Origin of the sequence: Sphingomonas montanisoli, from assembly GCF_008274695.1 — a bacterium.
Taxonomy (GTDB): Bacteria; Pseudomonadota; Alphaproteobacteria; order Sphingomonadales; family Sphingomonadaceae; genus Rhizorhabdus; species Rhizorhabdus montanisoli.
Genome location: NZ_VTOU01000006.1, coordinates 55,936 through 111,996, shown reverse-complemented (window position 1 = coordinate 111,996; position 56,061 = coordinate 55,936). Strand labels below are relative to the sequence as shown.

The window sequence follows — 56,061 nt, the reverse complement described above, 5'->3', positions numbered from 1 at the left end:
GGTGAAATGTTTCCTTGGGGAACGGTGCTAGTCAATATCAGCGGCTCGTTCATGATCGGGTTGCTGGCTTCGCTCACCGGGCCCGACGGGCGCTGGGCGGTCTCGCCTGAATTCCGCCTCTTCATGCTCGTTGGTTTCTGCGGTGGCTATACGACGTTTTCGTCTTTCAGCCTCCAGACGCTGGCACTGCTCCAGGCAGGCGACCCGGTCCGCGCGGGCGCCAATATACTATGTTCCGTAGTTCTCTGTCTTTTCGCCGTGTGGCTCGGTTATTCCGCGCCGATTTCCCTTTCCCGCCTCATCCGGAACTGACCCATGAAGATCATAGCCATCCTCAACCAGGCGGACAGCGTCGAAGCGTGCCTGGATGCGACCGTCAGAGCGGCGATCGCGGTGCCTTCCGCCGAACTGGAGGCGCTGCACATCGTCGTCGATCCCGAGCACATCATCGCGGCCAGCGAGGAAATCGAGTTCCAGCGCATGCGCGAAGCGCGCGAAGGAACCGCGAGCGACAAATGCAAGGCCATCAAGGTCGCGTTCGATGCATGGTCGTCCGACCATGGCGGCAGCGCCATCCAATGGCGAACCTTGGTCGCTCAGGAGGAGGAAGGCCTGATGCAGGCTGCCCGTGATGCTGACCTGCTAGTCATGGTGCGAAACCACGACATGGACACGGGCGACGCATTTCACGCTGCTTTGATGCGTCTGGACAAGCCGCTGCTACTTATACCCCATACGCTCTCTCCTACGGGCAGCGACGGGACCGGGTTCGGCACGGTAGCCATCGGCATCGCCGACACGAGTGCCGAACACCATGCGCTAGTCGCCGCGCGGCCTTGGCTGGAAGCAGCCCGACGCATCGTTGCGCTGCATATCGGCGATCAAAACTCGAAGGGTGTGCTCGCCGAGAATGGCCTGGGGGGGCTCACGATCGATCAGCGTCAGGCGGACAAGAAGCCCGGTTCGAATATCGGTGCGCAGATCGCTGAAGAAGCAGGGTTGGCAGGCGCCGATCTGCTGGTGTGCGGAGCGTATCGGCATAATCAGCTCATCGAATGGCTACTCGGCGGGACCACCCGACATTTGCTCGACAACGCGACGATGCCGGTTCTCTTGGCTCATTAAGGGGAGGAACGTCCTTCGATCCTCTGCGACGTTGAAGCACTGTCGCGAAAATTGGTGCCAGTAGCGGATCGTGCGCGTTATTCGGTGCCGCCCTTCTGTTGGAACTCCGCGACTCAGTGCCAGTTCAGGAGTGCCAAGGCCACAACGCCGGCGCCGATCCGGTACCAGCCGAATATAGTGAACCCATGGCGGCCGACAAATTCGACGAGCCATTTTACAACGATTATCGCGACCAGGAACGAGACGATCGTTCCGACTACTATTGCCATCATGTCGCCAGCCGAGATCAGGTCGCGATTTTTGAAAAGGTCGAGCGCCGCCGCTCCGAACATCGTGGGGATCGCAAGAAAGAAAGAGAATTCGGTTGCTGTCTTCCGATCTATGCCGATCGCGAGGCCGCCCATGATCGTCGCCCCCGATCGCGACACGCCCGGAATGAGCGAGAGCAACTGGCAGAAACCTACGCCTAGCGCGCGCGATGCAGATAAATGCTCGACGTCGGCTTCAGTCGTTCGTCGCGCAGCCCATCGTTCGATCACGACGATAGCTGCACCGCCCAAGGTCAAACTGACCGCCACGACATGGGGTGAGAAGAGCGTGGTCTTGATGAAATCATGTGCTGACCCCCCCACGATGACGGTCGGCACGACAGCGATCATCACGTTGCGCGCAAAGCGCCGGGCGTCCGAATCCGACGGCAGACCGCGTGCGACGGACCAGAGGCGAGCACGATAGAGCCAGCATATGGCAAGGATTGCACCGACCTGGATTACGACTTCAACGATTCCGGCCTGAGCGCCACGATATCCAATCAACTGCTCGGCTAGAATGAGATGGCCGGTGGAAGATACCGGGATAAACTCGGTAAGACCCTCGACAATGCCGAGAATGACCGGTCCAAAAAGGGAAGTCGCGCCCGTCATTGGCCGACCTTCGACCGCGAAGCGAGGCCTAGGGTTCGCCCGGCAAAACCGCCTACGTCGAGATAGCGGATGGAGCCCACTTCCTGAAAACTCAGCGTGGTGCGCAGACCATTGGCAGCAGGTTTGGATCGTATTTCGCGAGAGCGTGTCTTCGGCATGGGTTGGCCGGGCATCGCCTCGCCCAAGACTCGCCCGACGAGTTTGCCGCTGGCCGGAGGTGCTAACCCAAGCAGGTGCAGCATCGTCCGACCGACGTCCACATTGCTGACGGGTGCAACATCCACAAAGCGGGTGCGGAAGTCCGGCCCGATCGCCGCAGTAAAATTAAGAGTGTCGCCTCTCCCGAAACTGCCATGCATTCCCTGGCCCTGTTGCAGATTACTGTCGGCCACTTCGACCTGACAATTGGTCGGTATCGCGCAGCCGGAACTTGTCGATCGGAAGTTGACGACGATCGATGGCGTCGGCGTCGCAGCACGTCCTTTGAGGTTGATTGCCGAGAGCGGCAGCGTCCCCGCATATTCGCCAAGGGCATCATCGACGAAAATGCCGCTCACATAGTCCTGTGCCAGCATTGCGTTGATCGTCCTCGCCGCGAGAGCACGATCATGCGTCGGCAGATAGAGCAGATCGGAGCCACCGTTTTCAGCCACAACGAGCCAGGGATTCGCCGGGTCCGGGCCAAGCAGCGCATTGCCCCGGCTTGGATGGGCACCTTCGGCAAGCCGGCTGTCATGCGCTTCGGGATCGAAGATTGGGAAATCCAGCGCGTTTGCCAGATCAAGGGCGAGAAAGCCCGGCGGCAGGAGGCCGGGCGGCACATCGGTGTATGTTTGTTTGGCCGATGGGCTGCTCCCGCTCTGCTTGGAGATGGTCGAGAAGCCGTGATCCGAGGTGACGATGATGTCGGTCGTTGCCGCAAGGCCGAGCCGATCGAGCGCCGCACGCAGCTTGCCAAGATCGCCATCGGCGTTGCGGATCGCGGCGAAGGTCGACGGTCCGTTGATGCCGGGCGTCAGCCGATTGAGGCTGTCACCCTGATTGTGCTGGGTGCCATCGGGATCGCGCGACCAGAACACCATCGCGAACGGCCGGTTGCGCGCTTTCAATGTCGGCAGGACGACTCTAGTTGTGGCATCTATAAAAAAGTCCTGCTGCGCATTGTTGGCCGATATCGTGCCCGGAGTGCGGCAGTCGCCCGATTTGCCATTGGCGCCGCGACCTGGCGTAGAGAGCGGCAGGCCTGCAGCGGTCAATTTCGCGGCAATGTCGGACGAAAGTGGGATGCCGCCATGCTGTCCGGTCGTATCGTCCAGTATGATCGTCGTCGCACCATCGCGGGCGACATGATCCTGGATCAGGGCTGGCCCGAGCTTCCCGATCGCGGCTGTGCCGTATCCGGCTTGGCGCGCAGCCTCCAGCACCGTCGTCTCGTCGAGATAATTGCCGCCGAATGCCGCGTCGAGCTCGCCCAGCACGGCGTCATTTTCGAGAAACGGTGTTACGCTGCCGCCCGCGCTCGCGATCTGTCTGGCGGTGTAGATTGTGTTGCTGAAATCGCCCGTGTCGCCGAGCTGATGGCCGGTTGCGAGCACTGAAGCGTTGGCGGTGGTGAAGGTCGGAAAGACCGAATGGCTGTTGGGGAAATAGCTCCCCGCGTCGCGCAGTCGTGCAATTTCCGGCGCGGTCTGCGGCGTGACGATCCTTCCCCGCAAACCGTCGATCACCACAAGGATGACGTTGTGCGGCGGTTGACGTTGGAGCGCTGGTAGGCGGGCACCGGCGGCGCTTGCTGCCACACAAAGCGTCGTCGTCACAAGCCATCTCACAATCGCATTTCGGTCTCCCTGTGATCATGTTCGAAAAGAGTTTCAGGCCGTAGCGACCAGCACCGCACCGCCGCCAATCAGGACGATGCCGAGCCATCCGCGCAGCGAGAGATGCTCGCCAAGCACTGTCACGCCGATGATCGCGACAAAGACGACGCTAAGCTTGTCGATCGGCGCCACACGTGCCGCGTCGCCGATCTTGAGTGCGCGGAAATAGCAGAGCCAGGACAGGCCGGTCGCGAGGCCAGAGAGCCCGAGGAAAAGCCAGGATCGCGGGCCGATGTCACCGATGGGCTGGAACTTGCCGGTCACGCCCAGCAGCGCGCCGAGCACGACGATGATGACGATCGTGCGGAAGAATGTGGCAAGATCGGAATCGATCCCCTCCACACCGATCTTGGCAAAGATCGCGGTCATGGCCGCGAAGGTGGCGGAGAGCAGAGCCCAGACGATCCAGGATGCGGAGGCAGCGGATGCCATCGGACGAGCCCCGCGCTTGCTCATTCCGCTTCCATTGTCAGTTCTTCCGGTGCGGCGTCATCTTGCCGGACGCCGGCGGGGCCAACGCTCCAATGCTCGAGATGCTTGTATACGATCACCTTCGTCGTCAGCATCTCGCCGTGCGCCCGGCAGAAAGCCTCGAGCTGCGCGCGCTGGCCGATCAGCTCGACACACATCGTCAGATGGGGGTCGGCGATCTCCGCACCGTTCTCGCGCAACGGGCCGTGATTGCTATAGCCATAATGGGTGTGATGGGCGACGGCGTTCATGATGCCGTCTGCCTTCGCCTGCGCGACGAGCGTCCGGTAGAGCGGTTTGGCGCCCCAGCGTGATGTGGATGCACCCTTCGGCGCTTTATCGCTGGGCTTCAGGTAGATGCGGATCATGCCGATTTCGCTCGGCGTCACATGATGAATGTCGGACATGGATATGCGTTCCTGGCTGCTGGGGGCGAAGAGACTGGAAAAATCGGGTGCGGCCCGCAGTGCGCGGGCATCACGCAGCGTCATGTCGGGCGGCAGGATGGCACGCGACCGCTTGGGCACAGCGACACGCTGCGACAGATAAATGCCGTTATGCCCCGAGCAGACATAGGCGACGAAGCATGCCACCGCGAGGGGAACCGCCGTGTCCACGCCGAACAGCTCGATACCCATGATCGTGCAGGCGAGCGGCGTGTTGGCGGCGCCCGCGAACACCGCGACGAAGCCGAGCGCCGCGAACAGATCTACTGGCACACCGAGCGGTGCGGCGAGCGCATGACCTAGCGCGGCGCCGATGAAGAAGAGCGGCGTGACCTCGCCGCCCTTGAAACCAGCGCTCAACGTCACGACCGTGAACAGCATCTTGACCGCCCAGCTCCAGCCGTCCGGGCCGGGCTGGAAAAAGCCAGCGATGGTCGGGTCTCCGGGGATCAGGCTCCAGACGCCGAGTCCGAGATAGGCTCGCGTGCCGACAAGATAGGTGAGCGCGATGACGGCCACGCCGCCGATCGCCGGGCGTGCCGGACCATAAGGCATCAGCTTCTTGAGCCAGCCGCTCAGCGCATGATTGGCCTCGGCGAAGACAAGGCTCGCAAAGCCGAAGGCAATACCGGCAAGAGCCGCCTTGAATAGCAGGACAGGCTCGAACAGCAGGCCGTGCTCGGCGGGTGCGAACGCAGCGACGGTGTAGGCGGAGTGGTGGATCCCCCAAGCATGGCAGGTCCAGTCGCCGACCAGAGCCGCGACCAAACAGGGGGCGTCACATAAAACGGGCACAGATATACGCTAACGCCTGAAGGCGTCGGAAAACACCTGATTTCCGTGCAAGAACGGCCTAAACGCTTGGTAGCCGCTGCAAATGGATAAGCGGATAAGGTCGCCCTTGACCGTCCATTTCTGATCGTCCGGTAGGGATAAATCCAAGGCGGCGATAGAATCCGGCTGCCGCTGAATTCTGTTCATTTACGTCCGTCGAAATGACGGAATATAAGGAACAGGCATGTTCGACTAATGAACGCCCTACGCCTTGCCCTCTACTGGCAGGATCAATGAACAAGGCTTCCATGTGCGAGCCATCCAACAGCATGAATCCTACCGTTCTGCTTGCCTTATCAATTGCGAGCCATAGGGGGGCAGTTGGCAGAAACTGGGACAACTCCTGCTCGATGGCATCACGATCCTTCGGATCAAGGAAGTCATGTGTCGCATCAACCGCTTCTCGCCAAATCTGCATGACGCGAGGTCCATCGCCCACATTTGATTTTCTGATCGTCAACATGGCCCCCTCATTAACTGGAACATGATTTATCCACCAGCAGGAGCCTTGCTCTGCCGGAAACCACATGTTTTCCGACAGGGTAGCATCGCAACCAGGCTACGCCTCGACAACCATGGTTGATTTTGCACGACAAACCCTGTCGCTTTGATCCAGTGCGCGACAACATCAATTTCAGGGTTTGTCGCACATGCTCATCGGGTACATGCGTGTCTCATCGGTCGATGACCGTCAGTCGGTTGACCTTCAACGCGATGCCCTCCTCGCCGCAGGTGTCGATGAGCGCCATCTCTATTCCGACAAGGCATCGGGCGCCCGGGATGATCGTCCCGGCCTGAAGGCTTGCCTCGAATTCCTGAAGGCCGGCGACACCTTGGTCGTTTGGAAACTCGACCGTCTCGGGCGATCATTGACCAATCTTCTGGCGATCATAACCGATCTGAAAAATCGAGGTGTGGCCTTCCGATCGCTAACGGAGCAGATGGACACAAGCACGCCCCATGGTGAATTGCTGTTTTCGCTCTTCGGCGCGCTCGCCCAATATGAACGCGCGCTCACGCGTGAGCGGGTGATGGCAGGCTTGGTCGCAGCTCGACGACGGGGCCGGCGCGGGGGCCGGCCGCCCAGCATTGACGCGGAAACGATCGAGCAGATCACGGCAGCCCTCGATGCCGGCGCAAGCAAGGCGTCGGTGTGCCGATCATTCAAGGTGCCGCGATCGACCCTCATCGGCACGCTCGATCGCATTGGCTGGACGGGACCTGTCAAGGCCTGACCCGATGCCGCGCCGCTCTGTTCTGACCGAGGCGCAACACGCCGAGTTGTTCGCCTTGCCGGAGAGCGAGCCAGATCTGGTGCGATACTGGACGCTCAGTTCCGCAGATCTGCGCGTCTTCACGAGCCGGAGGCGTCCCCACAACCGCCTCGGTTTTGCGCTGCAGCTCTGCGCCTTGCGATATCCTGGCCGATTGCTGAAACCCGGCGAATTCATCCCTGATGCTCCTCTCAGGGGTCACTACACGAAAGTATGTTTTACGTACGCTAAGGGAGAACTTTTAGCGAACACTGCCGCCGTCCATCATGCGGCTAGGAGCGATGAAGGCGTCCGTAGCGGGCGGAGTTGGCCGGGATCGGGGCGGTTTTCGACATTCCAGCGATAGTCGCCCGTGAGCGAGATATGCTCCCATCCCAGCGGCGCGATATGGCGCGCAACACCGTCCGGGATCGCCAGCGCCCCGACCGCCCGTTCGAGATAGCGGGTGTTCCACAGGATGATGGCGGCGACGAGCAGGTTGAGGCCGGAGGCGCGATAGGTCTGGTTTTCGAACCGCCGATCGCGCAGTTCGCCGAGCTGGTTGAAGAAGAGTGCACGGGCAAGCGCGTTGCGGGCCTCGCCCTTGTTGAGTCCGGCCTGGGTGCGCCGGCGCAGGTCGAGATCGCGCAGCCAGTCGAGCATGAAGATCGAGCGCTCGATCCGCCCGACCTCGCGCAAGGCCATCGCCAGTCCGTTCTGGCGCGGATAGGCGGACAATCTGCGCAGCATCGCCGATGCGGTGGTGGTGCCGCTGCGGATCGAGGTGGTAAGACGCAGCAGTTCGTCCCAATGGGCAGCGACGTGCCCGATGGCGACCGGATCTCCGGTCATGTCGGCCAGCAGAGGCCCCGCTTCCTGGCCGGGCAAAAGATGCAGGCGCCGGTCCTTCAGGTCGCGCAGGCGGGGCGCGAAGCGGTAGCCGAAGAAGGGCATGAGGCCGAACACATGATCGGATGCGCCGCCGGTGTCGGTGTAGTGCTCTTCGATCGACAGGCCGGTGGCATGGTATAGCAGTCCGTCGAGGACATAGGGGGCCTCGCCGGCGGTCGCCGCGATCACGCGGCTCGCGAACGGATCATATTGGTCCGAGACGTGGGTGTAGAAGCTGACGCCGGGCTCGTTGCCGTTGCGCGCATTGATGTCGCCGATCGCGGCACCGCGCCCGCCCGCATGGAAGAGCTGGCCGTCGCTCGAAGAGGTGGTGCCGTCGCCCCACAGCGCGGACAGCGGCACGGTGCGGTGAACGTCGATCAACCGCCCCAGCGCCTCGCCATAGGCGGCCTCGCTGATATGCCAGTCGTGCAGATGGGCGAGCTGGCGCAGCGTCGCGCCCTGACAGGTCTCGGCCATGCGCGTCAGCCCAAGATTGATGCCATCGGCCAGGATGACGGTCAGGAGCGCGTTGCGGTCGTCGGCCACGCGACCGGAGCGGCGATGGGTGAAGCATTCGGAAAAGCCGGTCCAGCTATCTACCTCCAAAAGGAGATCGGTGATCTTCACGCGTGGCAGGCGATCATAGGCAACACGGCGCATATCCTCTGCGTCGGGCGGCGTGAGCGCCTTGAGTGGCGATATGACAAGACCGTTGCCGTCAAGGCGGACCTGGGGCAGCTCTCCCTGCCTGGCGAGGATCGTCACCCGCTCGATCGCGGTGTCGAGACTAGCGCGGCGACCCGCGATGAAGCTGTCGAAATCGGTGTCGATTGCCAGCGGCAGCGGTCCTCGCGCGCGCATCGCATCGAAGGTTGCAGGTGGCAGGAGATAGCTGTCGAAGGCGCGATACTGGCTGCTTTCCGCCACCCATATGTCGCCGGCGCGCAGCCGGTCGCGCAGTTGGGTGAGTGCGCACAGCTCATAGGCGGCGCGGACGACCACGCCATCGCGCAGCACGAACGGCCGCCATGACGGCGGCACGAACCGGAGTGGCGGTTTGTCGGGCAGGCGGCGGCGTCCGGTGCGATAGATGTCAGCCACGAGGCGGACCGCATCGAGCAAACCCTGCACCGCGCCGGCACCGCGAAACTCGAAGGCGTTGAGGAACGGCCCGATCACGAAGCGCAGCGAGCGCTGCCGATCGATCAGTTCGGCCGTGCGGTCGATCGTTTCCGGCGCGATCAGCAGCTCGGCGTCCACGACCGCCGTTCCCAGTCTTTCCCAGTCGATCGAACCGATGGCGGCAAGAGAGTCGACGCCTCGCGCCCGCGCGTCGAGCAGGGTCCGGCATGAGCCAGTGAGCAGGCGAAGCTGCGCCTGCAATGACCGGATCGTGCCGATCGCCTTGTCCTTGGTCCGATTCTCGGCCCGTCGCATCATGCTCCCCAGGAGCTTGTCCATCATCGTCAGCACCGCATCGGTCAGGCTTTCCTCAAGCCGGATGCCGGCAGCAGCAAGGATCGCATGACGGCGCCGGTCAGGCAGTTCCGCCAGATGCTGCGGCGTGATGCGCGCCGCCTCGTCGGCGATCCGGTCGAACGCCGTCTGGGGGATGGTCGCGGCGCGCGAGGCCGCCAGGCCCAGCGCGCGAACATGGTCGAGCCGTTCGATCAGTCGCAGGATATTGCGCGGTGCCGGCGACAGGGGCGGGTTGCGCAGCCATGAGAGCCAGGTCGTGCTTTTGTCGTCGCGCCGCGACAGGAGGGCGTCGAGCTGCGCGCGTTCGGGTTCGCCGAGATCCCCGGCGAGCACGTCATGGACCAGATCCCCAGCCTGCTGCCGCGCCCGTCGCACGATCGCCTCGATTACCGTCACGGGCGGCAGAAGCAATCGCCGGCGTCGCATCTCGTCGATGACGATGCCGGCAAGCCGCGAGGGCTGGGTGACGGTCTGCGCAATCGGCATGGCGAACGCGACCAACGCGTGAAAATCTGCGCGACCAAAGGCGATATGACCGAAGCGCCGCGACAGGTTTGCGAGGTGCGCTCGTCGTGTCTCGTCGCGCCGGGCATAGTCGCGCCATGACGCGGGCGACACATCCAACTGACGGGCCACGAACGCGAGGATCGGCATGGGCGGCGCTTCGCCGGCTTCCAGCACACGCCCCGGCCAGCGCAGATATAGCATCAGCATCGCAAAGCCGAGGCGGGTGGCTTCGCCACGCCGGGATGCGATCAGTTCGAGGTCGTCACAGGTCAAGGTGAAGTGGCGCGCGATCTCGCGTTCATCGAGCGACGGATCATAATGGCCCGCAAGCATCTCGCGGGTTAGCAGGTGTCTTCTGGCCAAGGTCGAACCCCTCCATGTCGCTGTCCGTCAGACGTCCGTTGGACGGCCACCGGGAACGTGTCCGTCAACTCTGGACCTTCGATGGCGATTCGGACAAGATCGTATGATGATGGGAAAACGGACACAACAGAGCGGCCCGTGGCGCTGATCGGCTATGCGCGGGTCTCCACCCCTGACCAGAAGCTCTCGCTCCAGCACGACGCACTGGAGCGGGCAGGATGCGAACGTGTTTTCGACGATCAGGCGTCGGGTGCCAGGGCTGACAGGCCCGGTCTTGCCGAAGCGCTGGCCTATCTGCGCTCCGGCGACACGCTGGTCGTGTGGAAGCTCGATCGGCTTGGTCGCTCGATGAGCCACCTGATCGAGAAAATCGGTGAATTGGCGGCACGGGGCATCGGGTTCCGCTCGCTCACCGAGAGCATCGACACCACCACGCCGGGAGGCATGCTGGTGTTCAACATCTTCGGCTCCCTCGCGCAGTTCGAGCGCGATCTGATCCGCGAGCGCACCCAGGCGGGCCTGCGCGCCGCGCGCGAGCGCGGTAGCAAGGGCGGGCGCCGCCCCGTCGTCACCCCCGACAAGTTGCGCAAGGCGCGGGCGCACATCGCAGCGGGCCTCACTGTGCGCGAGGCTGCCGCTCGCTTGAAAATCGGGAAGACCGCCCTTTACAAGGCGTTGGAAAGCGGAACGCGGTAGGATGCGTATATATTGCGGACCCATTTCAAAGTGGGTCGTTCCGCCCAACTCGCGAGGAAGGGAGCAAGCGAGGACGGCCATTCGATTCCAGCGGAGACGCTCTTCACCGGTTCCATCTGCGGCAATGCGAGGGGAGCCAGCAGACTTGCCGTGGTCAGATCGGCGCGACCAAACTCCTGGCCCACCAGGTGATTGCCGCGCTCAGCGAGAACCAGGTCTAACCAGTCAAGTTCGCGTTCAACTCGCGCGATCAGCTCGGGCAAGAGATGCGGCCGCGCATTCATGCCCGTAACCATCGTTCGGCGCAGCAGCGGCCAAATGAGGCGTACTATCGCAGCTTGGGGTGCGCTCGTACCACGCAGCAACACGTCGCGAATGCCTGAGCGTGGTGCAGCCAGCAGTCCGGCGTACAGGCACTGGCGAATGAGCGGTGCCGTCGTATGTTCTAGCCGCTGCTCAATTTCGGGGTCTCCACCTGGCAATCCCGTCCAGTCCAAAATTCGATCGCTTCCCTGGCATATCGAGCCGTCACCGAGCAGGAGCAATGGAAGCGACGTGGCTGAAGCGCCCAAGCGTTTGGTGCGCAGCATGTGCGCCCCAGGCGCTAGCCGCTCCTCATCATACACGATCCCCTGACGATCCAGCGCCCAGCGCGCCCGCTCGCAGTAATGCGACGGCGGCAGGGTCAGGAGCAGTAGGCGGCGGTTCTGGTTTCCGGTCATTCGGCCATCGTACTGCATTCGTTCGCCTGTAGCGTACGTAAAATGCACTTTCGTGTAGTCACCCCTCTCAGGTTCGTCGGGGATCAGCTCGGCGTCGAGCCGGACGCGCTTGCCGATTATGCCACGCGTGGTCCCACCCGGTATGAGCAACTCGATACGCTGCGCGAGGTATTCGGTTTCCGGCAATTGAGCCGTCCGATCCATGCAGAACTGCAGGCTTGGCTCTTGCCGATCGCACTGACCATGACCGGTGGAATCGATCTCGCGCGGATCCTGATGGAAGAATTCCGCCGCCGGCAGATAATCGTGCCCGGTATCACGTCCCTGGAACGCATGGTGAGCAAAGCTCTGTTAGATGCCGAGCGGAACGTGGGCAACCTGCTGACGGGAAGTCTGACTTCAGTGCAATGCGGCCTGCTGGACTCGCTGCTGCTGCAGCACAATGCAGGCCGCATCAGCATTCTTGCCTGGATCCGCCAACCACCCGGTAGACCGGGACGACGTGCCTTCGCGGAAATTCTCGAGCGATTGTCCACATTGCGGGCAATCGGCTTGGAGCCTGAAGTTGTAGCCCCAGTCCATCCAGAACGACTGCGGCGCCTTAATCAGGAGGGCGTGCGGCTCACTGCGCAACATCTATCCGTCCTGAACCCGATCCGTCGCCGGGCCATTCTGGCTGCCACCGTTGCCGAAATGCAGATCGCCCTGACTGACGATGCCGTGATGATGTTCGAACGTTTGATCGGACAGATGTTCCGGCGTGCCGAGCGCCGGGAAGAGGCTGCGCTGAAGCGCGACAAACGCACCATCAATGGCAAAATTCGTCTGCTGGCCCGTCTCGGAACTGCGATCATTGATGCAAGGGACAGCGGTGCAGATCCTCTCAGCGCCATTGAAGAGGTTATCGGATGGGACGATCTCGGTTCCGAGATCGAGGAAGCCAAGCGACTTGTCCGTCCCGATCCGCTCGATCCCGTCGAACTCGCGCGATCGAACCTGCCGATCCTGCGACAGATCGGTCCGGCCTTCGTCGCAAGCTTCACCTTCGGTGCGGTGCCTGCCTGTGTGGGTCTTGCTCGAGCCATCGCGACAATGCGCGATCTCGGAAGTGGCCGCCTGCGCAAGCTACCAGCAGATGCCGCGCTTGGTTTCGTCCGACCGGCATGGCGGCGACGGATTGGCCGAGCCGGTCTTGATCGCCGTATTTTCGAGTTCTGTGTCCTCGCCGAGTTGCGGGACCGCTTGCGAGCGGGTGACGTGTGGGTCGAAGGCAGCCGGCGATACAGAGCCGTGGAGCAGCAACTTATCTCCACCCCGGTGTTCACTGCTATGAGGGCCGCTGGTCCATTGCCTGTCCCGGTCGCCGATACGGCCGCAGTCTGGCTCGAGGAGCGCAAGGCGCTCCTTTCCCGAAGGCTGGCCGAGGTGGACGCAAAGGTGGAAGCGGACGCGCTCGAAGATGTGCACTTTTCAGGCGGCAAGCTGCGGATATCGCCACTTCGAGCCATCACACCGGAGGAAGCCGAAAGGGCACTCTCTCCCTTGTATGGCCATTTGCCGGCCATCCGCATTACTGACCTGCTGGCGGAGGTTGATCGTTGGACCGGCTTCTCGAAATGCTTTACCCATCTCACCACGGGCCGCGTACATGATGATCCCCGCACTGTCCTGACAGCGGTTCTTGCCGACGCCACCAATCTCGGCCACGCCCGCATGGCAGAGGCCTGCGATTTGGTGAGCCAGCGCCAACTCGGTTGGCTTGCGGCATGGCATTTACGCGAAGACAGCTACGGCGCCGCCTTGGCGATGTTGGCCGATGCTCAGCATCGCATGACGCTGTCAAATGTGTTCGGCGATGGAAATGTGTCGAGTTCCGATGGCCAGAACTTTCCACTTGATCGCCGCGCGCAGGCGACCGGTTCTGTCAATCCCCACAAGGGCAGTGAACCTTCGGTATCCTTCTATACTCACGTCTCGGATCGCTATGCGCCGTTTCATGCCAAGGTTATTTCCGCCGGTGCGAGCGAGGCAGCCCACGTCCTTGACGGCCTGCTGCATCATGGTGCCGAACTTGCGATTGAACGCCACCATACCGATGGCGGCGGCATTTCCGACCATGTTTTCGCGCTCTGCCATTTGCTGGGGTTCCAGTTCGCACCGCGAATTCCCAATATCGCCGCCCGGCGCCTCCACTTGTTCCGCGATGCGCGGCCAGGGCCGACCATAGCCCCGATGGCCGCGCAGGCCATTGATGAACAGCTCATCGCTAGCCACTGGGAAGACATCGTCCGCCTCGCAACATCTATCCGGACCGGAGTCACGAGTGCCTCCACCATGCTCGAGCGCCTTGGTTCATATCCGCGCGCCAACGGCCTGGCGCTGGCGCTACGCGAGATAGGCCGGGTTGAACGGACGCTTTTCACCCTAGACTGGATCGAAAAGCCGGAAGAACGGCGCCGTGCTACGCGCGAACTGAACAAGGGCGAGGCGCAGAACGCCCTCAAGCGCGCGATCTTCTTTCACCGCACCGGCCGGATACGCGACCATGGGCTACAGGCTCAAGGACACCGAGCGTCCGCGCTCAATCTGGTGGCTGGAGCCATTGTCCTCTGGAACACGACCTACCTCGAGGCGGTGCTTCGCCATATGGAGCAGCAAGGAAAGGAAATCCCGGCCGAATTTCTCCAACATCTGTCACCGCTGGGCTGGCAACACATCAATCTGACCGGCGATTACCTTTGGACGGATCATGACTTAACGACCGGCACGCTACGGCCGCTGCGCCAAAAGATCGGCGCTACCGTGCCCCAAAAGGCTTAGCGTATATCTGTGCCCGTTTTATGTGACGCCCCCTACAAGGCGTCAATCGCCAAGATCCACCAGTTGCTCGATCTGAAGGATCCAACGCCAGCGCCATTGGTCAAGCTGCGGCTGCAGGCGGTGCGCCGCGAGAAGGGTGCCGCGCAGAAACAGGCGCGGCCGCTGCGGTTCAAGGGGCCAGTCCGCGACGTCGAGCGCGACAAGGCGCGCGGGCTTAACATCCGCGCGCTGCTCGAGAGCTGCGCGGACGATCTGCCGGGCCTACGCGATCGGGCGCTGCTATCAACCGCTTACGATACCGGTCTGCGGGCCTCGGAACTGGTTGCGGTCGCGGTCGAACATATTGAAGAGGCGATCGACCCCGAGGCGCGCCTGCTGCAGATCCTGCGCAGCAAGGGCGATCAGGACGGGGAGGGGGCGACCGCCTATCTCAGCCCGCGCACGGTCGCGGCGATCACGGCCTGGACCGAAGCCGCCGATATCACGGAGGGGCATCTGTTCCGGCGAGTGCAGGTGCGACGGTACAAGGCCCGTGCGGCGGTGCGCGGCAGGCCGATCGACAGCATCTCCGGACGCGAGGGTTGGGATCTGCGCAAGACGCTTTCCAAGCCCGCAGTGAAGGCGCGAGTCGAATACGATGTCGGCACGGCTGCGCTGCATCCAGGGTCAATCGGGCCGATCTTCCGGTCGATCATTCAGCGGGCATTCGATCTCGGCGCGCTCCCCGATCTCACGGCCGAAGATCTAACTCGGCTGCTGAAGGGGATCAGCGCGCACTCCACGCGGATTGGGCTCAATCAAGACCTGTTCGCGAGCGGCGAGGATCTCGCTGGGATTATGGACGCGCTGCGCTGGAAATCGCCGCGCATGCCGCTTGCCTACAATCGCAATCTTGCCGCTGAGCAGGGGGCGGCGGGGCGGCTCATGGCGAAGCTCACCTGACGTAGCGCCCACATGTCGTGTCGCGACACCGATCGCTGGCAGCCCAGAGCCTAAGACAATTCTGGCTTTCGCTCCCCATATAGGGTAGGGGGGTATCCTATGGGACATTTGACGGACGGCAATGATGAACTTTTGAAGCGCGTGCGGCGTATCGCCGGCCAGGTCACGGCGATCGAGAAGGCGCTGACCGCCAATGCCGATTGCACGACGACGCTGCATCTCGTTGCAGCGGCGCGCGGCGCCATGAACGGGCTCATGGACGAGATTATCGAAGAGCATGTCCGAGCCCATGTGGCGGACCCCGATCTCACGGCCGAAGATCGTGCCGTGGGAGCAGAAGAACTGATCGCGGTCATACGCCGCTACGCGAAATAAGGCTGAGATAATGACGACGTCCCGCGATATTGACGCCTTTGTGCACGACCATATGTATCTGGGGGCGTCTCACGACGACAACGCTCGCCGGACGCTGTGGGTAGTGGGGCTGACGGCCGTGATGATGATCGGCGAGATTTTCGCCGGCTATGTCACCGGATCAATGGCGCTGCTGGCCGATGGCTTCCATATGGCAACGCATGCTGGGGCGCTAAGTGTCGCAGCGATGGCTTATGCTTATGCCAAACAGCATGCGTCGAACCGGCGGTTCAGCTTTGGAACCGGCAAAGTGGGTGACCTTGCGGGCTTCGCCTCGGCGCTGGTGCTTGGCCTGATAGCTCTGGGAATCGGTGTCGAATCGATCCTGCGGTTGTTCGAGCCCATCAAGGTTGCCTTCGGCGAAGCGACCTTGATTGCCGTCATTGGGCTCGGTGTGAACATTGTCAGCGCCTTCCTCCTGTCGGGCAGCCATCACCATCATGGTCATGACCATCATGATCACGTCGACCACCATGATGCCCATGGTGGCGACAACAACCTTCGCTCGGCCTATGTACATGTCCTGGCCGACGCTCTTACGTCAGTATTGGCAATCGCGGCTCTTCTGGCAGGCCGCTATCTTGGCTGGGTGTGGATGGACCCTGTCATGGGGATTGTGGGAGCGGTGGTGATCGCTCGCTGGTCCTGGAGCCTGATGCGAGATACCGCCGCGGTCCTCCTCGATTCGACCGATGATCATGTGGCCGAGGAAATACAGGATCTCCTCGAAGGACCAGGCGATGTGCGCATCGCCGATCTCCATGTCTGGCGGGTCGGTCCCGACGCCCATGCCGCCATCGTCGGTGTGGTCGGCGGTGCGGGAATCGATGCAAGCGTCATTCGTGATCGGCTCGTGCCTGTTCATGAGTTGAAGCACCTGACAATCGAATGCCATTGATGAGGTGGCTGTGAAGTCGCCGTGCATCGACCTGTGTCGTTTCGACGGCTCGACCGGATGGTGTCGGGGGTGCGGCAGATCCAAAACCGAATGCAGGGGATGGAAGAGGGCACAGCCTCACCAGCAACGCAAGATCGCCGCCGATCTTCCGCGCCGGCTCGCGAAGCTGACCGGACGCGAATTCCAAAAATGAAAGCGCAGGCGTGTCGCTCAAGATCCTCAAGACGCCAGGTGGGTCAGAATCGGACAGTCCGGCCGGTTGTTACCGTCACAACTCTTCGCCAATCCCATAAGCGCTTCTCGCATCGCATTAAGCGCGTCCGCCTTGCGGCCAAGGTCGGCCGCGCGGGACTCCGCCAACGCCTTGACCTCTGAACTGGCACGATCGCGATCGGACCAAAGTCCAAGCAGTGTTCGGATTTCCTCAATCGGAAAACCGAGATCGCGAGCGTTGGCAATGAAGCGAAGGCGGTGGACGTCGGCATCCGAGTAGTCGCGATAGCCACTGTCCCGGCGCGCCGCCGAGGGGATCAGGCCAATTTTCTCGTAATGGCGGATCATCCGGTGAGAGACACCGCTCGCGTTTGATGCGGTGCCGATGTTCATAGTGCCACGCGATTGAGGCGTAACGCGTTGGTAACCACGCTGACCGAGGACAGCGCCATCGCCGCAGCGGCAATGATCGGCGAGAGCAGGATACCGAAGATCGGGTACAGCAGGCCCGCCGCGATCGGAACCCCGGCTGCGTTGTAGATGAAGGCGAAGAACAGGTTCTGGCGGATATTGGACATTGTCGCCTCGCTGAGACGGCGTGCGCGCACGATGCCGTTAAGGTCGCCCTTCAGCAGCGTCACGCCCGCGCTTTCGATCGCAACATCGGTGCCCGAGCCCATCGCGATGCCGACATCAGCCGCCGCTAGCGCAGGTGCGTCATTGACCCCGTCTCCCGCCATCGCGACGATGCGCCCTTCGCCCTTCAACCTCGCGATCACCGCACTCTTCTGATCCGGCAGCACCTCGGCTTCAACCTCGTCGATCCCGAGCCTGCGCCCGACCGCTTCCGCCGTGGTGCGATTGTCGCCGGTCAGCATCACGACTCTTATGCCCTCCTTGCGAAGCGCCGCGATGGCCTCGGCGGTCGTCGCCTTGATCGCGTCGGCAATGGCAAGTATCCCGGCCGCCTGCCCATCCGCGCCGATGAAAATGGCGGTCGCGCCATCCTGGCGCAGCTCGTCTGCCTGTCGCTCAAGGACGCTGACGTCAATTCCGCTTTCAGACAGGAAACGGGCGTTGCCCAGGGTGATGCGCTTGCCATCGACTGTGCCGATCGCGCCCTTGCCGGTCGGTGAATCGAAGTCCGTCACTTCGGGAAGCGCGATACCCCTGTCCTTTGCGGCGGCGACCACAGCCAGCGCCAGCGGATGTTCCGATGCCCGTTCCACGCCCGCGGCGAGCCGCAGCAGTTCGCTCTCCTCATGACCAGGGGCAGAGACGATGCGGGTGACCGATGGCCGCCCTTCGGTCAGCGTCCCTGTCTTGTCGACGACGAGCGTGTCGATCTTCTCCATCCGCTCCAGCGCCTCGGCATTTTTGATGAGGACGCCAAGCCCCGCACCCCGGCCGATGCCGACCATGATCGACATCGGCGTCGCAAGCCCCAAGGCGCAAGGACAGGCGATGATGAGGACGGCGACGGCGGCGATCAGGCCATGGGCCAGACGCGGCTCCGGTCCCCAGATACCCCAAACGCCAAAGGCAATGAGCGCGATCAGCAGGACGGCGGGCACGAACCATCCCGCAACCTGGTCGGCTAGGCGCTGGATGGGTGCACGCGAACGCTGCGCGTCAGCCACCATCTGGACAATGCGGGCCAGCATCGTATCGCGGCCGACCTTTTCGGCGCGGATGATGAGAGCACCGCTCTGGTTGATCGTTCCGCCAATGACCACGTCGCCGAGCGCCTTCGTGACCGGCATCGACTCGCCCGTCACCATCGACTCGTCGAGCGAAGAGTGGCCCTCCTCGACCTTACCGTCGACTGGGACTTTCTCGCCCGGGCGCACACGGAGGCGGTCGCCAACGGCGACCTGTTCGAGCGAAACCTCTTCGTCATTTCCGTCGGCACCAACGCGGCGCGCCGTCTTGGGCGCGAGGTTGAGCAGAGCCTTGATGGCGCCTGAGGTTCGCTCGCGGGCGCGCAACTCGAGCACCTGACCCAGTAGCACGAGGACGGTGATGACGGCGGCGGCTTCGAAGTAGATTGCGACTGTGCCATCCATCATTCGAAAGGCTGCGGGGAAGATCCTCGGAGCGAAGGTCGCTACCACGCTATAGGCCCAGGCCACGCCCGTCCCCATCGCGATCAGCGTGAACATGTTGAGCTTGCGGGTCCGAATGGACACCCAACCGCGTTCAAAGAATGGCCAGCCTGCCCAGAGCACGACCGGGGTTGCCAGCGCGAATTGGAGCCATCCGGACAGGCGTGCCGGGACAAGATTGTGCAGCGCCGGGATCAGGTGGCTGCCCATTTCCAGGGCAAAAACAGGGATGGTGAGCAGCAAGGCGATCCAGAAACGGCGGGACATATCGAGGAGTTCACCGCTTGGTCCGGTCTCTGCCGTCACGAGCTCCGGCTCGAGCGCCATGCCACAGATCGGGCATGGCCCGGGATGATCCTGGCGGATCTCCGGGTGCATAGGGCACGTCCACATCGCGCCGGGTTGAGCGACCGCTGCCTCGTTGCCTCGCTCGGACAAATAGCGCACCGGCTCGGCAACAAACTTCGTGCGGCAGCCGGCGCTGCAGAAATGATAGTCCTCGCCGTGATGCGAGGCATGGTGAGGCGTTGCGGCCGGGTCGACCATCATGCCACAAACCGGATCCTTGGTCGTTTTCGTGTCGGTGCCTTCGCCGTGCTTACCGGCGCAGCAGCTATGGGCGTCCGAATTGCTAGCAGAAACAGGGTCAGTCACAGGCTCGTCTCCTTATCGACGAAATGCAATCTGGGGTCTGACATCATGTCAGGGTCAAGCCCGGCCCACATATATTTTCGCGCGCGTAATCTTGGTGCGTTGCCACGTCAGCCGGACAACAGATTGTGGATGGCCGTTGCGGCTTTAGCCGCCTGACCTGCCGCAACAGCAATTTGATCCAGCCCTTCGACCATATCGCCGGCAGCGAACAGCCCGCCGACCGTCGTTTGCTGGTGCTCATCGACAACGATGCAACCTGCCGTGCTCAGTTCCGCGCCAGCCATTCGCGCCAATTCCGCGCGCGCCGAGGTTCCGAGGGCAACATAGAGGGTGTCGAACTGAAGCGATCGGCCATCGCCCAAATGTACGAGCAGGTCTTCCTGGTTGACCGACAAATCGCTGACAGGCGCTCGCTCGACGCTTATAGCGTTCCGAGTTAGATTTGCCTCATCAGTTTGCGAAAGCTCCGAAGCATCCTGAGTGAGCAGCGTGATGGTATCGCTGTAGTGGCGAACGAAAATCGCTTCGGTCGCTCCGTGGCCGGAGCAGCCCAGCACGGCGACTCTCTTGCCGCGGATCTCGTAGGCGTCGCAGATCGGACAATACCGTATCAGTCCTTGGGCGACGCCTTGATCATGCGTGTCCTGCGGCATTCGCGGCCGATGATTCGTCACGCCTTGCGCCAGCAATATTGTCCGTGCGCTGAATGTCTTGGCATTCGTATGGACGACGAAACCTGTCCCGATCCGGTCGATGCGATCGACGATCCCAGTGACCAATTCGGCACCGTACTGCGCAGCATGTCGATGCATACGGACAAGCAGATTTTCGCCAGAGATACCGTCTGGAAAACCGAGGAGGTTATGTGTCGTCGGGATGCGGGTGGCGCGGCCGTCGCCAGCATCGATGACCAGCGTAGAACGCAGAAACCGGGCCAGGTAGGTGGCTGCTGTCAGCCCCGCGGGGCCGCCTCCGATGATTACGCAGTCGTACATGCCTGCCTTTCGCTGACCTCGCTCGTCACTCCTATTACGCGGCACGCCCCTTCTTCCCTCGAAAGCCTGCGCGTTCTTCGAAAAAAAGCGGTGGGTCGCGAGGGGTAAACCGCGTCGCTGCGTAAATTCAGATGAAGACCATCGCCAAGCAGGATGGACAACTCAGGTGCCCACGGGTCGCAGCGTGGCTCGGGGGCGAGCGGATGTGGGGCAGACGGACGGGTATAAACCCGATCGCGCACCATGTTGCTCGCCCCCGCAACAACCACTGGTCGCAACGTCAGGGGGCGACGACACCATCATCGACGGGGGAGAGATGGAGACCTACAGCCCGTTTTCGGTTTCGATGGGCAGAGCGCTTTGGGTGATGATGCTCGTCGCTGGACCACCGCTGATAATCATGTTGGTGGTCGGACTCATTATCTCCATGATCCAGGCCGCGACGTCGATCAACGAACAGACCGTGAGCTTCGTCCCCAAGCTCCTGGCGTTCATCTTGTTTCTCGCGCTTTACGGGGCAACCGTTGGCGATCTCCTGATCGACTACACCCGTGACCTGCTGATGCATATTCCCGACGACATCAGATGACGCGGGCCGCCTTTCGTCCTGGGCGGGCGCGCAAAAACTGTTCGTATACGGGGCGGAGTGCTAGCGTTGGAGAAGATCGACGTGAGTGGGGGAACGGGGTTTGGCGGAATTTGAATTGCTTGCGCGGCAACTGATCCAACGATGGAAGGAAGACCCCAACGCGACCTATCAAAGCTGGTTTCTTTGGGACGAGCGCATCAAAAACTTCCGTTCGATCCGGCGTGGTCTGGCTCAGGTAGTGGCAGAGATCGAAGCCGGTCGGTTTGGCGTGGTGTATCGGGGCTCTTCGCTGGAAACGGTCGTTCATTCAGTCGCGGAGCAGAGGCAGATATTCAAAGGCGCTGACCACGCGTTTCTCTGGAAGCCCAAATTGCGCATCCCTGACATCTATGAAAATCCAGCGAACCAACGCGCGTTCGGCCGGTTGCTCGATCACTGCGCCTGTTGCGACACTGCCGAAGAAATCATTGCAGGTATTCACACGATCGATCGGCTGAACATCAAGGGGCTTGGGCCTGCGGTCGCCAATCTCCTCTACTTCCTGCATCCGACCCTCGTGCCGCCGTTCAACACGGCGATCGTCAACGGCTATAACAAGCTGACCGGTGGCAGGGTGAAGCTCGGAAGCTGGCAGCATTTTCTCGCGATGCGCTCGGGTGTGCTGGACCTGAACGAACGGTTTCGCGATCTGCTGTCGAACGATCTCGGCGCCATTGGCGGCCTCCTGTTCGATATCGGCTCGGGCCGCTACCCGGCGCCGCCGCGTGACGAGGAAGACCAGACGGTAGGATCGTGGGCGCTCCGTCTCGAACAGGCCAGGGCCGAAGCGCAAACGCTCAACAAGGCCCTTCAGAAACAGGGAGAGAGCGATCGAACCCATTCGGAAATCCAGGCTTGGCTCCGCGATATAGGCCGTGCGTTGGGCTACGATATCTGGATAGCATCCAACGATCGGGGGCGACTTCACGATGGCGTGCGCTTGGGGGACGGGTGTCTTGAGAGCCTGCCAGCTTCAATTTCAACATCGACCGGCGCAGATGCCATCCGCCTTATCGATGTGCTTTGGCTCGAGCGAGGCGGCGACCGCGTCGCGGCCGCCTTCGAAGTAGAGCATTCGACGTCGATTTATTCGGGCATCGTCCGGATGCTCGACCTTGCCTTGAGCGGGAGCGAACTGCACGCCACAGCCGGACTGTTTCTTGTGGCGCCCGATGCGCGGGAGAGCGAAGTGCGGGCACAGCTCGCGCGGCCCGCATTCAGCCGCATCGCAGATCTTGAGATTGCCTATCTTCCCTATGGTGAGCTCGAGCGTCACAGAGAGGCGATTTCCCGGTTCGGTTCGGGCCTGAAAGCAATCAAGGCCATATCGCGTGCTTTGGCGTAAGGCCGAATGCCTACATCCCCGAGGCAGGGGGCGCCAATAATCCCAGCCAGGCAACAAGCGCGAGAATGGTGAGCGCACAACCGCTCTCGACAATGAGACTGCGGCGAAGTGACCCTATCGCCGATGATGTGTCCCCGGTTTCGATCGCAGTCGCCAGAGCAGGAGTGAGGAAGAAGCGGTTAGCGGCGGCCAGGGACAGCATTACGCCAAACAGCACCAGTTTCGCTGCCAGCAACACACCGTAGAGGCTCGTAAAAAGTGATCCCATATTGGACGGTCCGACCAAGATCCAACTGTTGATGAAGCCTGACAGGATGAGCAGACCCACGACGATCGATCCTACCTTTGCGAAGCCATCCAACGCCCGGTGAGACAGGTGGATATGATCGATCGCCATGCGGGCCGCTGGGCGAAAAATGAGCAGGCACAGGGCGGATAGCGCTCCAATCCATATGCCAGCGGCCAACAGATGAGTGATGTCGGCGCCAAGATGGATCCATCCCCACAACCCTTCATCGGCCGCGCCGTGACCCGTCCAGGCCAAAGTCGCGAGAGCGATCGCTGCCGTCACTGAAACTGACCAGAGGGCGAATGCAGGGCGTCGCCACCCGACAATGGAAAAATACAGGACCAGTAAGAGTGCCGCCACCCGAATTTGCCAGACTGTGCCGATCGCGGTGCCCGATATCAAAAGATTGACAGTGGCGCGGTCAACCTGATCGACCGGCACACCGCCCATCGAGGCCGCCAAGGCTATCATGCCCAAGATCGATAATCCGATGCCGGCAAGCGCGATCGTCGCTAAAACCGAGCGAAAGCGCAGGACCGAGCCGGATACTCGCTCGGTCCCGCGTAACGTATATAGGCCGAACATCGGCAACCCGAAAAGCAGCATGAGATCGAGATAAAGCCCTAGCCTGACCGCAATCGCGATGATGTCCGGCACGCTCTTACTGGACCTTGAAGGTATAGCTGCCCTGAATGCGATGAGTGTCGGTTGAGACGACGTGATAGTCGACCTTGTAGGTTCCAACCGGCAGCGGCTTAGCAAGCGTGGCCACGAGCGTCTTGCCATCTGCGGCCACGGTCGCCTTGACACCGTTCATCTTCATCGGCCCCATCTTCATGCCGGGCATTTCGGTCATCGTCAGGTCGATCCCGGAGAACTGCGCGACCAGCGCCTCGGAAAAGACGAGCTGGATCCTCGTTGGGGATGCGCCGACGGCATTGGCTGCCGGGTTTGCGCTGTTGAGCTTGGGGTGTGCCTGAACAGCGGTAGCGGCGAGGACGGACGCCGCCATGGCGACGGCGAAAGCTGTTTTACGAAACATCGATTTCTCCATGGGCGGCGATACTGCCGACAAAGCGATTTACGCACCGCGCACCGTGACCCCTCATCCGACGGGCACGATTTCTTCGAATTCGGAGCGCCAACTGGTGTGCGCCGCAGACCTGCGCGGCAGATGAGGGGTGGAAGCTCGCCGCGCGTATGATCAAGTGGATGGGTGCGAGATCACCAATCGACCAAGGGCTTTTCGGCTGGGGAGGACGCGATGGAAGATTCAAGGAAGGCATGGCTTCGGAAACATTTTCCGAGCGGCCCGTTCATCGCGGTCGCGGCGCTGGTCGGCGGTGCACTGGCTGGGATTGTCGTATATGTGGGCGCCTATGACATCGGGGCGGATTCGCCGCACACCAGACCGGTCTATTGGCTGATAGAGCAGCTTCGTGATCGTTCGATCGCCGTCCGGGCTCGCAACGTGGGCGTCCCGGCCAACCTAACGGACATGAAACGGCTGCAAAGCGGCGCAGGACTTTACACCGAGATGTGCAGCGGCTGCCATCTCGCACCGGGTCTGGAAAAGTCCGAGATCAGCCAAGGCCTTTATCCTAAGGCACCCGAGCTTTTCCGGGAGCCACAGCGATCGGCAAGGGAACAATTCTGGATCATCAAGCATGGGGTCAAGCTGACTGCGATGCCGGCCTGGGGTAAAACGCATAGCGACGAATTGATCTGGGACATGGTGGCTTTCGTGCGCCAACTCCCCAAGATGACCCCGGCGCAATATCAGGCAGCAATTGCCAGTGCGCCTGAAGACCATGATGCGATGATGAAGGATATGCCTCGCATGAAAAAGATGATGCCGTAACAATATGTCCGCCTGCGGACAGGTCGTCGTCCAGCCAAACCGACCGAGTGGTGCGAAATCACTAAGGGCTGGTAGAGCGAACGGCGGAGAGGGCGGCCCTCTTGCAGGGGCGCTGAACAGATAGAGATTAGGATTTGCGATGAAAACCGACTTGGATGGGCTTTTGACGCGCTTGCGCAATGAACCGGGGCATCCGGGCCTGATAGGTCTGGAGGAGGCCGTGTTCCAACGCATTGCGGCATTACCGCAGGTTTCGGCCGCTTCTCAACTCCGGTTCGGCGTGGTCGCGGCTTTCGGTGCGGTGCTGCTCGGTATCGCCAGCAATGGATTCACGCCGCGTGCCGAGGCATCGGTCACGCTCTCGCCGTTCGGGCCATCCAATCCGCTTGCCCCCTCGACGCTGCTGGTAGGCTCTCAATGAAGGCAAAATTGCTTGTTTTGGTAGCTGTCGTCGCCTTCGTCGCAGCCGTTGCGGGCGTGTTCCTTGGGCGTCACTTCTTCCCCCAGCCCAAGGCGGCCGGTGTCGAACTCCACGACGTGTTGCACAGCAAGCTCGACCTGGACGACCGTCAGAAGGCTCAGGTTGAACTGCTTGAGCAGCGCTTTGCCATGCGTCGTCGCGCGCTGGAGCTCGAACTGAGAGCGGACAACGCGCGTCTCGCGGCCGCGATCGAAGCCGAACATGGCAACGGACCGGGTGTCACGGCGGCCGTCGATCAGTCGCATCAGGCGATGGGCGAGCTGCAAAAGGAAACGCTTGGCCATATCTTCGCGATGCGCCAGATCTTGCGCCCTGATCAGGCCAAGACCTTCGATCAGGCGGTGGTACATGCGCTCACCGACGATGCACGGTGAGTCTAGATCTTCGCGCGTGCTCGGACGGTGAACTTGCGGCGCTAACGCTCGCGGGCCGGCAGCCGGCCTTCGCAGAGATCATGCATCGGCACCAGGCTGCGATATTTCGACTGGTACGCGGCCTGGTGGGGAATGCCGAGGACGCGCTAGACCTCACCCAGGACTGCTTCGTCTCCGCGTTCAGCCATCTGCGAAAATATGATGGCGCGCGGCCGCTCAGGGCTTGGCTGTCCCGGATCGCGATTAACAAATGCCGCGACTGGCACCGCCGCCAGAAGGTGCGGCAGCTCTTCAACTTCGGTTATGCAGCGTCCGACGCCGAGATCGAGCAAGTGCCGGATGATGCACCCTCCGCGCATGCCAGTGCCGACTCAAAAATGGAGATCAAACGAATGGCCGCCGCAATCAGCGCGCTACCGGTCTCGTTGCGGGAAGTTCTGTTGCTCCGCACAGTCGAAGGGCTGAATCAGTCGGAAGCGGCAACTGCGCTCTCGATAAGTGGCAAGGCGGTCGAGACGCGCCTTTACCGTGCGCGGTCGCGCCTTGCGGAAATCTTGGCCGAGGAATGAGGGGTGCGCCCCGCTCGCGCGTAAGGAGAGAGAGATACCGCGCTCGAGCGCCTTTGCGGACCCGGAGTGCTGCACGTTGAACAAGGAGATACTATGCCCCCGGTATTGAACCGCCGCGACCTTTTCCGCGGTGCCGCATTGACCGGCGGTGGTCTGGCATTGTCGGCCTGGATGCCGGCATGGGCTCAGCCCGTTTCGGCCGGGATCGTGAGGCCGCTCCCGATCGTCACCGGGAACGATATCACGCTCAAAATCGCCCATCAGATGATGATGATCGATGGCCGGGCAAGCCATGCCATTGGCATCAACGGCACGGTGCCGGCACCCCTCATCCGGCTGCGCCAGGGCCAGACGGCGCGCCTGTCGGTGATCAACGATCTCGACGAAGACAGCTCGATCCACTGGCATGGCTTACTCGTACCATTCCAGTTTGATGGCGTGCCCGGGATCAGCTTCCCCGGCATCAAACCAAAGTCGACCTTCGTCTACGAGTTCCCGATCGTTCAGGCGGGCACATATTGGTATCATAGCCATTCGGGGCTGCAGGAGCAGATGGGCCATTATGGGCCGATCGTCATCGATCCGGAAGGCGAGGACCCGATCCGCTCGGATCGCGAGCATGTCGTCGTGCTGTCCGACCATAGCCAGATGCACCCCCACGCGATTTTCCGGAAGCTCAAGCAGGTCGGCGGGGGCTATTTCAACTATCAGCGCCAAACGCTGGCCGGTCTCCTGGCCAAGAAAGACCAACCACTCAAGGAACGTCTCGACTGGGGCAATATGCGTATGGACCCGACCGACGTTTCCGATGTCACGGGTTCGACCTATACATATCTCGTGAACGGGCATGGCCCGCAGGACAATTGGACTGCGCTCTTCCGGCCCGGCGAGCGGGTCCGGCTGCGTTTCGTCAACGCCTCTGCGATGACGACATTCAATGTCAGGATTCCCGGCCTCAAACTTACGGTCGTTCAGGCCGACGGGCTCAACGTCAGGCCTGTCGAGGTTGACGAGTTCCAGATCGCGGTGGCCGAGACTTACGACGTCATCGTCACACCGACTGATGATCGCGCCTATACGCTGGTCGGCGAATCCGTCGATCGGTCGGGCATGGCCCGCGCAACCTTGGCTCCGCGCGAAGGCATGGCAGCTGAAGTGCCTGCGCTACGCAAACGTCCCCTCGCTAATATGAAAGACATGGGCATGGGGGACATGGATATGGGTGGCATGCAAGGCATGGACCACTCAGCGATGGGACATGACATGTCGGCAAGCGGGGCCGCCGCAGGCGGTATGGCTGGAATGAACATGGAATCCGGGGCCTCGATGCCGGCAATGGACAAGCCGGCCGATGGTTCGATGGCGAACATGCCTGGAATGGGTGCGCCTGCCGGCGACGCGATGGGCGGCATGGCGATGGGCGGAATGGGCGGCATGAATATGCGCGACGCCAGCAAAGCCCCGCAGGTCAAGATGGGGCCTGGCGTGCAGACGATCTCTCCTATGCCGATGGACCGGACGGGTGAGCCCGGGCAGGGCCTCGAAGATGCGGGGCACCGCGTTCTTGTTTACCGCGATCTCATGGCGGTGGACCGCAATCCCGATGTGCGGGCACCCGACCGGGCGATGGAAATTCATCTGACCGGCAATATGGAACGCTATATGTGGTCGTTCGACGGGGTGAAGCTCAGCGACAAGCGCGAGCCGATACCATTCCTCGAAAACGAACGAGTCCGCGTCACGCTCGTGAACGACACGATGATGTCCCACCCGATCCATCTGCACGGGCATTTTTTCGAGCTGGTGACAGGGCACGGCGAGTATTCGCCGCGCAAGCACACCGTCAATGTCGCGCCTGGCGGCAAGGTGAGTTTTGATGTCACCGCCAATGCGATCGGCGACTGGGCCTTCCACTGCCATATGCTCTATCACATGCATGCCGGGATGATGCGTGTCGTCTCTGTCCGGCCCCGGGGAGAAGCCGCATGAAGTTGCTTCTTCTCCTGATCAGCGCGGCGCCGCTTGCTCTTGCAGCACCGGCCGGCGCACAATCGATGCAAAATATGCCCGGCATGAACATGCCAGCCTCTCAGCCGGCAGCGAAGAGAAAGCCAGCGGCCAAGCCGGCAAGTCGGGCCAAGCGCACGACGGCCGAGAGGCCGGCTGCCAGACCTGCGCCCGCCAAGCGTAGGGCACCAGCTGCAAAACCCAAGCCCGCTGCGCACGACATGTCGGGAATGGGCGATATGCCCGGAATGGACATGCCGGCCAGCAAGACGCCGTCGGCGGCCGATGCCCATGCCGGCCATGACATGTCGAGTATGCCTGGCATGGCGATGCCAGAGTCTGCCGGCGGTGCGATGGACCACACTATGCCAGGCATGAATATGCCTGCGGGCACTAACGGTCAGCCGATGGAGCATGACATGTCGTCGATGCCCGGCATGATGATGGACGGGCAGATGGCGGGGCATGGGGCAGGGGGCACGAGCCTTGCCCCAGGCAACGCGCCGGCACCATCGCCGCCGAGCGATCATTATGCTGATCGGATCTATCAGAACGGCGCGATGGCCGATTCACGCTCCATGCTGCACAACGAGCATGGGGGAAGCACTTCCTCGATGATCCTGTTCAACCTGGCGGAATATCAGGTTCGAAACGGGCGGGACGGCTATCGGTGGGACGGCGAGGCTTGGTTCGGGAAGGACCTCGATCGGTTGACGATCAAGACCGAAGGCGAGGGCGTTCTGGCCGGCCGCAATGGTATCTTTATGGAAACCGCAGAGGTTCAGGCACTCTACAGCCGAGCGCTCGATCCTTACTGGAATGTACAGGCAGGCGTCCGTTATGATTTCAAACCCAACCCGTCCCGCACTTATGCGACGATCGGGATCGAAGGCGTCGCGCCTTACTGGTTTGAAACCGAAGCTGCTGTGTTCCTGTCGAACAAGGGTGAGGTTCTGGGACGGATCGAGGGCTATTATGACCAGCGCATCACGCAACGGCTGATCCTTCAGCCGCGGGTCGAACTTAACTTTTCTGCGCAAGATGTGCCGGAGACCCGGATTGGAGCGGGCATTTCGAACGCCGAATTTGGGCTGCGCCTCCGCTATGAGGTCCGACGCGAGTTTGCTCCATACATCGGTGTTTCCTACGATCGCCAGTTGGGCAAGACTGCGGACTATGCGCGGGCCGATGGCGAAGGCGTCAAGGCGACGAGCTTCGTTATCGGCGTGCGGACCTGGTTCTGAGGAGCACCCGGCTTCGGCTCCACGTCGGGGTTAGCCGGGTACACCGCTGGCTGGCCCTGATCATCGGTGTCCAGCTATTGCTATGGTTTGCCAGCGGCCTGATCATGAGCGTGCTGCCGATCGACCGGGTTCGCGGTGAACGTCTCGTGGAGCGGGTATCGCCAGCGACGCTTGATCAAGCTCGTCCCCGTGCACCGCTGGATCTCGTGTTGCGCGAGGCGAACAAACCCGCGCGAGAGGTCCGATATCGTCTGCTGCTGGGACGCGAAGTCGCCGAGGTCGAGCTGGCCGATGGTGCGGTGGTGCTCCAGGATGCCGAGACTGGAAAGCGCATCCCTCCTCTAAATGCTGCAATGGCGCGAGCAGTCGCGGTCCAAGCCTATCGCGGCGTGGCGCCGACGCCGAGCATACGCGCCATTTTGACCGCCAGCACCGAATATAGGGCGATACTGCCAGCATGGCGGGTCGATTTCCCGGACCGCGACGCGACCCGTATCTATGTTGCGCAAAACAGCGGTCGAATCGTTGCCGTCAGGAACGGCACCTGGCGTCTCTACGACTTCTTCTGGGGCCTCCACATCATGGACTGGAAGAACCATGAGGATTTCAACACACCGTGGCTGATTGGATTCGCCGCTGGGGGGCTGGCGCTGGCGATCGCTGGTTCGGCCCTTTTGTATTTCCGCTGGCCACGAAAGCGGCGCCGCAACAAATGAACGAACATGGGGAATTCTTGGGCGGGGGCCAAAGGAGACGACCGATGATGAAGAATGCTTATGCGAGCCTCGCGCTGCAGACCCTGGTCGGCGGCATTATCATGTATTTGGTGATGTTCGTCATGATCGATTCCCTGGGGAGCTTCTACAATAATCTCAATATGGTCTACATGACGCTGATGATGGTCGCGCCGATGGTGGTGCTGATGATCCTCGCAATGGGCCATATGTTCCCATCAAAGGCGGCCAATGCTGCTCTTCTGGTGGGCTCTGTTGTGATATTTGCTGGATCGTTCGCCCTGATCCGCACGCAAACGACGATCGGTGACACGGCATTCCTGCGTTCGATGATCCCGCACCATTCGGGGGCGATCCTCATGTGTCGCGAGGCGACCTTGAAGGACCCGGAAATCGTCCGGCTGTGCGGTGGCATCGAGGAATCCCAACGGCGCGAGATTGATGAGATGAAGGCTATTCTCGCCCGCAAGTAGGTTTCGCCATCCCATTCTCGAAAATTAGCGCAGGCTTGCGAGGGTATTGGCGCGCTCGCGCGTATTAACAATGCGGGGCGATGAGGAGAGAATTGTGAAGAAAATAATCGCCGTCATGATCGTCGGATTGTTGACCACACCCGCGATCGCGCAAATGCAGGGCATGGACCATTCGAAGATGGACATGGGCCAGATGACGAACCCTACGCCGGCCAACCCGTATCCGCTGGCCGAGATGGAGATGCATCAGAAGATGATGTCCGCCATGGGCGGCGACGCGACGGAAACCTGGGTTCGCAAGATGATCGAGCATCATCGCGGCGCGATCGCGATGTCACGCATCGTCTTGCGCGACACAAAGGACGCGCAGGTTCGAACGATGGCGACCAAGGCGATTACCGAGCAGACTCGGGAAGTGGGCGAGCTGCAGGGCTGGCTAAGGGCTCACCACAAGCGTGCGCAGTAGAGACTTTCCCCCGCCCAAGGGCGGGGGATAACTGAAGGTGTATATGCCACTGAAACTCGTTCTTGCTGCGTTCGCCGCGTCTGTCTCGGTCGCCAGTGCCGCGGCTGTACCTATCACAGTCCATCGCGATCCAGGATGTGGTTGCCGCGAGAAATGGGCCGCCCAGGTCCGCCAGCAATTCGGCCGGCGCGTGGCCATAATCGATGATCAGCAGCGATCTGCCTTTCAGCGCACGCACGGCGTGCCCGCTCGGCTGTCATCATGTCATACAGCGATCGTCGACGGCATGGTTTTCGAGGGACACGTCCCTATCGCGGACATGAAGCGCGTTCTCGCGCAGCGTCCTCGTGGTGTGAGCGGTCTTGCCGTAACGGGCATGCCTCTCGGATCACCAGGCATGGAGGCCCCCGGGCAGCCGGTTCAGCCGTTCAATGTCTTAGCCTTTGGTGCAGGAAGCAAAACTATCTACGCGCGGCACGGCGAATGAGCATGGCGTTGCTCTTGGATCAAGATTGGCGTAGTTGATTACAGCTGTGAAACGTGCGCTTCCCCTCTTTCTCCTGCTCGGAGCCCTGCTCGGTCTGCTCGGCCAGGAAGCCGCCTTTGCGTCAGCACCGCCTGTAGTGTCCGTATCGATGGCGATGACTGGGACGGCCGATTCCGGCATGTCCGAAGACTGCATGAAGATGATGACGCAGCAACAGCAGCCCGCGCAGAAACCCTGCAAGGGCATGACGCTCGCCTGCATCGCCGCGATGGGCTGTGTCATTCCCATGGCGGTTCGCAATGACGCACCGACGCTTGCGGTGCGCGCGGCCGATCCGACCCTGGCCTTCTGGTCGACCACCACTGTCCTGCGCGGCGGTGACGTTGCTCCCGAACCGGAACCGCCGACTCTCCTTGGCTGATCGAACTCGGCCGTAAGGCTGGAAGGGTCGTTGCGCCTGTCGCGGATCGAACCTCCTGTCCAACCTGCGGCTACCCCGATGATTTGCCAAAGGATGATAGTTATGAAGAACCGTGTTTTCTATGCGCTGCTGGGCGTAGCCCTTGCCGCACCCGTCGCCGCATTCGCCGGCCAACCGGACCACAGCCAACAGTCCGGCCATTATGAGTGGAAGTCGGTCCCGCAATATGGACCGCGTGCGCCGCTCCAGGGACAGCGGCGCGTCTGGGTGCCTGATACCACGCAAGTGGCGGCGTGCGACTGCGACATGATGAAGATGAGCAGCGCCGACGCTGCTGATTGCATGAAGCAGATGCACAGCATGGCATCGCCTTCGTCGGCCCCGTCGGTCGGTTAGGCAAAAGTTCTGGCCGCTCCAGGTCGCATAGACGGCTAGGCCAGCAGTGGCGGCGGAATGCCCCCCATTCCGCCGCCACTGATATGCCTGTCATAGTGTGCGCGGCCGATCCGGTCCTCCGATCAGGAGTTTTCCATGCGATTGTTTGTTTGTGCGCCGCTGCTCGCGGCGATCCCCGGGATTGCGTTCGCCGGTCCGCTGACCTTCGATGCGGCGCTTCGCCAGGCTAAGCACGATGCTCCCTCCATTCGAGCGAAGACACTTGGCACTGATGCCGCGCGTTCGGCGCGTGGGGCCGCGGGAACGCTGCCCGATCCCACCCTCGCAGTGGGCGTAGACAGCTTCCCGATATCAGGACCGCTCGCGTTCGAGCCGCAGCGGGACAATTTTACCATGGCGCGGGTGGGCGTGTCTCAGGACATTCCTAACCTCGCCAAGCGCCATGCCCAGCAGGCGCGCGCCGATAGCGACATCAGGGCGGCGGAGGCTGATACGGCGGTCGAGGCGCGCACCGTCGAGGTAGGTACGGCGTTGGCGTGGATCAATCTGGCCTATGCCGAGCGCAGGCTTGCCGCTCTTGAAGACGTGCTGTCCCGGCTCGAGCGCGTCGTAGGGACCACGACCGGCGCTGTCGCTTCGGGCAGCGTACGGCCGGCGCAGACGCTTGCCGGTCAGCAGGCCATCGCCGCGATGCAGGATCGCCGGAGCGAACTGGTCTCGAACGTCGCGCGTGCCCGCGCTACACTTACCCGTTGGACCGGCGATCCCGCGCCGGAGATTGCCGGTCCAATTCCCGAATTTCCGGTCGATGGGACCGAGCTTCGTGCTGGCCTCGATCGCCATCCCACCATCCAGATGATCGATGCCCAGGCTGGGCAAGCCGATGCCGATGTAAGGGTGGCGGATGCCGGTCGGCGTTCTGACTTCGGCGTGAATGTCGCCTATCAGCGCCGCGATCCCCGTTTCGGCGATTATGTCTCTGCTGGCGTGACGGTCAGCCTGCCGTTCTTCACCCGCAATCGTCAGAACGCCGGAATCGCCGCTGCCCAGGCCAATGCCGGGCGCGTTCTGGCCGAACGCGAAGCGGCGCGCCGCGCTCTTGCTGCCGACCTCGATGCCGATATCGCCGACCATGTCATGCACCACGAACAATGGATGCGCGCGCAAGGAACGCTGCAGCCGCTGGCCGAGCAGCGCGTGAAACTGGAGACCGCCAGCTACGGTGCTGGACGCGCCAGTCTTGTCGATGTCGCCGACGCTTATGCCGCGCTGGCCGACGCAACCCTCACTGTCCTCGACCGCGAGGCGCTGGTCGCCGCTGACGGCGCGCGATTGACTCTCACATACCGGAGCGAAGATCGATGAGCCTCGAGATATCACCGCGCGCCCGGCTGGGTCTTGCCGCCGCAGCGCTCGCTCTCGTCGCTGGTGGCGCAGGCTATGGCATCGCCCACCTCGGTGGGAGCGAAACCGCTCCTACGCAAACAGCCGATTCCGGTCGTAAGGCGCTTTACTGGTACGATCCTATGGTGCCGCAAGAGCACTACAACAATCCGGATACGCTTTCGTCGATGGGGATGAAGACCATACCCAAATATGCCGATGAAGGCGGCGGCAACGCGCCGGGCATCCGCATCGATCCCGCTGCGTCCCAAACGCTGGGGCTGCGCGCGGTCGCCGTACGACGGGGACAACTGACCAGCAGCCTGACCGCCACCGGCACGATCGACTTCAACCAGCGCGATGTCGCGATCGTCCAGGCGCGCGCTGGCGGGTTCGTTCAAAGGGTCTATGCCCGGGCGCCCGGCGACATCATTGGCGCCGGTGCCCCACTCGCCGACCTGCTCGTTCCCGAATGGGGTGGCGCACAGGCCGAGTTCCTGGCGGTCCGCCGCACCGGGAGCGCGGCTTTGATACAGGCAGCGCGCCAGCGGCTCATACTGCTTGGCATGCCGTCTGGTACGGTCGCATCGGTCGAGCGAACGGGTCGGCCGCACAATGTCATCACGATTTTCACGCCAACCGGCGGCGTTATCAAGACGTTAGATGTGCGGGCCGGCATGACGATGACGGCAGGACAGACGCTTGCCGAGGTCAACGGCCTTGGCACGGTCTGGCTCAATGCTGCCGTGCCCGAAGCCATCGCGGGACCGCTCAAGCCCGGACAAACCGTGCAGGCCACGCTTGCCGCATTCCCCGGCGAGACATTGTCGGGCCGTGTCTCGGCGATCCTGCCTACGACGCAGGCCGACAGCCGGACGCTCACCGTGCGGATCGAACTACCCAATCGTGGTGGTCGTCTGCGCCCGGGCATGTTCGCAACCGTGTCGTTCGGCGGCAGCGCACAGCCAGCATTGCTCGTACCCTCCGAGGCGCTGATCCGCACCGGCAAGCGGACCTTGGTGATGCTTGCGCTAGATAAGGGCCGCTACCGGCCGGCCGAGGTACAAACCGGCAGGGAATCCGGGGACGACACCGAGATCCTCGCTGGGCTCTCCGAAGGCGAGAAGGTCATCGCTTCGGGCCAATTCCTGATCGACTCCGAGGCTAGTCTTTCCGGCGTGCAGGCACGGCCGATCGGTGGCGGTGTGCCGATGGCAGTTGGCAAACGCGCAGCTACGGCCGCGCTCTACGAGACCGTAGGCAAAATCGAGCAGCTTACCGCCAATTCGGTGACGCTGAGCCACGAGCCGGTGCCGGCGATTGGCTGGCCGGCGATGACGATGACCTTCCAGCTTCCCGATCCGAATGTCGCGCGCGGCCTGAAGACGGGCGATCGTGTCCGTTTCGGGTTCGATCAACCGCCGGCCGGACCGACCGTGCGGCGCATGGCGAAGGTGGCGGGGCAGTGATCGCCCATCTCATCCGCTGGTCGGTCAGGAACCGCTTCTTCGTCCTGATCGGTGTATTGGCCCTTATCGGCGTGGGTGTCTGGGCGGTGCGATCAACCGCGATCGACGCGCTACCGGACCTCTCCGACACGCAGGTCATCATCCGCACCAGCTATCCGGGACAGGCGCCGCAGATCGTCGAGAATCAGGTCACTTATCCGCTGACGACCACCATGCTGTCGGTGCCGGGTGCCAAGACGGTGCGCGGCTATTCCTTCTTCGGCGACAGCTTCGTCTATGTGATCTTCGAGGACGGCACCGATCTTTATTGGGCGCGCAGCCGCGTGCTCGAATATCTCAATCAGGTACAGGGCCGCCTGCCGGCGAGCGCCCGCAGTGCGCTCGGTCCCGATGCAACCGGTGTCGGCTGGGTCTATGAATATGCCCTGGTCGATAAGACCGGCCAGCACGATCTGGCCCAGCTTCGCGCGTTTCAGGACTGGTTCCTGCGCTACGAGCTGAAAACCGTTCCCGGTGTTGCCGAGGTCGCCAGCATTGGCGGCATGGTCAAGCAGTACCAGGTGCTGCTCGATCCGGTGAAGCTCGCCGCTTACGGTATCACGCACCAGCAGGCCGTGCAGGCGATCCAACAGGCCAATCAGGAAGCGGGCGGCTCCGTGCTGGAGATGGCCGAGGCCGAATATATGGTCCGTGCCTCGGGCTATCTGAAGACGCTCGACGATTTCCGGGCCGTTCCCCTGCGGACCGCAATGGGCGGCGTGCCCGTGCGGCTAGGCGATGTCGCCACGGTCCAGATTGGCCCCGAGATGCGGCGCGGAATCGCCGAGTTGAACGGCGAAGGCGAGGTCGCCGGCGGCGTCGTGATCCTGCGGTCGGGCAAGAATGCGCGCGAAACCATCGCTGCGGTCAAGGACAAGCTCGCCACCCTGAAGGCGAGCCTGCCGCCCGGCGTGGAGATCGTCACCACCTATGACCGATCGCAGCTCATCGACCGTGCGGTCGATAACCTTACCCACAAGCTGATCGAGGAGTTTATCGTCGTCGCGATCGTCTGCGGCCTGTTCCTCTGGCACGTCCGTTCGGCGCTGGTTGCGATCCTGACCCTGCCGATAGGCGTGCTGGCGGCGTTCGTCGTAATGCGGTTCCAGGGGGTAAACGCCAACATCATGTCGCTGGGCGGCATTGCCATCGCGATCGGCGCGATGGTCGATGCGGCGGTGGTCATGATCGAGAACGCGCACAAGAAGATCGAGCGCTGGGAACATGATAACCCGCAGCAGCTGCTCGATAATCCGACACGCTGGACCGTCGTCACCGATGCCGCGGCCGAGGTCGGCCCAGCGCTATTCTTCAGCCTGTTGATCATCACGCTTTCGTTCATTCCCGTGTTCACACTGGAGGGGCAGGAGGGCCGGCTATTCGCGCCACTGGCGTTCACCAAGACCTATGCGATGGCATCGGCCGCGATCCTCTCGGTGACGCTGGTCCCCATCCTGATGGGGTATCTCATCCGGGGCCGCATTCCCGCCGAGCAGTCCAACCCGATCAATCGCTGGCTGACCAACATCTACCGGCCCGCCCTCGACTGGACGATGAAAAAGCCCAAGGCGGTGCTGCTGATTGCGGTTCTGGTCTTCGCAACGACGGCTTGGCCGCTCTCCCGGCTCGGCGGCGAGTTCATGCCGAATATGGACGAAGGCGACTTGCTCTATATGCCCTCGGCCTTGCCGGGACTGTCGGCGGCAAAGGCCTCGCAACTGCTCCAGCAGACCGACCGGCTGATCAAGACGGTGCCCGAGGTTGAGAGCGTGTTCGGCAAGGCGGGACGCGCCGAGACTGCCACCGATCCCGCGCCGCTCGAAATGTTCGAGACCACCATCCAGTTCAAGCCGCGTGACCAATGGCGGCCCGGTATGACCACGGACAAGCTCGTTGAAGAGCTGGACCGCACGGTGAAATTACCCGGCCTCGCCAATGTCTGGGTGCCGCCGATCCGTAACCGCATCGACATGCTCGCGACCGGCATCAAGAGTCCGATCGGGGTCAAGGTCTCGGGCGCCGACCTCGCCCAGCTCGACCGCATCGCCCATGATATCGAGACGGTCGCCAAGACCGTGCCGGGCGTCAGTTCGGCACTGGCCGAGCGATTGACCGGCGGGCGCTATGTCGATGTCGATGTCGATCGTGCCGCCGCCGCCCGCTTCGGGCTCAACATCGCCGACGTGCAGGCGATCGTCTCGGGCGCGATCGGTGGCGAGACCATTGGCGAAACCGTCGAAGGCCTGGCGCGCTACCCGATCAGCGTGCGCTATCCGCGTCAGCTGCGCGACAGCCTCGAGGGTTTGCGCACTTTGCCGGTGCTCACACCCTCAGGTCAGCAGATCACGCTGGGCACCGTGGCGAAGGTTGCGGTCGCGGAAGGGCCGCCGATGCTCAAGACCGAGAATGCCCGGCCATCGACCTGGGTCTACGTCGATGTCCGCGGCCGCGATCTCGCTTCGGTGGTAGGCGACCTGCAACGCGCGGTGGCGAAGAAGGTAAAGCTCTCGCCGGGCGTGAGTATCGCCTACTCCGGCCAATTCGAATATCTCCAGCGGGCCGTCGAAAAGCTCAAGCTGGTCGTGCCGGCCACGTTGCTGATCATCTTCGTACTGCTCTTCATGATTTTCGGTCGGTTCGACGAAGCCGCGCTGATCATGGGCACGCTCCCGTTCGCGCTCACCGGCGGTATCTGGACGCTTTACCTGCTCGGCTTCAACCAGTCGGTGGCGACGGGCGTCGGGTTCATCGCGCTAGCCGGCGTGTCGGCCGAGTTTGGCGTGGTCATGCTGATCTACCTCAAGAATGCGCTGGAAGAGCGTGGCGTCGATCCTGATGCCGACCAGATCGAGGCGGCCGTCCGCGAAGGCGCGCTGCTCCGCGTCCGCCCCAAGGCAATGACCGTCGCAGTGATCCTCGCCGGCTTGTTGCCGATCCTGCTCGGCTCGGGCGCGGGTTCAGAAGTGATGAGCCGGATCGCCGCGCCGATGATCGGCGGCATGCTCACCGCGCCACTGCTCTCGATGTTCGTCCTGCCCGCTACCTATCTGTTGCTTCGGCGGCGACGAGTAAAATCCCTCCACCAACCTGTTTAATCTGCAAGGAGAAGACCATGACTATGATACGACTGACTGTTGCTCTCGGCCTCACCGCCCTGACCGCCGCCTGTGGCAAGAAGGCGGAGACGCCGGTTGCGGCCGAGACCAATCAGGCGGCACCTGCCGCGGCCATGAGCGGCGACATGGGCAATATGGCGATGGCGCCGGCGGCGACTGCGCCGATCAAGGCCAAGGGCCACGGCAAGGTCACTGCCATCGACAAGACCGCAGGCACGATCACGCTCGACCATGGCCCGATACCTGAAGCCAAATGGCCGGCGATGACCATGACGTTTAAGGCGGCACCTGCGGTCACCGACGCGGCAAAGGTAGGCGAAAAGGTCGATTTCGACGTCACACTAACCGGCAGCGCCGGCGAGGTGACGGCGATCCAAAAGCAGCCTTGAACGGTCAATTTTATGAGGGCCATTAAAGCGTAATTAACCTTGTTCCTTCACGCTTCAGCTATGGGAAAAGACAGAGCTGAGCGCGGGACGCAGATCAACACAGGAAGAACCGCGCGGGGGCAGTCGTGATTGCCACCGCGTTCGGTTGCATGGCTCTTTTTTGCGTCATCAGCTGGCCGTTCTTCAGCGACTATACAAAGGTCGTCAAAATTCAGAGCGCAGGCGCTGCCGCCTTCGCGATGTATTTTCTGATGTTGGGATCTCCTACCGCAGCGATCGCGTGCCTCATTTCGTGTTCGCAACTCATTATTTCTGCGGCTGTGCGAGACCGTTACGTGGTCATCAGGCTTTATGGTGCGAGCCTCATTCTTTTGGCCTTTCTCTCAATTGTGACGTGGCATGGCATCCCGTCTGCCTTGGCCTTGACCGGAAGCTCCTTGGGCACCCTCGCACGGCTGCAGACTTCAACCACGCGGATGAAAGGTTTCTTTCTTGTCGGCGCGCCATTCTGGCTTGCGCATAATCTGATAGTCGGGGCGCTCTTTGCGCTGGGTACGGATCTCGTCTCGCTTGTATCCAACATCGCGAATCTTTCGAAATTCCTGCTAAAGCAGCGGCGCGCCTCGGTGGGCGCTTCGGCGTCCGTCACATTGGCCACCACACAATCAGCGCTTCTTGTCCGATCTGGACAGTCGAAGATCATCCGCCTCAAGCCCCGGTGGATCGACCGTGACCTGCTTGTGAAAAATACCGTATAGGGAGCATCCACGAGTCAGGTAGCATTCGTATGATGATCGCTCGCCAGTGAAGCCAAGCTCGGGTGCCGTACTGGCGATCCTGTCAGCACTATTGTTTGGCGCCAGTACACCGTTCGCGAAGCTCGTCCTTGGTAACGGTGTAAACGCTTGGCTGCTCGCCGGCCTGCTTTATCTCGGATCGGGTTGCGGGCTTGCTCTCGTTTATGCGTCGCGCAGAGCGATCGGACGCGGCGAGGGGGAAGCATCGCTCGCCCGATCCGACATGCCCTGGCTGGCGCTCGTCATCCTGTGCGGAGGCGGGATCGCACCGGTCTTGCTGATGGCGGGACTGGCAACGACGCCTGCGTCCACCGCGTCGCTTCTGCTCAATCTGGAAGGTCTTGCGACCCTCGCCATCGCTTGGCTGGTGTTCCGCGAAAATGTCGATCGTCGCCTGCTGATCGGTGCGGCGGCGATCTTGGGCGGCGCGGTGTTGCTGTCCTGGCGCGGCGGTCCCGCCGGTGGCGGGCTCGGTATGCTGGCGATCGCCGGTGCCTGTCTCGCCTGGGGCATCGACAATAATCTCACCCGCAAGCTCAGCAGCGCCGATCCGGTGCAGATCGCCATGCTGAAGGGCCTGGCAGCCGGGACCGTTAATCTCGCTCTGGCGCTGACCCTTGGCGCATCGCTTCCTTCTGTCCCGATAGTGACGGGAGCCGCGCTGATCGGCTTCCTCGGCTATGGCGTCAGCCTCGTGATGTTCGTTCTCGCGCTTCGGCATCTCGGCACCGCCCGGTCAGGCGCCTATTTCTCAACGGCACCGTTCATCGGCGCTTTGCTGGCGGTCGCGATGTTCGGCGAACCGGTTACCGCGCCCCTCATCCTGGCCGGGATTTTGATGGCGATCGGACTTTGGCTGCACCTGACCGAATCGCACGGCCATGAGCATAAGCATGAGTCGCTCGAGCATGACCATCGTCACGTTCATGACAGCCATCATCAGCATGATCATGCGCCGGGCATCGCGCCGGGTGAACCGCACAGCCACCCGCATCGCCATAGGCCGATGGTCCACCGGCACGCGCATTATCCCGACCTCCACCATCGGCATGGTCATTCGCACTGAGAGACAGTTTCAGGCCGCGAGGCTTCGCTGTCGACGCGGGTCAGCAGCCATGCAAAGGCGGCCAGCGACACCATGCCGGGCGCGATCCAGACCGGCGATTTGTCGAGACGCAGCCACGCCCAGAAACTGAAACAGCCGGCGATCTCGGCAATGGCAGCGAGAATGTAGAGGATCGCCGTCGTCATTGCGCCAGACCGGCCGGGGCGAGGGAGTCGATGATCAGGCAGTCGGCAACCGTCCCCTGCCGGCAGTCGCCAATCAGTCGGCTGAGTTCTGCGCGCAGCGCCTGCAGGTCAACAATCTTGCGGTCAATCTCGGTCAGATGGGTCGTGGCGATGGCATCGACCGCCGCGCAGGATTGTTGTCGATGGTCGGCGAGACCCAGCAATTCGCGGACCTGGTCGAGCGTGAAGCCGAGGTCGCGGGCGCGCCGAATGAACGACAGTCGAGCCAGATGCGCCTTTCCGTAACTGCGATAGTTGGCAGCGTCGCGCGCCGGCGCGGGGAGCAAGCCGATTTTCTCATAATAGCGGACTGTTTCGATATTGGTCGCGGTCGCGGTTGCCATTTCACCGATTTTCATCGCTTGACCCTGTAGTTGCTACAGGGTGCATATAGGCGTTCGACTCAGGAAAGGCGAGACGACGTGGCCGGTTGCGGATCATGCTGCGCAGAGACGAAGCGCATCGAGGACGGCAGGTGGCGGCGCGCCCTGTGGATTGCACTGGCGATCAATGCCGCGATGTTCGCGGGCGAGATCGTTGCCGGCATGGCGGCGGGTTCGCGCGCGCTACAAGCCGATGCACTCGATTTTCTCGGAGACGCCGCCAATTATGCGATCAGCTTGGGCGTTGCGGGCATGGCGCTGCGCTGGCGGTCGCGCGCAGCCCTGCTCAAGGGCGGGGCAATCCTTGCCTTCGGTCTCTATGTCCTGGTCACTACGATCCTTGCCGCGCTCGGCGGGACGGTCCCGCGTGCGGCCACTATGGGCATCGTCGGAATCATCGCGCTGGTGGCCAATGGCGGTGTTGCGCTGATGCTCTATCGTTTTCGGTCCGGCGACGCGAATAGGCGATCGGTCTGGATCTGCTCGCGCAATGATGCGCTTGGCAATCTTGCGGTACTTCTTGCGGCGCTTGGCGTGGTGGGAACGGGCACTGCCTGGCCGGACCTTGCAGTTGCCCTGATCATGGCAGGGCTCGCCATCTGGGGCGGTGTGCAGATCATCGTCCAGGCACGTGGAGAACTCGTCTCGGCGCGCGGCAGTGAAGATCAACCGCAACATTCGCTGGCCGGGAGGGGCCTGTAGTTGCTACAGGGGCGCCAGATGCATCGCGTGATCGTCCTCTTTGCCTGCCTGGCCGTGTTCCTTTCGCTGGGACTGGGTTCCGTTGCGCATGCCATTGAGCCTGTCGCCTGCATCGACGCGAGCGCTGCCGCGGAGACCGGCCATGCCGATGGCGACGGCGATCAAGTGCCGTCCGACAGCGACAAGGGCTATCCGCATCATCATGGCGGTTGCCACGGACATCATGTCGCGACCGCGACGGCAAAGGCCGAGCCGACCCAGCAGCGTGATGTTGGAGCGCCGGTCCGACCGAACGATGCGCTTGCCCTCGCGACAAGCGCCGCCGATCCCGCGCTGAGACCACCCCGAGCCTGACGCTCCGCTAGATCGGGCGTGTTCGCGCGTCCCGTATCCGTCTTGGTTCGTCGGGAGTCTTAATACATGCACCGAATTTTCGCGGCCTTGCTGGCCGTGTCCGGCTGCGCGTCGATCGCGCAGGCGCAATCCACCGATCTGGCGCTCGCCGGTCCATCCTTCACGTTAGATCAGGCCCTCGAATTGGCAGGGGCATCGTCGCCTTCGCTGGAGGTCGCATCGGCGGGTATCCGCTCGGCCGATGCAGCGCGGACGGTCGCCGGTTTGCGTCCCAACCCCTCGATCGTCACCCAAACCGAGAATGTCGCAGGCAGTGGTCAGTATCGCGATGTGCGCAGCGCCGAGACGACCGCCGGTCTCGAACTTCCGATCGAACTGGGCGGAAAGCGCTCCGCGCGCATCGCCGTCGCCGATGCTCGCGGTCAGCGCGCGGCGATAGCGGCGGCGGTGACGCTGGCCGATCTTCGGCTTGCGGTCATCCAAGCCTATGTCGAGGCGGTTGCGGCCGAGCGGCGTCTGGCAACGGCGCGCGAGCAGTCGGGCCTGGCAGCCGAAGGGCTGAGGGCCGCCCGGGTTCGCGTTCGGGCCGGACGCGCGTCCCCGATCGAGGAACAGAGGGCCGACGTGGTTCGGATCAACGCCGAGGCAGCCGTGGAGCGCGCGATCCGCACGTTGGAGGTTGCGCGCGGCAATCTGGCCCGGCGCATCGGTCAACCGATCGGTGGCATGCTCGATGTGGCGTGGTTCGATCGGGTCGCCGGTTATGGACCGACGCAGGGCATCGACCCGGGCGGCACCCTCGCCATGGCGGCCGCGCAGGCGGACGTCGCCACGGCCGACGCGCAGGTCCGGCTGGCACGCTCGCAGCGCGTGCCCGACATCACGCTCAGCGCGAGCGCGCGGCGGCTCGCCGCGACCAATGACACCGCCGCGGTCTTCGGCGTGTCGATCCCGTTTCCAGTCTTCAACAATGGCAGCGCGGCCGTCGCCCAGGCTCGGGCCGAGCGCGACCAAAGCGATGCTCAGGGCCGTGTGATCGCATTGGAGACTGCCCAGGCGATTGCGGCCGCCGAGGCAGAGGTCGCGAATGCGGCGACAACGGCGCGAACGGCTAGCGGTCCAGCCCTCGTCGCGGCGCAGGAATCGGCGCGGATCGCCCGTATTGGCTACCGCGAAGGCAAATTCGGCCAGCTCGACCTGCTCGATGCCGAACGCACGCTATCCGAGACCCGCGCGGCCGCGATCGATGCGCTTGCCGCCTATCACGATGCTCAGGCGCGGCGGGACCGTCTCACGACGGCCGCCCCCGATTTGACGAAAGATTGATCCGATGACCTTTCCCCTGTTCAGGGCGATCCTGCCGTTTGCGCTCGCCACCACGCTCCCCCCGATGCTGACATCATGCGGTAGCGCGCCCGATACCGGCAGCAATCAAGCCGCCGCAGCGCCGGCGGAACCCATATCCGATGGCACGGTCAAGCTGACCCCGCAGCAAATCCAGGCGGCCGGCATCCTGCTGGTCCGTCCCACCGTCGGCGGCGGGGCCGGCGCGATCGAACTGCCGGCAACGATCGAAGGCGACCCCCAAGGCATCCAGATCGTCTCGGCGGCAATCGGTGGTCGGGTCGTGGCTCTCAGCCGCAATCTGGGCGAAACGGTCAGGCGCGGCGATACGCTTGCGATCATCGAAAGCCGCGAGGCGGCCCAGCTCAAAGGCGAGATTGAAGCATCGCGCGCTCGTGCCGGACTGGCGCAAAGCCAGCTTCGCCGCGAACAGCGCCTGTTCGCCGAGCGTGTGTCGCCGGAGCAGGATCTGATCGCTGCACAGACGGCGGCGACTGAAGCCAATATCGCGCTGCGCCAGGCGCAGCAGCAACTGTCGGCGGCTGGCGGGGGCGGCGGCTCGCTCAATCGCCTCGCGCTGCCTTCGCCGATCAGCGGCCAGATCATCGCCCGATCCGCCACGCTGGGACAAACCGTAGTCGCGGACGCGGAACTGTACCGCGTTGCCAATCTGTCGACCGTATCGCTTTCACTTTCGCTCTCGCCTGCGGATGCCGGGTTGGTGCGACCCGGCGCGCCGGTCTCGGTCACCACGCCGGGCCGACAGGGAAGTGCGCGGGTGACCTTCGTGTCACCGGTGCTCGACGCACAGACGCGGCTCGTGCCGGTCATTGCGACGATGGATAATCGCAGCGGCCAGTGGCGGGTCGGCGAAAGCATCAATGCTGCGATCGCCCTTCCTGGAAGGAGCGGCGGGCAGGGGATCGCGGTGCCGCAGATCGCGGTGCAGTCGATCGCAGGCAAGACCGTCGTGTTCGTCCGTACAGCTAACGGCTTCAAGGCCGTGCCAGTGAAGGTTGGCGCTCCCAGCGGAGACCGGGTGACCATATTGTCGGGCCTGACCGGTAACGAGCAGGTCGCCGCCACCAACAGTTTCACGCTCAAGGCCGAACTCGGCAAGGGTGCGGGTGAGGAGGAGGAATGACCATGATCGACCGGATCGTCACCTTCTCGGTCGAGCGGCGCTGGTTCGTCCTGCTGCTGGCCCTCATCGCCACGATCGTCGGAGGCATGGCGCTCTATCGCCTGCCGATCGATGCCGTGCCCGACATCACCAACAATCAGGTCCAGATCAACATAACCGCGCCGGCGCTTTCGCCGTTCGAAGCGGAAAAGCAGGTCACCTGGCCGATCGAGACAGCGCTCGCCGGTATCCCCGGCCTTGAGCGAACATGGTCGTTGAGCCGCAACGGCTTTGCGCAGGTCACTGCCGTCTTCTCCGACAGCACCGACATTTACTTCGCCCGGGCGCAGGTCGCCGAGCGGATGCGCGGGGCGGAAAGCGCACTGCCGCCCTCTGTGAAGCCGCAGATGGGGCCGATCGCGACGGGTCTTGGCGACATCTTCCAGTGGACGATCGAGATGCGCGAACTCGACCAGGTCCGACACAAGGATGGCGAGCCCGGCGTGCAACGCGACGGCAGCTATATCACGCCCGAAGGTGACCGGCTCACCACCGAGGTCGCCAAGGCGACCTATCTGCGTACCGTGCAGGACTGGATTGTCGGGCCGCAATTGCGCTCCGCGCCGGGTCTTGCGGCCGTCGATTCGCTTGGCGGCTATGTGAAACAATATCTGGTGACGCCCGATCCTCAGCGGCTCGCCGCGCTCAAGCTGTCGCTCAATGATCTTGCCAGTGCGATAGAGCGTAACAATGTCAGCACCGGCGCCGGCGTGATCAGCCGCAACGGCGAAGCGCTGGCCGTGCGCTCGGACGCACGGGTCCGCAACGCGACCGAACTTGGCAGCATGGTCATCGCAACCCGCGAAGGCGTACCGATTACGCTTTCTCAGGTCGCGACCGTTGGCACGGGACAGGCGCTGCGCATGGGTTCGGCGTCCGAGCGTGGCCGCGAAGTCGTCATCGGGACCGCGATCATGCGGATCGGCGAGAATAGCCGCACGGTCGCATCCGGCGTGGCCGAACGGTTGGTGACGCTCAACAAGTCGTTGCCCGTCGATATTGTCGCGACGCCGATCCTCGATCGGACCAAACTGGTCAATTCGACGATCCAGACGGTTGCGAAAAATCTCGCCGAAGGCGCGCTGCTCGTCATCGTCATCCTGTTCCTGCTGCTCGGTAACTTCCGCGCCGCGCTGATCGCGGCTTTGGTCATTCCGATCACGATGCTGCTGACCAGCATGGGAATGCTCAAGGCCGGCGTCTCCGCCAATTTGATGAGCCTGGGAGCGCTCGATTTCGGTCTGATCGTCGATGGCGCGGTCATCATCGTTGAGAATGCCCTACGGCGGCTTGCCGAACGCCAGCACCATAAGGGCCGGTTGCTCGCGCTCGATGAACGGCTGTCGATCGTCGCGTCATCCGCGCGCGAGATGATTCGTCCGTCGGTGTACGGCCAGGCGATCATCATTCTCGTCTATGCGCCGCTACTGACCTTCACCGGCACGGAGGGTAAGATGTTCGAACCGATGGCGCTGACCGTCATCATCGCGCTCGCCTTTGCGTTCATTCTCTCGCTGACCTTTGTCCCCGCAGCCATAGCAACGCTGCTCAGCAAGAGGGTCGAGGAGAAGGAGAGCCGGGTGATTGCAGTCGCCAGAGCGCGCTATCGTCCAGGTCTCGCCCGCGCGATGCGGCGTCCCAAGGCGACGATCGGAATCGCGCTTGCGACTTTGGTCCTTGGCGTCGGGCTGTTCCTGACGCTGGGCCAGGAGTTCCTGCCGCAGCTCGATGAGGGCGACATCCTGGTCGAGACGCGCCGCATCCCCGGCACCTCGGTCGACCAAAGTCAGGCGATGCAGTTTCCGATCGAAAAATTGCTATCGCGCGAGCCGGAGGTGAAGACCGTCTTCTCGCGCACGGGCACCGCCGACCTTGGCACCGATCCGATGCCGACCAACGCCACCGACACGTTCGTGATGCTCAAACCTCGCGCCGAATGGCCGAACCCGCGCCTGCCCAAGGAGCAACTGGTCGCACGTCTCGACCAGCGGCTCGCCCAGTTACCGGGGAACAGTTACGACTTCACTCAGCCGATCCAGATGCGGTTCAACGAGCTGATCGCGGGCGTACGCAGCGATATCGCGATCAAGATATTCGGCGACGACTTTGCGTCGATGGACGCCACCGCGGCGAAGATAGCCATAGTCCTGCGTCGGATCGACGGGGCGACCGACGTCAAGATCGAGCAGACCACCGGCCTGCCTATGCTCGATATCCGGATGAAGCTGGATGCGATGGCGCGGCTGGGCCTCAGTGCGCAGGACGTGCAGGAGACTATCTCTGCCGCCATCGGCGGTCGCGAAGCCGGCATGATCTTCGAAGGCGACAAGCGCTTCAATGTCGTCATCCGGCTCGACGATCGCCTGCGCACCGATATCAATGCGCTGCGGCAGGTGCCGGTCGCCACCCCATCGGGCGCGTTCGTCCCGCTGGAGTCGGTGGCCTCTCTCGAGATTGTCGAGGGTCCGAACCAGATCAGCCGTGAAAATGGCAAGCGCCGGGTTGTAGTGCAGGCCAACGTCCGCGGTCGTGACATTGCAGGCGTGGTCGGTGACGCGCAGGCGGCAATCGATACCAAGGTCCAGCTTCCGGCCGGCACATACCTCGAATGGGGTGGGCAGTTCGAGAATCTGGCGGCGGCCCGCAGCCGGCTTGCGTTGGTCGTCCCGGCCTGCTTCGCACTGATCATGCTGCTGCTCTACGGTGCGCTGGGCAGCATACGCGATGCGGCGATCGTGTTCACGGGCGTACCGTTGGCGCTGGTCGGCGGCGTGCTGGCGCTGGTGTTGAGGGGCATGCCATTCTCGATCTCGGCGGCGGTCGGGTTCATCGCGCTGTCGGGGATCGCAGTCCTCAATGGCCTGGTGATGGTCACATCGATCCAGGATCTGATGCGCGGCGGCATGGACCGGGTAACCGCCAGCGCGGAGGGTGCGATGGCGCGATTGCGGCCCGTCGCCATGACCGCGTTGGTCGCCTCGCTCGGCTTCGTGCCGATGGCGTTCGCCTCCGGTGCTGGCGCGGAAGTGCAAAAGCCGCTCGCCACAGTGGTCATTGGCGGGCTCATCTCGGCGACACTGCTGACCCTATTCGTGCTTCCGACGCTCTATGCGCGTTGGGGCCGTCGGGAATTGCCGGCGTCCCGCACCGACCATGCCGAGACCCTGTTGCCGCGTGATGCGGCGCCCGCCCTGTGACGAAGGAACACGCGATGCACGATCACGACGAACCAGGGCACGCCGAGGGCGGGCACGCTCACGATCATACGGCCGGGGCCAACGCCAAAATGTTGGGTTGGGCCTTGGCACTGACCGCTACCTACCTCGTCGCTGAGGTTGTTGGCGCGTTCCTGTTCAACAGTCTCGCCTTGCTTTCGGACGCCGGGCATATGCTCACCGACGTCGCAGGCCTTGTGATCGCTCTGATGGCTATCAGGATCGGCACCCGCGCGCCGGACGACAAGCGGACCTTTGGCTATCGGCGCTTCGAGATTTTGGCGGCGGCCTTTAACGCGCTGATGCTGTTCGCGGTCGCGATCTACGTGCTCATCGAAGCGATCGGGCGGTTCCGGTCGCCCGAACCCGTTCAATCCACGGGCATGATGGTTATAGCCATCATCGGCCTGCTCGTGAACCTGGCCTCGATGCGCATCCTGATGTCGGGCAAGGACGCCAGCCTCAACGTCAAAGGTGCCTATCTCGAGGTCTGGGCCGACATGATCGGTTCGATCGGCGTCATCGCTGGCGCGCTCGTCATCCGTTTCACCGGCTGGACCCTCGTCGACCCGATCGTCGCCATTGGGATCGGGCTTTGGGTGCTACCGCGCACTTGGGTGCTGCTGCGCGATACAATCAATGTGCTGCTCGAAGGTGTGCCGGGGGGGTTGCGCTTGTTCGAGATCAGGAAGGCCATCGAGGCGGTCCCCGGCGTATCTGGCGTGCATGATCTCCACGTCTGGTCGATGTCGACCGACGAAGTGAATTGTACGGTCCACGTCGAAATCGGCGATCCGGTCGAAAGCGATAACGTCCGTGCTGCTGTCCAGGCGATGCTGGGCGATCGATTTGCCATTGAGCATTGCACGATCCAGACGGAGGCGGAACCGTGCGAGGAGGCTGACCATCTTCATCCATAATGGACTGAAGTTCGTCGGATCGTGGGCCTGAAAAGCGGTGCGCGAGCGCGGCCAAGGCCGGAAATTTTCAAGTACGATAATAATGGTTATGTTAAATTTGGTCAGTTCTGAGGCGATCAGAACGCCAGTTCTGCCTGCCTTGGAACCGCTCTCGGCTGCTCCGGTTGGCCGCCGATGAGACCGCGCGCGCACCCTGCCAGAACATAGACGGCTTGGCGCTGCGCACCGCGATTATGATGATCGACACAATAGCCCTGATAGTGCCGCTTGAGCAAGCCAGCACGCACGAGTTCCGATACCGCTCGGCTCACATTCGTTTTTCCCGACGCCCGCACTTGCTCGCGGATGGCGTCGTCGATGATTGCCGTGGCCTGATCGACGTTGGCGGGCAATGCGCCCGACATTTCCAGATCGCTGCGTATCCGCTCTTCCAGGGCAACGCGCCGGGGGTCACGCTGCCCCATCGGGGTGAGCGCGTCACAAAGCCAGTCACGCAAGGGAATGAGGCCGCCGCCCTTGGCCACCAAAGGCCCCGCGCTGCCGTCGGATCTGGAAACCTGTGCAATCAGGTTGAGCACCATGAAAGCGTAGCGCGGTCGAGACGAGGACCGCGCAAGCATCTCCAGCAAGCTGGGCATATCCAGTTGCGGGCGGCCGTCGCCAATGATCGGAGCGTGCAACATAACGGGATTGAATCAAGCACATATAGGGGGTGAAGTGAATCCCCCTTTGCCGCAGATTTCATCATTTTGTCGGCTGTGACACTTTGCCCCGAGGTAAAGTGTCACGGGCGCCCTTCAACATGATGCCAGGCGACGCTCACTAAAGACGACCCGTCCATTTCGTACGGGGAGTCGGAAGTTGGAGGCAGCCGGTCTTGTTTTTCAAGGGCTTCGCCGAATGGTGGCTGGACTAAGCCGCAATTGAAATGCGAACCGTTCGCATTATGGGAAGTTTGAAAGATGCCGGTCGCCTGGGTGACATCACTGCGTTCGAAGCAGAATGCCGGCAGGCGACGACCCTCGACCAACTCAAATCCATGCTCGATGCGATCGTGCGTCAGTTCGGGTTCCGCTGGTTCGCATTGGTGCATAATGTCGATCTGAAACGGACCACCCGCAAAGCTCTCCTCATAACCACCTACCCGGTGCGCTGGATCGAGGAGGTGATGGATGCACGCCTCTACATGGAGGATCCGGTCCACGCCGCCTGTGCCAAGACCGTCTCCGGGCTCACCTGGGATCAGATCGGGGACTACATCGCGCCCAATGCGCGCCAGCTATCCATCCTGGAGCGGGGCCGCGCGCATGGACTGGCAGCTGGGTTCACCATGCCGATCAGGATGCGCGACGAGCCCGACGCGATATTCACGGTGGCGCGCCAAGGCGACGAGATGATTTCGAGCCCGGACCTTCTTTCGGCCCGTTTGGTTGGCACGGTTGCGTTCGACCGGGCGCGTAGCCTTCTGGGTCCCGATGAACTGGCAAACATACCGATAGCTCTCAGCCCTCGCCAGATCGACTGCCTTGACCTCGTGGCACAAGGGAAAAGCGACTGGGAAATTGGCCAGATTCTGGGCCTGAGCCGCGATACGGTCCACGAATATGTCGAAGGCGCGCGCCGCCGTTATGGCGTCCGGCGCCGAACGCAGCTGGTGCTTCGCGCTGTTCGCGACGGCCATCTCAATATTGAGGCTCTCGTGTAGCGCAAGCAGATCGGCGGTTCATGATCACCCTTGCCGAAGTGCAGGCATTCTGCACCGTTGCCCGTGCCGCTACCACCCCTCATGCTCTCATGCAGGCTGTCGAAGAAATCACGGCAGCGATGGGGTTTCGATATTTTGCGCTCGTGCATCACATCGATTTACTGAGTCCTGGCAGCACAATCGTTCGCCTCGTCAGCTATCCTCGAGATTGGGTCGATGCGTTCGAAGAGGGTCGGCTGTATGCAGCCGACCCGATACATCGCGCCAGCCACACCACGACCGTCGGCTTCACCTGGTCGAAGGTAGCAACGCTGATCACGTTGAACCCGCGCGATCACGCCGTACTCGCTGCGGCTCGCACGGCCGGCCTCGGCGACGGATTTACAATCCCCGCCCATATCCCCGGCGAGGCGAACGGATCATGCTCGTTTGCTATGCGCAACGGGGAGGAACTGGAGGATGTGCAATTGCCGCTGGTCCAGCTCGTAGGCAGTTTTGCATTTGAGGCCGCTCGCAAGATAGCCCGATCGGGCATCGCGCCCATCCCGCCCGCCCCGCAACTCACCGATCGGCAAACAGAATGCGTAGCGCTTGTCGCGCGGGGAAAGACCGATTGGGAGATCGCCAGGATCCTTGGCGTCGGGGTTGAAACGGTAACCCAGCATTTGAAAGATGCCCGCGACCGCTATGGTGTGACGAAGCGAACGATGCTCGCCATTCGGGCGCTGTTCGACGGAGCCATCAGCTTCACTGACATTCTCCGGCGCTGATCTCCCCAGTTCTGGGGATAACGCCGCTCATTACAACCTGCTCGATTGACGGCCTCTCACGAGGAGGTGCGTTATGGTTGTTATTAGTAATGGTATTGAACAGGCATTGAGTGACCGCCTGTTTCGCTCGATGTTTGAGGAACGCAAGCTAGTCTTTGTTGATCTGCTTGGCTGGGACATTCCCGTTCTCGCCGGTCGATATGAGATCGACCAGTTCGATGACGACGAAGCGACCTATATTGTCGTGACCGATGAGACAGGCGAGCATTGTGGATCTGCCCGTCTGCTTCGGACGGACCGACCGCACATCCTGGACACAATTTTCCCCTACCTATGTGACGATATCCCGCCAGCAGGCCCGACGGTCCGCGAGATTACACGCTTTTGCTTGGCGCGCCGGCTGAAGGCTCGCGAGCGACTTGCGACGCGCAATCGTCTCGTGTCCGCTCTGGTCGAACATGCCCTTTGCAACGGCATCACGACATATACCGGCGTTGCTGAGTGGGCGTGGTTTCAGCAGATCCTCGCATTTGGTTGGCAATGCCTTCCGCTCGGGATGCCAAGCAGCGCCGACCGCGGCCTGTCTGCGATGCGGATAGATATTTCACCGGCGACACCGGGCCTGCTGCGCCAATCCGGCATCTTCACGTCGATCCAGCTGATGGATCTCGATCGCGCGGCTGCCTGAGAACTGGGAGATCATGATATGGCGACGAAATTAGCATCCGCGACGCTCGGGTCTGAGCCGCATCATTCGCTCTGCGAGACATTGTTGGCGGAGGGTTTTTGCGTTGTGCCGAACCTGATGCCGGTGCGCGACGTCGGTCTGTTGGCCGCAGATCTTGCTCCTCATTTTGAGGCAACGCCGTTTTGTGAAGGCGGATTTTATGGTGCTCGCACCAAACGGTTCGGGAGTCTGCTCAAGCGATCCCGACATGCGCCGGCGTTTATCCAGCACCCGCAGATCATTGAGATGGCGCAGGCGGTACTCGGCCCGTGGTGTGACACGATCCAGCTCAATCTCGCCCAGGCACTTGAACTGCACCCGGGTGCCCTGCCGCAGTTTCCACACCGGGATCAGGATATGTGGGGCGGCCAGACCGGAGAAATCGAATATCTGATCAACGTGATGTGGCCGTTCACCGACTATCGGGCTGACAATGGGACGACCCTGATCTGGCCGGGCAGTCACGCCGCAAAAGCGCTGAATCCGGAGCCTCCCGAGGAGCCGGTTGCCGTGGAATGCAGCCCGGGATCTGCGATTGTCTTTCTCGGCTCGACGCTTCACGGCGCTGGCGGCAACAAGTCGTCCGATGTGCGTCGGGGCATGATCGTGAGCTACTGCCTGGGGTGGCTGAAACCATACGAAAATCAATGGCTGGTGTATCCGCCTGAAGTGGCGCGCACGTTCGCACCCAGCCTGGCCGCACTGATCGGCTATCAGCAGCACAGACCCAATCTGGGGAATTACGAAGGGCGATGCCCGTCTATTCTGCTCGGGGACGAGCGTTTCGACCATCTCGGCGCGATCGATGCGTTACGTCCAGATCAAGCGGAAGCGCTTGAGGAATTCCTGGAAGGTCAGCGCCGGTTGCGCGCCGCATCGAACGAAATCTGATCGGCGCGCTCCCCCCTTGTGGGGGGATTGCCCGAAAATGCCGCGCCGGGTTCAAAAGAGAGGTGATTTTCAACGGAGAGTGGTCGGCGCATTTTTAATGCAGCGGCGCTGAAAAGCGGAGAAATCAGATGCAGCGCCTGCGCTTTGCCCTTGCCGTGCCGGTCTTGGTGATGTCCGCCCAGGCGGTTCCGGCGCGAGCCAACGACCTCGGCTGCCAGGTTCTGCTTTGCCTCTCAAATCCGGGCGGTGCGACGCAATATGGCGCGTGCATTCCCCCGATGACCAAGCTTTGGCAAAAGCTGGCGACCGGCGGCTCCTTTCCCGGCTGTAGCGGCGGCGGTGTCGCGAAGACGAGAGTTTACGACCGCGACTCCGCCACCCGCCGCCGTGTCGTGATGACGTTTGCCGATGGTCGGCAACAAACCTATTCGCTGGCCAATATCGAGCGCCTCACGCCGGGTCCGGACTCAGCCGAAATGGGATCACAATGATCCTGCAACTGGCCAGTGTCGTCGCCCTCGCGCAACAATGCGCGCCTTCGGTCGCGCCGGAAACACTGGTCTCCGTCGTGCATGCCGAAAGCAAGTTCGACACGTTGGCCATCGGCGTTAACGCCCGCGGCGTCCGACCCGAAATACCCGCGACGCCTGCCGCCGCCGCCCGGATCGCCCGGTCGTTGATCGCCAAGGGCTATAATATCGACCTCGGCCTCGGGCAGATCAACAGCGCCAATCTTCGATGGCTGGGCCTCTCGGTCGAGGACACATTCGATCCCTGTCGCAATCTCGCCGCCGCAGCGCGGGTCCTGTCGAGCAACTTCCTTGACGCGGCGCGCACCCAGGGTTCGTCCGATCGCGCGATCTCCGTTGCTCTTTCGATGTACAATACCGGAAACCAGGCCCGTGGCTTTGGCAACGGCTATGTGGCGAGAGTCTATGCGAGCTCTGCGGTCATCATTCCCGCGATCAGGGGATTAGCGCCAACCGGCGCAGCCTCGGTCAGGCCCGCACCTCCAAGACCCGCATCCGAAACGCCAATCCAGGAGCCTCGCATTGTGCAGACGGCGGTGAAAGCACCGCGGTCCTGGGACATTTCCGCACGCGCCCAAACCGCCTCGATGATGGTGTTTGGCGACGGGACACCACCATCGAGAGAAGGACCGACCGAATGACAATCTCCGCCTCGACCATATCGACCTGGCTCCCGCCACGTCGCCGCGCTTTCGTCCAGACGCTGGCGCTCGTCGCCACCGCCATACTGGTTTCGATGCTGCTGAGCGACCCCGCGCATGCCCAGGCCGCCGATGGCGTCACGTCGATGGCCGAGAATATCAAGACCTGGCTGACCGGCACATTTGCCAAGACGATCGCGGTGATCGCGGTCGTCATCGTCGGCTTCATGTTCTTCACGGGCCGTGCCAGCCTCGGTCTCCTCGTGACGGTCATTGTCGGTATCTTCATCGTGTTCAGCGCGCAGTGGATCGTCGATACCATCACCGGCGGCGCGTGAGTGCGCCGCGATGGACGACGAAAAGCTTAGGGAAGAGACGCTCTTCCTGGCCGTGACCCGACCAACGATGTGGTTGGGCGTACCGATCGAGGCGTCGCTGCCGATCGCGCTGGCAGCGTGCCTGACCCTCATCATCACCGGCAACCCGCTCTACGCTTTCGCATTGGCCGGTGCGTTTCTGGCGATTGCCCGACTGATTGTCCGGCACGACGCCAACGCGTTTCGACTGCTGTGGCTGTGGACGACGACCAAGGCGCGCTGCCGCAACCGCGGCTGGTGGGGCGGCAGCTCCTACTCTCCCCTGCCGATCGACGGGGCGAAGCGCCCGGGCTTCGCACGTGGCTAGCCGGGCCAGCGCATTGAGCGGAGCGACAGCCCGCACGCCATGGCGGATCCTCAAACAGGAGGCCGACCCGGCGCGTTACCTGCCCTATGCGCGCCATATCGACGAGAACGTCATCGCGCTCGATGGGCGCGACCTCATGATGATGTTCAAGCTCGAAGGCATGGCGTTTGAAACCGCCGACCCTGTCCATCTCAACGACTGGCACGAGAAGCTCAACGGTACGCTGCGCAACATTGCCGACGACCGCCTCGCGATCTGGACCCACATCGTTCGCCGGCCGATCACGGACTATCCCGAAGGCGAGTTCCGCTCGGCCTTTGCGGCTGATCTCGATGCAAAATATCGTGCGCGGGTCACTGCCAAGCGGATGTTCGTCAACGAACTGTACCTCACCCTGATCATGCGCCCGTCCGTGGGATCGGCCGACCGCACCGGCGTGCTGCTTCGCCGTCTGGCGTCGGCGCGCAAGGAAGGGACCGAGGTGGACGAGGATGAGCTCGCACGCTTCGAGGACAAGGCGCGCGATATCGAGAAGCTCCTCGCACGCTGCCGGCCTCGGCGTCTGCACCTCTACGAGCATAACGGCCTGATGTTCTCCCAGCCGCTTGAGGTGCTCGAGCTGGTAATGATGGGCCGCGCCGGCAGGGTGCCGCTGGTCCGCGGCCATCTCGGTTCCGCCATCTATGGGGAACGCGTGATCTTCGGCCGCGAGACGGTCGAGGTGCGCGCGCATGATACGAGCCGCTTCGTCGGTCTGTTCGGTATCCGCGAATATCCGGCCATGACGCGACCCGGCCAGATGAACGCGCTGCTCAGCCAGGATTTCGCGTTCGTCGTCACGCAGTCCTTTGCGTTCATGGGCAAGGCGCGGGCCTCCGAGCGCCTGCGGCGGCGCCAGAACCAGATGGCATCGACCGAGGATGCCGCTGCAAGCCAGGCGCTTGAGCTGGCGGACGCGGCCGACGATCTGCAGAGCAATCGCTTTGTCCTGGGGGAGCATCATTTCTCGCTCGCGGTCTTCGGTGAAAATCAGAAACGCCTGGCCGAGAATCTCTCAACGGCGCGGGCAGCGCTTGCCGATGCCGGTCTGGTCTCGGCGCGGGAAGGCCCGGCGCTGGAAGCC

57 protein-coding genes and 3 pseudogenes (2 of these 60 cut by a window edge) are annotated in these 56,061 nt (G+C 62.5%); 45 read left to right on the top strand and 15 right to left on the bottom strand.

The features are described from left to right. Positions 1-312 carry the 3' portion of a fluoride efflux transporter CrcB gene (crcB, locus tag FYJ91_RS19815; protein ID WP_149524056.1) on the top strand. The gene continues 84 nt to the left of window position 1, outside the view, so only the last 312 of its 396 coding nucleotides appear in the window; its start codon lies off the left edge, out of view; it ends in the stop codon at positions 310-312. A gap of 3 nt (positions 313-315) precedes the next feature. Continuing rightward, the gene (locus FYJ91_RS19810; RefSeq protein WP_149524055.1) at positions 316-1,125 is read left to right on the top strand and encodes a universal stress protein; all 810 of its coding nucleotides are present in this window, start codon (positions 316-318) and stop codon (positions 1,123-1,125) included. Between the two features lie 113 nt (positions 1,126-1,238). Here the strand turns inward: FYJ91_RS19810 and FYJ91_RS19805 are convergent, their stop codons facing one another. Genes FYJ91_RS19805 through FYJ91_RS19785 form a run of 5 tightly spaced genes read right to left on the bottom strand, consistent with a single transcriptional unit; the run spans position 1,239 to position 6,139 of the window. Continuing rightward, positions 1,239-2,048 (bottom strand): undecaprenyl-diphosphate phosphatase, encoded by an 810-nt coding sequence (locus FYJ91_RS19805; RefSeq protein ID WP_149524054.1) that lies wholly within the window; start codon positions 2,046-2,048, stop codon positions 1,239-1,241. Next, positions 2,045-3,865, bottom strand: a complete 1,821-nt coding sequence (locus tag FYJ91_RS19800; protein WP_149524053.1) for an alkaline phosphatase family protein — start codon at positions 3,863-3,865, stop codon at positions 2,045-2,047. Before FYJ91_RS19800 ends, FYJ91_RS19805 begins: the two co-directional genes overlap by 4 nt. 54 nt (positions 3,866-3,919) lie before the next feature. Further along, on the bottom strand, positions 3,920-4,357 hold the full coding sequence (locus FYJ91_RS19795) for an EamA family transporter (protein ID WP_149524052.1): 438 nt from the start codon (positions 4,355-4,357) through the stop codon (positions 3,920-3,922). Positions 4,358-4,377: 20 nt separating this feature from the next. Further along, positions 4,378-5,637 carry a DUF190 domain-containing protein gene (locus FYJ91_RS20970; RefSeq protein ID WP_246152768.1) on the bottom strand — a complete coding sequence of 420 codons (1,260 nt, stop codon included), beginning with the start codon at positions 5,635-5,637 and terminating at the stop codon, positions 4,378-4,380. Between the two features lie 58 nt (positions 5,638-5,695). Beyond that, entirely contained in the window at positions 5,696-6,139 is a 444-nt protein-coding gene (locus tag FYJ91_RS19785; RefSeq protein WP_149524051.1) for an acetyltransferase, read from the bottom strand. A gap of 187 nt (positions 6,140-6,326) precedes the next feature. Between FYJ91_RS19785 and FYJ91_RS19780 the strand changes: the two genes are divergently transcribed. Then, complete coding sequence (locus FYJ91_RS19780) at positions 6,327-6,911, top strand: recombinase family protein (protein WP_126053394.1); 585 nt, start codon at positions 6,327-6,329, stop codon at positions 6,909-6,911. Positions 6,912-6,915: 4 nt separating this feature from the next. After that, positions 6,916-7,131 (top strand): annotated as a pseudogene (locus tag FYJ91_RS20965) (DUF4158 domain-containing protein); the annotation flags it as partial. Between the two features lie 83 nt (positions 7,132-7,214). Here the strand turns inward: FYJ91_RS20965 and FYJ91_RS19770 are convergent. Next, the gene (locus FYJ91_RS19770; protein WP_149524049.1) at positions 7,215-10,172 is read right to left on the bottom strand and encodes a Tn3 family transposase; all 2,958 of its coding nucleotides are present in this window, start codon (positions 10,170-10,172) and stop codon (positions 7,215-7,217) included. Between the two features lie 138 nt (positions 10,173-10,310). Here FYJ91_RS19770 and FYJ91_RS19765 point away from each other — a divergent pair, with 138 nt between their 5' ends. Further along, a complete protein-coding gene (locus FYJ91_RS19765; RefSeq protein WP_149524048.1) occupies positions 10,311-10,868 on the top strand; it encodes a recombinase family protein in 558 nt (185 codons plus the stop codon). Here the strand turns inward: FYJ91_RS19765 and FYJ91_RS19760 are convergent. After that, positions 10,838-11,590 carry a glutathione S-transferase N-terminal domain-containing protein gene (locus FYJ91_RS19760; protein WP_181008599.1) on the bottom strand — a complete coding sequence of 251 codons (753 nt, stop codon included), beginning with the start codon at positions 11,588-11,590 and terminating at the stop codon, positions 10,838-10,840. The genes FYJ91_RS19765 and FYJ91_RS19760 overlap by 31 nt on opposite strands. A 42-nt stretch (positions 11,591-11,632) precedes the next feature. On the opposite strand from FYJ91_RS19760, the gene FYJ91_RS19755 reads away from it, so the two are divergent. The 5 genes and pseudogenes from FYJ91_RS19755 to FYJ91_RS19735 all read left to right on the top strand — a co-directional run bounded on the left by FYJ91_RS19755 (position 11,633) and on the right by FYJ91_RS19735 (position 16,857). Continuing rightward, positions 11,633-14,410 (top strand): Tn3 family transposase, encoded by a 2,778-nt coding sequence (locus FYJ91_RS19755; protein WP_281290642.1) that lies wholly within the window; start codon positions 11,633-11,635, stop codon positions 14,408-14,410. 33 nt (positions 14,411-14,443) lie between these two features. Then, positions 14,444-15,352 (top strand): annotated as a pseudogene (locus FYJ91_RS19750) (site-specific integrase); the annotation flags it as partial. A gap of 99 nt (positions 15,353-15,451) precedes the next feature. Beyond that, the gene (locus tag FYJ91_RS19745) at positions 15,452-15,727 is read left to right on the top strand and encodes a metal/formaldehyde-sensitive transcriptional repressor (protein WP_149524046.1); all 276 of its coding nucleotides are present in this window, start codon (positions 15,452-15,454) and stop codon (positions 15,725-15,727) included. Positions 15,728-15,737: 10 nt separating this feature from the next. After that, a complete protein-coding gene (gene dmeF, locus FYJ91_RS19740) occupies positions 15,738-16,664 on the top strand; it encodes a CDF family Co(II)/Ni(II) efflux transporter DmeF (RefSeq protein ID WP_149524045.1) in 927 nt (308 codons plus the stop codon). A gap of 4 nt (positions 16,665-16,668) precedes the next feature. Beyond that, entirely contained in the window at positions 16,669-16,857 is a 189-nt protein-coding gene (locus FYJ91_RS19735; protein WP_149524044.1) for a DUF1289 domain-containing protein, read from the top strand. Between the two features lie 26 nt (positions 16,858-16,883). On the opposite strand, the gene cueR is transcribed toward FYJ91_RS19735, so the two are convergent. The 3 genes from cueR to FYJ91_RS19720 all read right to left on the bottom strand — a co-directional run bounded on the left by cueR (position 16,884) and on the right by FYJ91_RS19720 (position 20,631). After that, positions 16,884-17,270 carry a Cu(I)-responsive transcriptional regulator gene (cueR, locus tag FYJ91_RS19730; protein ID WP_149524043.1) on the bottom strand — a complete coding sequence of 129 codons (387 nt, stop codon included), beginning with the start codon at positions 17,268-17,270 and terminating at the stop codon, positions 16,884-16,886. After that, positions 17,267-19,636, bottom strand: a complete 2,370-nt coding sequence (locus FYJ91_RS19725; protein WP_425474079.1) for a heavy metal translocating P-type ATPase — start codon at positions 19,634-19,636, stop codon at positions 17,267-17,269. Before FYJ91_RS19725 ends, cueR begins: the two co-directional genes overlap by 4 nt. Positions 19,637-19,743: 107 nt before the next feature. Continuing rightward, the gene (locus tag FYJ91_RS19720; protein ID WP_149524042.1) at positions 19,744-20,631 is read right to left on the bottom strand and encodes an NAD(P)/FAD-dependent oxidoreductase; all 888 of its coding nucleotides are present in this window, start codon (positions 20,629-20,631) and stop codon (positions 19,744-19,746) included. A 316-nt stretch (positions 20,632-20,947) separates the two neighbouring features. Here FYJ91_RS19720 and FYJ91_RS19715 point away from each other — a divergent pair, with 316 nt between their 5' ends. Together FYJ91_RS19715 and FYJ91_RS19710 are read left to right on the top strand one after the other, a co-directional pair. Continuing rightward, positions 20,948-21,220, top strand: coding sequence for a flagellar biosynthetic protein FliQ (locus FYJ91_RS19715; RefSeq protein ID WP_149524083.1), 273 nt, complete (start codon positions 20,948-20,950; stop codon positions 21,218-21,220). 100 nt (positions 21,221-21,320) lie between these two features. Further along, positions 21,321-22,604, top strand: coding sequence for a type II restriction endonuclease (locus FYJ91_RS19710; protein WP_149524041.1), 1,284 nt, complete (start codon positions 21,321-21,323; stop codon positions 22,602-22,604). 10 nt (positions 22,605-22,614) lie between these two features. Here the strand turns inward: FYJ91_RS19710 and copD are convergent, their stop codons facing one another. Beyond that, complete coding sequence (gene copD / locus FYJ91_RS19705; RefSeq protein WP_149524040.1) at positions 22,615-23,550, bottom strand: copper homeostasis membrane protein CopD; 936 nt, start codon at positions 23,548-23,550, stop codon at positions 22,615-22,617. 4 nt (positions 23,551-23,554) lie between these two features. Next, positions 23,555-23,947, bottom strand: coding sequence for a copper homeostasis periplasmic binding protein CopC (gene copC, locus FYJ91_RS19700; protein WP_246152767.1), 393 nt, complete (start codon positions 23,945-23,947; stop codon positions 23,555-23,557). A gap of 210 nt (positions 23,948-24,157) precedes the next feature. On the opposite strand from copC, the gene FYJ91_RS19695 reads away from it, so the two are divergent. The 18 genes from FYJ91_RS19695 (at position 24,158) to FYJ91_RS19610 (ending at position 40,665) form a co-directional block, all read left to right on the top strand. Further along, positions 24,158-24,754: a c-type cytochrome gene (locus tag FYJ91_RS19695; protein WP_149524039.1), complete on the top strand. Its 597-nt coding sequence runs from the start codon at positions 24,158-24,160 to the stop codon at positions 24,752-24,754. A gap of 139 nt (positions 24,755-24,893) precedes the next feature. After that, entirely contained in the window at positions 24,894-25,175 is a 282-nt protein-coding gene (locus FYJ91_RS19690; RefSeq protein ID WP_149524038.1) for a hypothetical protein, read from the top strand. Next, a complete protein-coding gene (locus FYJ91_RS19685) occupies positions 25,172-25,609 on the top strand; it encodes a periplasmic heavy metal sensor (RefSeq protein ID WP_149524037.1) in 438 nt (145 codons plus the stop codon). The genes FYJ91_RS19690 and FYJ91_RS19685 overlap by 4 nt, the downstream gene beginning before the upstream one ends. Further along, positions 25,606-26,178 carry an RNA polymerase sigma factor gene (locus FYJ91_RS19680; protein WP_149524036.1) on the top strand — a complete coding sequence of 191 codons (573 nt, stop codon included), beginning with the start codon at positions 25,606-25,608 and terminating at the stop codon, positions 26,176-26,178. The genes FYJ91_RS19685 and FYJ91_RS19680 overlap by 4 nt, the downstream gene beginning before the upstream one ends. Before the next feature lie 93 nt (positions 26,179-26,271). Beyond that, positions 26,272-28,167: a copper resistance system multicopper oxidase gene (locus FYJ91_RS19675; protein WP_149524035.1), complete on the top strand. Its 1,896-nt coding sequence runs from the start codon at positions 26,272-26,274 to the stop codon at positions 28,165-28,167. Then, on the top strand, positions 28,164-29,429 hold the full coding sequence (locus tag FYJ91_RS19670; protein WP_149524034.1) for a copper resistance protein B: 1,266 nt from the start codon (positions 28,164-28,166) through the stop codon (positions 29,427-29,429). Before FYJ91_RS19675 ends, FYJ91_RS19670 begins: the two co-directional genes overlap by 4 nt. Beyond that, the gene (locus FYJ91_RS19665) at positions 29,420-30,145 is read left to right on the top strand and encodes a PepSY domain-containing protein (protein ID WP_149524033.1); all 726 of its coding nucleotides are present in this window, start codon (positions 29,420-29,422) and stop codon (positions 30,143-30,145) included. Before FYJ91_RS19670 ends, FYJ91_RS19665 begins: the two co-directional genes overlap by 10 nt. A 44-nt stretch (positions 30,146-30,189) precedes the next feature. Further along, positions 30,190-30,636: a DUF305 domain-containing protein gene (locus FYJ91_RS19660; RefSeq protein ID WP_149524032.1), complete on the top strand. Its 447-nt coding sequence runs from the start codon at positions 30,190-30,192 to the stop codon at positions 30,634-30,636. 115 nt (positions 30,637-30,751) lie between these two features. After that, a complete protein-coding gene (locus FYJ91_RS19655) occupies positions 30,752-31,102 on the top strand; it encodes a DUF305 domain-containing protein (RefSeq protein ID WP_246152763.1) in 351 nt (116 codons plus the stop codon). 43 nt (positions 31,103-31,145) lie between these two features. Further along, positions 31,146-31,589 carry a DUF411 domain-containing protein gene (locus FYJ91_RS19650; RefSeq protein WP_149524081.1) on the top strand — a complete coding sequence of 148 codons (444 nt, stop codon included), beginning with the start codon at positions 31,146-31,148 and terminating at the stop codon, positions 31,587-31,589. A gap of 46 nt (positions 31,590-31,635) precedes the next feature. Further along, positions 31,636-32,010: a hypothetical protein gene (locus tag FYJ91_RS19645; RefSeq protein WP_149524030.1), complete on the top strand. Its 375-nt coding sequence runs from the start codon at positions 31,636-31,638 to the stop codon at positions 32,008-32,010. 102 nt (positions 32,011-32,112) lie between these two features. Continuing rightward, complete coding sequence (locus FYJ91_RS19640) at positions 32,113-32,406, top strand: hypothetical protein (RefSeq protein WP_149524029.1); 294 nt, start codon at positions 32,113-32,115, stop codon at positions 32,404-32,406. A 135-nt stretch (positions 32,407-32,541) separates the two neighbouring features. Further along, complete coding sequence (locus tag FYJ91_RS19635) at positions 32,542-33,771, top strand: TolC family protein (RefSeq protein WP_149524028.1); 1,230 nt, start codon at positions 32,542-32,544, stop codon at positions 33,769-33,771. Continuing rightward, entirely contained in the window at positions 33,768-35,258 is a 1,491-nt protein-coding gene (locus FYJ91_RS19630; protein ID WP_149524027.1) for an efflux RND transporter periplasmic adaptor subunit, read from the top strand. The genes FYJ91_RS19635 and FYJ91_RS19630 overlap by 4 nt, the downstream gene beginning before the upstream one ends. Further along, entirely contained in the window at positions 35,255-38,392 is a 3,138-nt protein-coding gene (locus FYJ91_RS19625; protein ID WP_149524026.1) for an efflux RND transporter permease subunit, read from the top strand. Before FYJ91_RS19630 ends, FYJ91_RS19625 begins: the two co-directional genes overlap by 4 nt. Positions 38,393-38,409: 17 nt before the next feature. Then, positions 38,410-38,802 carry a copper-binding protein gene (locus FYJ91_RS19620; protein ID WP_149524025.1) on the top strand — a complete coding sequence of 131 codons (393 nt, stop codon included), beginning with the start codon at positions 38,410-38,412 and terminating at the stop codon, positions 38,800-38,802. A gap of 125 nt (positions 38,803-38,927) precedes the next feature. Continuing rightward, positions 38,928-39,560 (top strand): YgjV family protein, encoded by a 633-nt coding sequence (locus FYJ91_RS19615; RefSeq protein WP_246152761.1) that lies wholly within the window; start codon positions 38,928-38,930, stop codon positions 39,558-39,560. A 46-nt stretch (positions 39,561-39,606) separates the two neighbouring features. Beyond that, a complete protein-coding gene (locus FYJ91_RS19610) occupies positions 39,607-40,665 on the top strand; it encodes a DMT family transporter (RefSeq protein WP_149524024.1) in 1,059 nt (352 codons plus the stop codon). Positions 40,666-40,682: 17 nt separating this feature from the next. On the opposite strand, the pseudogene FYJ91_RS19605 reads toward FYJ91_RS19610, so the two are convergent. Both FYJ91_RS19605 and FYJ91_RS19600 read right to left on the bottom strand, forming a co-directional pair. Further along, positions 40,683-40,850: pseudogene (locus FYJ91_RS19605) on the bottom strand (YnfA family protein); the annotation flags it as partial. Beyond that, on the bottom strand, positions 40,847-41,248 hold the full coding sequence (locus FYJ91_RS19600; RefSeq protein WP_149524022.1) for a MerR family transcriptional regulator: 402 nt from the start codon (positions 41,246-41,248) through the stop codon (positions 40,847-40,849). The pseudogene FYJ91_RS19605 and the gene FYJ91_RS19600, both read right to left, overlap by 4 nt. A gap of 63 nt (positions 41,249-41,311) precedes the next feature. On the opposite strand from FYJ91_RS19600, the gene FYJ91_RS19595 reads away from it, so the two are divergent. The 6 genes from FYJ91_RS19595 to FYJ91_RS19570 all read left to right on the top strand — a co-directional run bounded on the left by FYJ91_RS19595 (position 41,312) and on the right by FYJ91_RS19570 (position 48,990). Then, entirely contained in the window at positions 41,312-41,974 is a 663-nt protein-coding gene (locus tag FYJ91_RS19595; protein ID WP_149524021.1) for a cation efflux transmembrane domain-containing protein, read from the top strand. 18 nt (positions 41,975-41,992) lie between these two features. Beyond that, complete coding sequence (locus tag FYJ91_RS19590; RefSeq protein WP_149524020.1) at positions 41,993-42,328, top strand: hypothetical protein; 336 nt, start codon at positions 41,993-41,995, stop codon at positions 42,326-42,328. Positions 42,329-42,394: 66 nt separating this feature from the next. Next, positions 42,395-43,654, top strand: a complete 1,260-nt coding sequence (locus FYJ91_RS19585; RefSeq protein WP_149524019.1) for a TolC family protein — start codon at positions 42,395-42,397, stop codon at positions 43,652-43,654. A gap of 4 nt (positions 43,655-43,658) precedes the next feature. Beyond that, entirely contained in the window at positions 43,659-44,816 is a 1,158-nt protein-coding gene (locus FYJ91_RS19580; protein WP_149524018.1) for an efflux RND transporter periplasmic adaptor subunit, read from the top strand. A gap of 2 nt (positions 44,817-44,818) precedes the next feature. Next, positions 44,819-48,052, top strand: coding sequence for an efflux RND transporter permease subunit (locus FYJ91_RS19575; protein ID WP_149524079.1), 3,234 nt, complete (start codon positions 44,819-44,821; stop codon positions 48,050-48,052). Between the two features lie 14 nt (positions 48,053-48,066). Then, a complete protein-coding gene (locus FYJ91_RS19570; protein ID WP_149524017.1) occupies positions 48,067-48,990 on the top strand; it encodes a cation diffusion facilitator family transporter in 924 nt (307 codons plus the stop codon). A 116-nt stretch (positions 48,991-49,106) separates the two neighbouring features. Here the strand turns inward: FYJ91_RS19570 and FYJ91_RS19565 are convergent, their stop codons facing one another. Continuing rightward, positions 49,107-49,673, bottom strand: a complete 567-nt coding sequence (locus tag FYJ91_RS19565) for a hypothetical protein (RefSeq protein ID WP_149524016.1) — start codon at positions 49,671-49,673, stop codon at positions 49,107-49,109. A gap of 245 nt (positions 49,674-49,918) precedes the next feature. Between FYJ91_RS19565 and FYJ91_RS19560 the strand changes: the two genes are divergently transcribed. The 9 genes from FYJ91_RS19560 to FYJ91_RS19520 all read left to right on the top strand — a co-directional run. After that, the gene (locus FYJ91_RS19560; protein WP_246152759.1) at positions 49,919-50,695 is read left to right on the top strand and encodes a helix-turn-helix transcriptional regulator; all 777 of its coding nucleotides are present in this window, start codon (positions 49,919-49,921) and stop codon (positions 50,693-50,695) included. A gap of 20 nt (positions 50,696-50,715) precedes the next feature. After that, on the top strand, positions 50,716-51,465 hold the full coding sequence (locus tag FYJ91_RS19555; RefSeq protein ID WP_149524015.1) for a LuxR family transcriptional regulator: 750 nt from the start codon (positions 50,716-50,718) through the stop codon (positions 51,463-51,465). Positions 51,466-51,538: 73 nt separating this feature from the next. Continuing rightward, positions 51,539-52,153 carry an acyl-homoserine-lactone synthase gene (locus tag FYJ91_RS19550; protein WP_149524014.1) on the top strand — a complete coding sequence of 205 codons (615 nt, stop codon included), beginning with the start codon at positions 51,539-51,541 and terminating at the stop codon, positions 52,151-52,153. Between the two features lie 18 nt (positions 52,154-52,171). Further along, on the top strand, positions 52,172-53,083 hold the full coding sequence (locus FYJ91_RS19545; protein ID WP_181008598.1) for a phytanoyl-CoA dioxygenase family protein: 912 nt from the start codon (positions 52,172-52,174) through the stop codon (positions 53,081-53,083). A 128-nt stretch (positions 53,084-53,211) separates the two neighbouring features. Continuing rightward, positions 53,212-53,574 carry a hypothetical protein gene (locus tag FYJ91_RS19540; protein WP_149524013.1) on the top strand — a complete coding sequence of 121 codons (363 nt, stop codon included), beginning with the start codon at positions 53,212-53,214 and terminating at the stop codon, positions 53,572-53,574. Beyond that, positions 53,571-54,254, top strand: a complete 684-nt coding sequence (locus tag FYJ91_RS19535; RefSeq protein WP_149524012.1) for a lytic transglycosylase domain-containing protein — start codon at positions 53,571-53,573, stop codon at positions 54,252-54,254. Before FYJ91_RS19540 ends, FYJ91_RS19535 begins: the two co-directional genes overlap by 4 nt. After that, positions 54,251-54,592: a TrbC/VirB2 family protein gene (locus FYJ91_RS19530; RefSeq protein WP_149524011.1), complete on the top strand. Its 342-nt coding sequence runs from the start codon at positions 54,251-54,253 to the stop codon at positions 54,590-54,592. Before FYJ91_RS19535 ends, FYJ91_RS19530 begins: the two co-directional genes overlap by 4 nt. A gap of 10 nt (positions 54,593-54,602) precedes the next feature. Further along, positions 54,603-54,938, top strand: coding sequence for a VirB3 family type IV secretion system protein (locus FYJ91_RS19525; RefSeq protein WP_149524010.1), 336 nt, complete (start codon positions 54,603-54,605; stop codon positions 54,936-54,938). Further along, positions 54,931-56,061, top strand: partial view of a VirB4 family type IV secretion/conjugal transfer ATPase gene (locus FYJ91_RS19520; protein WP_149524009.1) — the beginning only. 1,287 nt of this gene lie beyond the right edge of the window; 1,131 of the gene's 2,418 nt are visible here — the first part of the coding sequence; its start codon is at positions 54,931-54,933; its stop codon lies beyond the right edge, outside the window. The genes FYJ91_RS19525 and FYJ91_RS19520 overlap by 8 nt, the downstream gene beginning before the upstream one ends.

Bases quoted from the DNA above. Each gene is read 5' to 3' on its own strand.
- FYJ91_RS19810 (WP_149524055.1), top strand. From the start codon at position 316: ATGAAGATCATAGCCATCCTCAACCAGGCGGACAGCGTCGAAGCGTGC.
- FYJ91_RS19805 (WP_149524054.1), bottom strand. From the start codon at position 2,048: ATGACGGGCGCGACTTCCCTTTTTGGACCGGTCATTCTCGGCATTGTC.
- FYJ91_RS19795 (WP_149524052.1), bottom strand. From the start codon at position 4,357: ATGGCATCCGCTGCCTCCGCATCCTGGATCGTCTGGGCTCTGCTCTCC.
- FYJ91_RS19785 (WP_149524051.1), bottom strand. From the start codon at position 6,139: ATGTTGACGATCAGAAAATCAAATGTGGGCGATGGACCTCGCGTCATG.
- FYJ91_RS19780 (WP_126053394.1), top strand. From the start codon at position 6,327: ATGCTCATCGGGTACATGCGTGTCTCATCGGTCGATGACCGTCAGTCG.
- FYJ91_RS19760 (WP_181008599.1), bottom strand. From the start codon at position 11,590: ATGACCGGAAACCAGAACCGCCGCCTACTGCTCCTGACCCTGCCGCCG.
- FYJ91_RS19755 (WP_281290642.1), top strand. From the start codon at position 11,633: ATGCACTTTCGTGTAGTCACCCCTCTCAGGTTCGTCGGGGATCAGCTC.
- FYJ91_RS19745 (WP_149524046.1), top strand. From the start codon at position 15,452: ATGGGACATTTGACGGACGGCAATGATGAACTTTTGAAGCGCGTGCGG.
- dmeF (WP_149524045.1), top strand. From the start codon at position 15,738: ATGACGACGTCCCGCGATATTGACGCCTTTGTGCACGACCATATGTAT.
- cueR (WP_149524043.1), bottom strand. From the start codon at position 17,270: ATGAACATCGGCACCGCATCAAACGCGAGCGGTGTCTCTCACCGGATG.
- FYJ91_RS19720 (WP_149524042.1), bottom strand. From the start codon at position 20,631: ATGTACGACTGCGTAATCATCGGAGGCGGCCCCGCGGGGCTGACAGCA.
- FYJ91_RS19715 (WP_149524083.1), top strand. From the start codon at position 20,948: ATGGAGACCTACAGCCCGTTTTCGGTTTCGATGGGCAGAGCGCTTTGG.
- copC (WP_246152767.1), bottom strand. From the start codon at position 23,947: ATGGAGAAATCGATGTTTCGTAAAACAGCTTTCGCCGTCGCCATGGCG.
- FYJ91_RS19695 (WP_149524039.1), top strand. From the start codon at position 24,158: ATGGAAGATTCAAGGAAGGCATGGCTTCGGAAACATTTTCCGAGCGGC.
- FYJ91_RS19690 (WP_149524038.1), top strand. From the start codon at position 24,894: ATGAAAACCGACTTGGATGGGCTTTTGACGCGCTTGCGCAATGAACCG.
- FYJ91_RS19685 (WP_149524037.1), top strand. From the start codon at position 25,172: ATGAAGGCAAAATTGCTTGTTTTGGTAGCTGTCGTCGCCTTCGTCGCA.
- FYJ91_RS19675 (WP_149524035.1), top strand. From the start codon at position 26,272: ATGCCCCCGGTATTGAACCGCCGCGACCTTTTCCGCGGTGCCGCATTG.
- FYJ91_RS19670 (WP_149524034.1), top strand. From the start codon at position 28,164: ATGAAGTTGCTTCTTCTCCTGATCAGCGCGGCGCCGCTTGCTCTTGCA.
- FYJ91_RS19660 (WP_149524032.1), top strand. From the start codon at position 30,190: ATGATGAAGAATGCTTATGCGAGCCTCGCGCTGCAGACCCTGGTCGGC.
- FYJ91_RS19655 (WP_246152763.1), top strand. From the start codon at position 30,752: ATGATCGTCGGATTGTTGACCACACCCGCGATCGCGCAAATGCAGGGC.
- FYJ91_RS19650 (WP_149524081.1), top strand. From the start codon at position 31,146: ATGCCACTGAAACTCGTTCTTGCTGCGTTCGCCGCGTCTGTCTCGGTC.
- FYJ91_RS19640 (WP_149524029.1), top strand. From the start codon at position 32,113: ATGAAGAACCGTGTTTTCTATGCGCTGCTGGGCGTAGCCCTTGCCGCA.
- FYJ91_RS19635 (WP_149524028.1), top strand. From the start codon at position 32,542: ATGCGATTGTTTGTTTGTGCGCCGCTGCTCGCGGCGATCCCCGGGATT.
- FYJ91_RS19630 (WP_149524027.1), top strand. From the start codon at position 33,768: ATGAGCCTCGAGATATCACCGCGCGCCCGGCTGGGTCTTGCCGCCGCA.
- FYJ91_RS19620 (WP_149524025.1), top strand. From the start codon at position 38,410: ATGACTATGATACGACTGACTGTTGCTCTCGGCCTCACCGCCCTGACC.
- FYJ91_RS19600 (WP_149524022.1), bottom strand. From the start codon at position 41,248: ATGAAAATCGGTGAAATGGCAACCGCGACCGCGACCAATATCGAAACA.
- FYJ91_RS19590 (WP_149524020.1), top strand. From the start codon at position 41,993: ATGCATCGCGTGATCGTCCTCTTTGCCTGCCTGGCCGTGTTCCTTTCG.
- FYJ91_RS19585 (WP_149524019.1), top strand. From the start codon at position 42,395: ATGCACCGAATTTTCGCGGCCTTGCTGGCCGTGTCCGGCTGCGCGTCG.
- FYJ91_RS19580 (WP_149524018.1), top strand. From the start codon at position 43,659: ATGACCTTTCCCCTGTTCAGGGCGATCCTGCCGTTTGCGCTCGCCACC.
- FYJ91_RS19575 (WP_149524079.1), top strand. From the start codon at position 44,819: ATGATCGACCGGATCGTCACCTTCTCGGTCGAGCGGCGCTGGTTCGTC.
- FYJ91_RS19570 (WP_149524017.1), top strand. From the start codon at position 48,067: ATGCACGATCACGACGAACCAGGGCACGCCGAGGGCGGGCACGCTCAC.
- FYJ91_RS19565 (WP_149524016.1), bottom strand. From the start codon at position 49,673: ATGTTGCACGCTCCGATCATTGGCGACGGCCGCCCGCAACTGGATATG.
- FYJ91_RS19560 (WP_246152759.1), top strand. From the start codon at position 49,919: ATGCGAACCGTTCGCATTATGGGAAGTTTGAAAGATGCCGGTCGCCTG.
- FYJ91_RS19555 (WP_149524015.1), top strand. From the start codon at position 50,716: ATGATCACCCTTGCCGAAGTGCAGGCATTCTGCACCGTTGCCCGTGCC.
- FYJ91_RS19550 (WP_149524014.1), top strand. From the start codon at position 51,539: ATGGTTGTTATTAGTAATGGTATTGAACAGGCATTGAGTGACCGCCTG.
- FYJ91_RS19545 (WP_181008598.1), top strand. From the start codon at position 52,172: ATGGCGACGAAATTAGCATCCGCGACGCTCGGGTCTGAGCCGCATCAT.
- FYJ91_RS19540 (WP_149524013.1), top strand. From the start codon at position 53,212: ATGCAGCGCCTGCGCTTTGCCCTTGCCGTGCCGGTCTTGGTGATGTCC.
- FYJ91_RS19535 (WP_149524012.1), top strand. From the start codon at position 53,571: ATGATCCTGCAACTGGCCAGTGTCGTCGCCCTCGCGCAACAATGCGCG.
- FYJ91_RS19530 (WP_149524011.1), top strand. From the start codon at position 54,251: ATGACAATCTCCGCCTCGACCATATCGACCTGGCTCCCGCCACGTCGC.
- FYJ91_RS19525 (WP_149524010.1), top strand. From the start codon at position 54,603: ATGGACGACGAAAAGCTTAGGGAAGAGACGCTCTTCCTGGCCGTGACC.